This window comes from Klebsiella sp. KP20-425-1 (genome assembly GCF_025813515.1).
Classification (GTDB): domain Bacteria; phylum Pseudomonadota; class Gammaproteobacteria; order Enterobacterales; family Enterobacteriaceae; genus Klebsiella; species Klebsiella pneumoniae.
In genome coordinates, this window is the sequence record NZ_CP109614.1 from 5095386 (window position 1) to 5152190 (window position 56805).

Consider the following 56805-nt stretch of genomic DNA (forward strand, 5'->3'; position numbering starts at 1 on the left):
ACCAAAATGCGTCTGGTGGCGGAAGCCGCCTGCGCTGAAGGCGAAACCATTCACAATATGCCGGGCGGCGTTGATTCCGACCAGGTCTACGCCGCGCTGCTGGTGGCCGACCAGTATGGTCAGCGCTTCCTGCAGGAATGGGAATAAACCAGAGCAAAACACCCGGCGACAGCCGGGTGTTTTTTATGCATCTCTGCAGGCCGGAGCAGGCTATGCCCTTCGTCTCTTGATACTGATCATCGCCAACGCCAGTACTATCAACGCAATGCCACAACCTTCCACCTTTCCTGGATTTTCATGTAGTAGCCACCAGGAAAATAGCACGCCACAGACCGGTACGGCCAGCGTACTCAGACCGGCTATACTTGCCGGTAAATTACGCAGTACAAAAAGCCACAGACTCCAGGCCAGCGCCGTTGCAAGGATTGCGCTGTAAGCCAGGGCCCAGAAAACGTCGGGCTGCCAGTCTACCGCCCGTTGCGGGACGAGCCAGGCCACTACGCTCATTACTACGGCGGCATATAGCATCTGCCATGTCGTTAGCGCCAGCAAATCAACCTGCGGATACCGGGTATACATACGCTTCGCGACGATCGCACCTGCCCCCCAGCTCACGCCAGAGAGGATCGCCAGCAAGGCGCTTTTCAGGGAAGTAAAGTCGAGTTGCCAAGGCTGAAGTACGAGTATCAGGCCCACGCATGCCACCCCGATGGCGATATACTGCCATCGCCGCATGCGCTCACCTAAGAATAACGCGGCCATCACCACTACCCAGAATGGCATGGTATAACTCAGGATCGCCACTTTACCGGCGCCACCGCTCATTAGCGCCCACTGTGCCAGACCGACCATGCCGCAGGTTTGCAATAACGCGATCGCCAGGGTGTAGCCGAAAGGCGTCGGCTTGAGCGCTTTACCGCGGATCAACATCACTATCCATAGCACCACGGCGCCAAAAATACAGCGCAGCGCCGTGAAGTCAAAAGCGCCGATATAGCTCGTCACTTGCTTCATCGCGATCCAGCTAAAGCTCCAGATCAGCGTTAATAACGCCAACCCGCCAAACGCCAGTGGATCGCTCTTCCTTGCCATTGCATAACCCATCCCTGTCAATTATCAGGCTGGCACTATACGCGCTTTATCTTCTGCTCTCCCCTGACCTGTATCAGCGTTTTGGGCAAAAAAAAGCGATGGCGAATACCGGCTTCGCCATCGCACTAAACGTTAATGAAAACTCAGGCCGGGCGTACGCCCAGCGTATGGCAGATGGCGTAGCTCATCTCGGCGCGGTTCAGGGTGTAGAAGTGGAAATCCTTGACCCCTTCCCGGCTTAAGATCTTCACCATGTCCATGGCGATATTCGCCCCCACCAGTTGACGGGTTTCGGCGTCGTTATCCAGCCCTTCGAACATTTTTGACATCCACACCGGGATACGGACGTTGGTCATATCCGCAAACTTTTTCGCCTGTTTAAAGTTGGAGACCGGCAGGATACCGGGAATGATTTCCACGTCGATGCCTGCCGAGACGCAGCGATCGCGAAAACGCAGGTAGCTTTCCACATCGAAGAAGAACTGGGTGATCGCGCGGTTGGCCCCTGCTTCTACTTTGCGCTTCAGGTTCAGTAAATCCGCCTGCGCGCTTTTCGCCTCCGGATGCACTTCCGGATACGCGGCGACAGAGATATCAAAATCGCCTACCTCTTTCAGCAACGTCACCAGATCGGCGGCGTACATATCCGGTTTACCGCTGCCCGGCGGCAGGTCGCCGCGCAGGGCGACGATATGGCGGATACCGTTGTTCCAGTAATCCTGAGCGATAGTGCGCAACTCATCGCGGCTGGCATCGATACAGGTCAGGTGCGGCGCTGCTTCCAGACCGGTTCGCTCTTTAATGCCTTTGATGATGCTGTGGGTGCGATCGCGCTCGCCAGAGTTCGCGCCATAGGTTACCGAAACAAACTTCGGTTTCAGACTGCTCAGGCGATCGATGGATTTCCACAGGGTTTGCTCCATTTCACTGGTGCGCGGCGGAAAGAATTCAAAAGACACATTAATCTGGCCCTGGACTTCCGCCAGGCTCTGATTCAGGGCTTCCCGCTGATTGGCGTGAAAAAAGCTCATACCTTACCTCATCAATCGCATGTAATGGCTGTTATATTGCGAACTTCTATACGTTTAGACGTCCAGATGTAAAAATGACGGAAAAGCGCGCGGGCGTCAATAGAAAAATCTGCGTAAAGAGTGAGGAATAGGTCACCTACTTGAAAAAAGTTCATCTTCCGATCACCTGGCCACGCTCAGGAAGCGGCTCGGTGGGCAATATAAGGTGGCTCGCGAGTCAGCCTGAGACTAGCCAGTCGCCAGAATGCCATCCAGCAGAGAAAGCCATTGCTGCACGGACTCTGCCTGGTGAGGCGGATAAATCACCCCAAGGCTTAACGGCATCGCGTCGCCCTCAGCCACCGGGCAGAACGCCACCCCCTGACGCTGAATCGCGGAAAAGGACGCCGGCAGCAGGATCATGCCTTCCCCGCGCGCAATACGCGCCAGCAGCACATCATGCTCGGCCGGCTCTTCCACATACGTCGGGGCATAGCCAGCCCGGTCGAAAATGCGGCGCGTGTAGTCAAAGAAACCAGGATTACGCTCGCGTTTAAACCAGAACAGCGGCCGATGATTGAGCGCGCTTAACGTCAGCCCTGGCCTGGCGGCTTCCGGCCAGGAGGCCGGTAATGCCGCAATGAGCGGCTCATGATACGGCAATGGGTACAGGTGCAGCCCTTCAGTATTGAGCGGCAACGCGACCAGCGCCGCATCGAGTTTGCCTTTGCGTACCTGCTGAGCCAGCGCCGGTGAGGCGTGGCGGGTGATATGCAACGCGCGGGTATGTTCGCTCAGCGCAGCCTCAACGGCGGCGAAAATGCCCTGTTCGAAGGCCGTCGTCACGCCCAGACGTAGAGCCTGCGGCGAGTGGGCGGCGAGCTCACTCAATGCCGCCAGCGTGCGTTCCTGGAGCGCCAGCAGAGGTTGAATCATCTCCAGCACCTCTCTACCCGCGTCGGTCAGGATCAGGCCTTTGCTATGGCGCTGAAACAGCGTCACCCCCAGCTGCGCTTCCAGATGGCGGATATGGCGGGTCAGCGGCGGCTGCGAGATAAATAACCGCTGCGCCGCCCGGCTGATGTTATTTTCCTCCGCTACCACGGCAAAGGCGCGCAGCAGGCGAATATCCAGGGAATGTAATCGCGAAGTTGTCATACTGAAAAGGTATCACGAAAAGGGTATTACTCAAGTCCGGCACACTTCCCTACCCTTCCTCTTAACGCACCATCACAGAGAGGAAAAAACGATGTCCAGCGAACGTTATATCATCGGTCAGGAAATGCTTCAGCGGGTGGATGGTAAGGGCGGGGAAGCCGTCGTCGGCAGCCTGCGGGATATCGCCCCCGATTTCGCCCGCTATCTGATTGAGTTCCCCTTCGGCGATATTTACGCCAGGCCAGGGCTCGATTTACGCAGCCGGGAAATCGCCACCATCGCCGCGCTCACGGCGTTGGGTAACGCCGAGCCACAGCTGAAAGTACACATTGCCGCGGGATTAAACGTCGGCCTGACGCAAGAGGAGATTACGGAAGCGATCATGCAGATGGCAGTCTATGCCGGATTCCCGGCGGCCCTCAACGGCCTGTTTGCCGCCAGGGCGGTATTTGCGGCCCACTGATCGCTTAAGGCCGGGCTGACTGCCCGGCCTTAAAAACTTATTTCTTCACATCGACAACGCGCTGCCCGTTAAGCTGCTCATCCGTTATCTTCTTTTGCCCGGCTTTGAAATAGTCTACGACCGCATTTGAAACGTAATAGCCGCCGGAGGTATTACGCGCCTGCCCCTCGGTAAACGCGACAAAACCATCGCCGCCATCTGCAAGGAAGCTGTTGGTGGCAATATGGTAAACCGTCGTATCGTCAATCGGTTTACCGTTTAGCCTGAATAACACAACGCGCTGGCCCACAGGTTTGCTGCTGTCATACTTCATTTCCAGTCCCCGGGAGACCTGCAGCACGCCGTTGCTCAACCCGGCGCCATGCTCCATCAGGCTACGCAACTGCTTCCCGGTTAGATCCATGGTGACCAGCTCGTTGGGAAACGGGAAGGTGCTGATAACGGCCCCCATGCTTACCGCTCCGGCGGGGATTTCATTACGGATCCCGCCCGAGTTGGTTAACGCCATCTGCGTACTCCTACCTGCTGCCAACAGCAAGGCGTCAGCGGCAAGATTGCCCAACGGCGAAGAGATACCATACGCACGGGTCAGTTCAACGGGCGATTGTGTAATGACCTGCTGCACCAGTTGATCAAGTTGCTTATTCCAGCCGTCGATGACCTGTTTTGTCTGCGGATCAGGCTTCCATTCATCGGCATAAAGCGTCTTCAGCTCAAAGTGCTTCACCGTGAATTGGTGCGGTTTCTCCTGATAATCCAGCACCAGTTTACCCACATCGATGCCGCCGCTATCGGTAGAAAGAATCAACGTATTACCCACTTTAATGGGCTCCGGTGTGCCAACGTGAGCATGGCCGGTAATTAAAACGTCCAGACCTTTCACCTGACCCGCAGTCTGAATATCTTTATCCAGCGCACGACGCACATCGGTTCCCCCCTGGCTCGACTGACGCGCCGGGACGCCTTCATGGATCAGGGCCACGGTCAGATCCACTTTACCGTTAAGTTCATCGATATAATGCTGTAGCCATTTCACCTCATCACGCGCTTCGATACCCACTCGCGTCGCGGCAGAAACGGTGTCATTAAAAGCAAACACGCCGTGCAGGCCAATCACGCCAATTTTCACGCCATCTTTTTCGATAATGGTATAGGGCTTATCCCAGAACGATTTATCGCTGTTCTGATAAAAAATATTGCCCTGAACAATCGGGAATGTCGCCTGGCTAAGCTGAAGCAGCGTATTATCCCAGCCGTGATCGAACTCATGATTACCGATAGTCACCGCATCGTAGGACATCGTATTCATAATATCGATTATCGCTTTGCCCTTCGTCAGGCTACTGATGTAAGGCCCGGTAAAATAATCCCCGGCATCAAAAAACCAGGTCGCGTTATTTTTCGCTTTTTCCTGTTTCACCATCGTCGTGATATTCGCCCAACCGCCAATATCTCGTTTACCATCCGCTATCCATGGCACTTTATAAGGTTCGACATGGGCATGAAGATCGTTGGTATAAATGATGGTGACATCTTTGGCGCAGGCCCAGAAAGGCAAAGTTAACATAAGTGCTGCGCTCATTGTTTTTAGTTTCATCGGAGTTCCTTTCAGAGTGATAAAGAACCGCTAAGTTACGTTCTGAAAGACTTTTTTATGTGAGAGCATTCGCAGTTGTATGCAACCTGAGCAGGACAAAATTAACGACCTGTAAAAATCGTTGGTATTGACCTGCCAGTGGATACTCTCTTTACCATTAATGCCTGTAAAACTTTTGGCTGCCGCAATTTAGGTTTACCGTCTGCGGCTGAGTATCATTTCCCGAATTTTCGGCTGGGCTACCCGGCGCTCTACTGCGCAGCCTGCGGCAGCTATCCCCCCCTGTTTAACGAACGGGAATTCCGCCCCTGGCTGGCGGCTTATCTGACGGATCATGCCCGCCGCTACGGCTATTTTTGCCCGGTATGCTATCAGCGGGATATTATTCGCTACGGCCGCAATCCGCAGGGTACGCAACGCCTTCAGTGCCGCCACTGTAAAAAGGTCTGGACGCCAAAATTCCCACACATCGCCCCAATTGAAGCCCCACGACGGATTTGCAGCGTACCGTTGATAGCGCCATTCCAGGGTAATGCCGCCGGGCAAAAGCTCTATTTTTTATTAAGCTTTGATGCCGTGCGCGGTAATGTTATTCATCTTACCTCTAATTTCACTCCTTTCGCGGTAGGCGAATCATTACGCTATCACTGGCGCGGCGGACAAGCCGACAGGGAGGAGACTGACGATATTATTCAACGTATTTCTCTCACTGAAATGCGCTTTTTACAACGCAGTCAGTTCGATGAAATCCAGTACGGCAGCGCAATGCAAAAGCGCCATGCCCGCGGCAATATATTGCGCCCGGTTATCGCCGCGCACGGTCATTTCAAACTGCTCAGCCAGCGGTTTCCAGAGGTGAAAACGCACGTTATTGCGCATGAATGCTTTTTACGCGGCGCGGCGATCGTTGCCTGGGCGCCGCTTTTTCGTCAGCGGCAAGGCGATCTATGGTATGTGGAAGAAGAGATAAGGAACCCAGCCAGCCCGGCTCCGTGGCAGCTACAGGGGAAAACCCATCATGGCTGGTGGCAAAACTCATGGCAGCGTTGGACGCAGGAAGAGAATCAGAAAATGGTCTGCCGGCTTGCCGGCACTGCAGAAGAGAACGCCTTTCTACCAGACCTTGCGGCCAGCCGACGGTTTACAATATGGCTGAAAAACAGACCCGCGTTTGCGCAGAGCGCCCTGTATTCCGCAGGGCGCGTAACGCAAATAGTGGCCTCACTGGTTCAAGAGTATAACGCGACGCTTACAGCAGCTGCGCCAGGCGGTTAATATCCGACTGGATCGCCCCGGCGGTCACATCGCGCCCGGCGCCGGGCCCGCGGATCACCAGCGGGTTATCGCGATACCAGCGGCTTTCGATGGCAAACACGTTATCGCACGGCAGCAGCGCCGCCAGCGGGTGCTCTTCGCGTACCGCTTCCACACCGACGCGTGCTTTGCCGTTGGCATCAAAGCGCGCCACGTAGCGGAGCACCAGCCCCATCTCGCGGGCCGCTTCCAGACGCTGCAGCATCTGCTCGTTCAGCTCTTCGCCATTCTCAAAGAAGTGATCGACCGACCCCTCTTCACAGTGCGCCGGCACCAGTGATTCCACACGCACCTGATCCGGTTCGATGTCATAGCCCGCTTCCCGCGCGAGGATCACCAGCTTACGCATCACATCCTTACCGGACAGATCGACGCGCGGATCCGGCTCGGTCAGCCCCTGCTGCCACGCCTGATCCACCAGGTCGGTGAACGGCACGGTGCCATCGAACTGCAGGAACAGCCAGGATAGCGTTCCCGAGAAGATACCGCTCAGGCCGAGAATAGTATCGCCGCTGTCGATCAGGTCGCGCACCGTATGGTTCACCGGCAAGCCGGCGCCCACGGTGGCGTTATATAGCCAGTGGCGTCCCGTCTTCTCAAACGCGTCGTGGATCTGACGATATTTATCACTGCTGCTGGCGCCCGCCAGCTTGTTGGCGCTAATGACGTGGAAGCCATGGCTGGCGAAATCAAGATACTGGTCGGCCAGCTGTTCGCTGGCGGTGACGTCCAGCACCACTAAATCATCATACGGGTGCGCGCGCATCCACAGGAACAGCGACTCTTCATCCTGCTCCACCGCTTCATCGTTGAAGAAAGCCAGCGCCCGGCTGGCATCCAGCCCGTCGTAATTCAGCAGGCTGCGTTTACTGTCGACTACGCCGGCGAGAATAAACTCGAAACCGGTACGCGCCGAGAGCGTAGTTTGTTCACGGGCGAAAAGCTCCAGCCAGCGGGAACCAATGTTCCCTTTGCCGAACAGCATCAGGCCAATACGCTTTTCGGCGCGAAACAAGGACTGATGCAGCCCCTGGATCAGGCTTTCCGTCGGCCCGGCGCGTAGCACCGCCACCAGGCTGATCCCCTCTTCAGACTGCCAGGTGAACTCCACCGGCTGCCCTTTGAGCTGCTGCCAGAAACGGTGGCAGTGCAGCGGGTTACGGGTGACTCCCGCGCCCACCATCGCCACCAGCGCCAGCTTCTGACGCAGACGCAGCTCGCCCGGCAGACCGGCTTCATCGAGCAATTTCAGCGCGCTGTCGGCCACCTCGGAGGTATAGCAGAACTGCAGCAGCTTACGGTCGGCATGGACGCCAACGGCTAACGGGCGCAGCTGGGCGCGTTTGAGCAGAGCGTCCAGCTCTTTATGCGCCAGTTTGAAATCGTGACCGGCCGGCACCTGGAACTCCACCAGGCAGACGTCGTCATGGCTGGTGACAATCCGTGCGCCGGTACCGGAGGCCAGCACGCGCTCAATGCGCGTGGAACCCTGTTCCGGCGTGTAGCTGCAGCGTAACTGCAGATCGATATCACTGGCGGAAACCGGCTGTAGCGTGCGGGCATGGAGCACCGGCGCGGCCAGGCGCGCCAGCTCGCTGGCTTCGTCCAGACGCAGCAGCGGCAGCAGGCAGGCGTCTTTCACCTTGCGCGGATCCGCGCTGTACACCCCGGCAACGTCGCTCCAGATAGTGACCCGGGAGGCACCCGCCAGCGCGCCGATCTGGGTGGCAGAGTAGTCAGACCCGTTACGGCCCAGCAGGACGGTTTCGCCGGCCTGGTTACGGGAGATAAAGCCGGTCACCACCAGACGTTTGTTAGGATGCTGCGCCATCAGCTGCTGCAGCAGTGGGTAAGATAATCCCTCATCCACCTGCGGCTGCGCGGCGCGTTCCGCGCGCAGGAACGCGCGCGCGTCCAGCCAGGCGGCTTCCATACCCAGCTGGTTGAGAACCGCCGCCATCAGGCGCGCGGACCACACTTCCCCATGGCCGACCACTTCCGCATAGACCGCTTCGGAAACCCCGCCGTCCAGCAGACCAGCCAGACGCTCAAGGTCGTGGATAAAGGCGGCTATCAACGTATCCGCCGCCGCAGGCTCCAGCAGACCGCCAATCAGCTCGGTGTGATAGCGGCGAAGCGACTGCTGAACCTGATGCGCAGCAAGGCGATCGCTCTGGCTAAGCTTAAGCCAGCTGATCAGCTGGTTGGTGGTGCTGCCAGCGGCGGAGACGACCATCATATCCCCCGCCTGCGAATACTCCTTCATGATCCCCGCGACGCGCAGGTAACATTTCGCATCCGCTAAACTACTCCCACCAAATTTGTGCAGCTGACGACCCTTCGCCCCTGCCTGCGCAATCACACTCATCTTTATTCCTCGTTTGCTGCCCGGAAGCCATTTTCCAGGTCGGCAATTAAATCTTCACCATCTTCAATACCGGTCGATATACGCAGGAGCGTTTCTGAAATTCCGGCGGCGGCACGCGCTTCAGGCGCCATGCCGGCATGCGTCATCGTTGCCGCATGGGAAATCAGGCTTTCAACGCCCCCCAGCGATTCCGCCAGTGTAAACAGCGACAGCCCGCTCAGAAAACGGCGCAGCGTCTGCTCGTCACCGTCAAGCTCGAAGCTTAACATTGCGCCAAAACCTTTTTGCTGACGCGCCGCAATTTCATGCCCCTGGTTTTCCGGCAGCGATGGATGATACAGCTTTTTCACCAGCGGCTGGGTTTTCAGATACTCAACGATCGCCAGGGCATTTCGCTGCGCCACTTCCATCCGTGGAGACAGCGTCCGCAGCCCGCGCAACAGCAGATAGCTGTCGAAGGCGCTGCCGGTGACGCCAATATTATTCGCCCACCATGCCAGTTCGGTGACAGTTGCCGGATCTTTGGCAATCACCACCCCGGCCACCACATCGGAGTGACCATTGAGGTATTTGGTACAGGAATGCAGCACCAGATCGGCGCCCAGCGCCAGCGGGTTTTGCAACGCCGGGCTCAGGAAGGTGTTGTCCACCACGCTAATTGCCCCGGCCTCACGCGCCAGACCACAGATTTTCGCAATATCCACCACCCGCAGCAATGGATTACTTGGGCTTTCCACCAACACCAGCTTCGGTTTTTCCGCCAGCGCCGCCCGCAGCGCCTGCTCATCGCTTTGATCGACAAACTGGACGCGATAGCAGCCGCGCTTCGCCAGGCTGTCGAACAGACGGTAGCTGCCGCCGTAGCAGTCGTGCGGCGCCACCAGCAGATCGCCCGGTTTAAGGAACACCGTCGTCACCAGCAGGATCGCCGACATTCCGGTATTGGTCAGCACCGCGCCGGCGCCGCCCTCCAGCTCCGCTAAGGCGCGCTGCACCACATCGCGCGTCGGATTGCCACGACGGGAGTAGTCGTGGGCGCGCGGTTCATTAAAGCCGGTGAAGTTATAGGTACTGGAGAGGTGAATCGGCGGGACAACGCAACCGTACTGCTCGTCGTCATTTAAACCGCTACGCACTGCGATGGTGGCCTGTTTACGCGTCATGTTGGGAAGTTCCTGGGCTGAATCGGTGAAAAGTCAGGCTCCAGAGTAATCATTGTCACAATAGACGTCAATACATCTGGACATCTAAACTTCTTTGCGTATAGATTGAGCAAAGTGCAAATAGCCGTTAAAATTATATGCATTAGCGCACGTCGTCGGCGGCTTATCTCATGTCAGAAAGCCCGCGCATACGGTAAACTACGCGCAATTATAGCCCGGGCGGAATATTCTGGCCCTTCACTAATAAACAGAGGATTAAGGTATCTCATGGCTGAATGGAGCGGCGAATATATCAGCCCATACGCTGAGCACGGTAAGAAGAGTGAACAAGTAAAGAAAATTACGGTTTCCATTCCTCTGAAGGTGTTAAAAATCCTCACCGATGAACGCACGCGTCGTCAGGTGAATAACCTGCGTCACGCGACCAACAGCGAGCTGCTGTGCGAAGCGTTTCTGCATGCCTTTACCGGACAACCGTTGCCTAACGATGAAGACCTGCGTAAAGAGCGCAGCGATGAGATCCCGGAAGCGGCGAAAGCGATTATGCGTGAACTGGGAATCGACCCGGATACGTGGGAATACTGAGACGATAAAAAGGGCGGAATAATCTTCCGCCCTTTTTTCTTTCCCGCCCAGGCAGGCGGGAGAGACAAAAAAGCCGCCCTGAGGCGGCTTCTTCTGGCAACTTACTTGCTGCCCGGGATGCTGAAGCGCTTGTTGAAGCGGTCAACACGGCCACCGGTAGCAACATCACGCTGTTTGCCGGTGAAGAACGGGTGGCATTTGCCGCACACGTCGAGGTTCAGGTCGTGACCAACGGTGGAGCGGATTTTCATGACATTACCGCAAGAACAGGTAGCAGTAATTTCGTCGTAATTTGGGTGAATACCTTTTTTCATGGGAGAACCTCAGTTAAGGCCGCGTCGCTCTTCCAGCCCTAACGCCAGACACCACGCGATATTAGTAATTTCCCGTCGCCTTCTACGCTGCTGACAGCATGAAGCACGCGGTAATGGTCAATCTTCAATGCGATATAAAGCGCATCAAAGGCGGCGAATCATACAGAATTTGACCAGCATATGCAAACTGATCCGCGCCGCCTTATCGTAATGTGTATACTATCCCGCCAGATTTCAAGTCAGGAAGATGACATGTCCGTCGCCCACGTTGCCCTACCCGTTCCGCTACCGCGCACTTTTGACTACCTGCTGCCTGAAGGCATGGCGGTCAAAGCGGGCTGTCGGGTGCGGGTGCCGTTCGGCAAACAGGAGCGGATCGGCATTGTCGCGGCGGTGAGCGAGCGCAGCGAACTGCCGCTGGATGAGCTAAAACCGGTCGCCGAAGCGCTGGACGACGAGCCGGTCTTCTCCACGACTGTCTGGCGACTGCTGATGTGGGCGGCTGAGTATTACCATCACCCGATCGGCGATGTGCTGTTCCATGCATTACCCGTTATGCTGCGCCAGGGCAAACCCGCCAGCGCCACGCCGCTGTGGTACTGGTTCGCCACCGAGCAGGGGCAGGTTGTCGACCTTAACAGCCTGAAACGCTCCCGGAAGCAGCAGCAGGCGCTGGCGGCGCTGCGCCAGGGCAAAATCTGGCGTCATCAGGTTGGCGAACTGGAATTCAATGAAGCGGCGCTGCAGGCGCTGCGCGGCAAAGGGCTGGCGGAGCTGGCCTGCGAAGCGCCCGCCCTCACCGACTGGCGCAGCGCGTATTCGGTTGCCGGCGAACGCCTGCGCCTGAATACCGAGCAGGCCACCGCCGTCGGGGCGATCCACAGCGCCGCCGATCGTTTCTCCGCCTGGCTGCTGGCGGGTATTACCGGCTCCGGGAAAACGGAAGTCTATTTGAGCGTGCTGGAGAATGTGCTGGCGCAGGGGCGCCAGGCGCTGGTGATGGTGCCGGAGATCGGCCTGACGCCGCAAACCATCGCCCGATTTCGCCAGCGCTTTAACGCGCCGGTGGAAGTGCTGCACTCCGGGCTCAATGACAGCGAACGTCTCTCGGCCTGGCTGAAGGCGAAAAATGGCGAAGCGGCCATTGTGATCGGCACCCGCTCCTCGCTGTTTACCCCATTTAAAGATCTCGGCGTCATCGTCATCGACGAAGAGCATGACAGCTCCTACAAGCAGCAGGAAGGCTGGCGCTACCATGCCCGCGACCTGGCGGTATGGCGCGCCCACAGCGAGCAGATCCCGATAATTCTCGGCTCGGCGACGCCGGCGCTGGAGACTCTGCATAACGTCCGCCAGGGTAAATACCGCCAGTTAACCTTAAGCAAACGCGCGGGCAATGCGCGCCCGGCCCAGCAGCACGTGCTCGATCTCAAAGGGCAACCGCTGCAGGCGGGCCTGTCTCCCGCGCTGATTAGCCGTATGCGCCAGCACCTGCAAGCGGATAACCAGGTGATCCTGTTTCTTAACCGCCGCGGCTTTGCGCCAGCGCTGCTGTGCCACGATTGCGGCTGGATAGCGGAATGCCCGCGCTGCGACAGTTACTATACGTTGCACCAGGCGCAGCACCATCTGCGCTGCCACCATTGCGACAGCCAGCGCCCGATCCCGCGCCAGTGTCCTTCCTGCGGCTCCACGCATCTGGTGCCGGTAGGGATCGGCACCGAGCAGCTGGAGCAGGCCCTGGCGCCGCTGTTCCCTGAGGTGCCTATCTCGCGTATCGACCGCGATACCACCAGCCGCAAAGGAGCGCTGGAGGAGCATCTCGCCGCCGTCCATCGCGGCGGGGCGCGTATTCTGATTGGCACCCAAATGCTGGCCAAAGGGCACCACTTCCCGGACGTCACCCTCGTCTCCCTGCTGGATGTCGACGGGGCGCTGTTTTCCGCTGATTTCCGCTCCGCAGAGCGTTTCGCTCAGCTTTATACCCAGGTTTCCGGACGAGCGGGCCGGGCAGGAAAACAGGGCGAGGTCATTCTTCAAACCCACCATCCGGAACACCCTCTTTTGCAGACCCTGCTGTATAAAGGCTACGACGCCTTTGCCGAACAGGCGCTGGCAGAGCGGCAGACGATGCAGCTGCCGCCGTGGACCAGCCATGTGCTGATTCGTGCGGAAGACCATAACAACCAGCAGGCGCCGCTGTTTTTACAACAGCTGCGCAATCTGCTGCAGGCCAGCCCGCTGGCCGACGAAAAGCTATGGGTGCTCGGTCCGGTTCCGGCGCTGGCGCCAAAGCGCGGCGGCCGCTGGCGCTGGCAAATATTGCTGCAGCATCCTTCGCGGGTGCGTCTGCAACATATCGTTAGCGGTACGCTGGCGCTGATCAATACGCTTCCGGAGGCGAGAAAAGTGAAGTGGGTGCTGGATGTCGATCCGATTGAAGGATAAGCCTTCTCTTGCGAGCCGGATCGAAAAATTTAACAAGCATCACGTTTTTCATGAAAATTCTGTAACTCACTGCCGCGACTATCTGATAAAAATGATGCAGCAGTTAGCGCCCAAGGGAAATGCCAGCGCCATTCAGCGAGGAGAAACCAGGTGAAGCCCAAAAAACAAGTGGTTGCCGCCACCATGAAAGACGTCGCCCTCAAGGCAAACGTTTCCACGGCAACCGTGTCCCGAGCGTTGATGAACCCTGATAAGGTGTCGCAAGCCACCCGTAACCGGGTCGAGCAGGCGGCGCTGGAAGTCGGCTATTTACCGCAGTCGCTCGGACGCAATATGAAGCGCAACGAATCGCGGACGATCCTCGTGATCGTCCCGGATATCTGCGATCCCTTCTTTAGTGAAGTGATCCGCGGTATTGAAGTCACTGCCGCCGAGCACGGCTATCTGGTGTTAATCGGCGATTGCGCCCACCAGAATCAGAAAGAAAAAACCTTTATCGACCTTATCATCACCAAGCAGATCGACGGCATGGTGCTGCTCAGCTCGCGCCTGCCGTTTGACGCCAGCGTGGAAGAGCAGCGCAATTTGCCGCCAATGGTCATGTCGAATGAGTTTGCGCCGGAGCTGGAGCTGCCCACCGTCCATATCGATAACCTGACGGCGGCCTTTAACGCGGTAAATTATCTCCACGAGCTGGGACATCAGCGTATCGGCTGTATCGCCGGCCCGGAAGATATGCCGTTGTGCCATTATCGCCTGCAGGGTTATGTGCAGGCGCTGCGCCGCAGCGGTATCACCGTCGATCCGCACTATATTGCTCGCGGCAACTTTACCTTCGAAGCCGGCGCCAATGCGCTGGAGCAGCTCCTGGCGCAGCCGGTGCCGCCCACGGCGGTCTTTTGCCATAGCGATGTGATGGCGCTGGGCGCCTTATCGCTGGCAAAACGTCGCGGTCTGAAAGTGCCGGACGACCTGTCAATTGTCGGCTTCGATAACATCGCGTTGTCTGAATTTTGCGACCCGCCGTTGACCACGGTTTCACAGCCACGGTTTGATATTGGCCGTGAAGGAATGCTGCTATTACTGGAGCAAATGCAGGGGCATAACGTGAACAGCGGCTCGCGTCTGCTCGATTGCGAACTGATTGTTCGCGGCAGTACGCAAAAAATCAGACGATAACCATCAGGCTTTCGGGCCTGCTCTTCTGGTCAAAGGCCCGCCGCTTAAGTAACATGGCGGGCTGACGAACGAATATAAGACAGCGAAACGATAGTGGCACAACGAGATTATGTACGCCGCAGCCAACCGGCTTCTTCGCGGCGCAAAAAGAGCACGACCCGAAGCTCAAGGAATAAGCAAAGCAGCCTTCCGGCGATTTCACCGGCGATGGTGGCGATCGCGGCGGCTGTGCTGGTGGCCTTTATCGGTGGCCTCTATTTCATTACGCATCATAAGAAAGAAGAAGCGGAAGCGATGCAAAATCGCCAGGCCGCCGGCAACGGCTTGCCGCCCAAACCGGAAGAGCGCTGGCGCTATATTAAAGAGCTGGAAAGCCGCCAGCCTGGCGTCCGCGCGCCGACCGAACCGACCGCCGGTGGCGAAGTCATGAAACCGGAACAGCTGACCGACGAGCAGCGCCAGCTGCTCGCCCAGATGCAGGCCGATATGCGCCAGCAGCCGACCCAGCTGACCGAAGTGCCGTGGAACGAACAAACGCCGGCGCAGCGCCAGCAGACGCTTCAGCGTCAGCGTTTAGCGCAGCAACAGCAGCAGGCGCAGCAGCAACAATGGGCGCAGACTCAGGCGCAGACCGTCCAACAGCAGCCGCCGCGCGTTCAGCAGCCGAAGCCGGTTCAGCAGCAACAGCCGAAGCAGACCGCGTCAAACCAGCAGCCGTACCAGGATCTGCTGCAGACGCCAGCGCATACCAATACCACGCAGCCGCGTACCCAGGCCGCGGCGCCGGTAACTCGGGTGGAAGAAGCGCCGAAAACCACCGCCGAGAAGAAAGACGATCGTAGCTGGATGATCCAGTGCGGCTCCTTTAAAGGCGCCGAGCAGGCCGAAACCGTCCGCGCTCAGCTGGCTTTCGAAGGGTTTGCTTCGCACATTACCACTAACAACGGCTGGAACCGCGTGGTTATTGGCCCGTTGAAAGGCAAAGAAAGCGCCAACGAGATGATCACCCGCCTGAAGATGGCTGGACACGCGAACTGCATTCGTCTCGCCGCCAGGGGTTGAAACCCTCAAAATCCCCCCCATCTATAATTGCATTCGGCCCCGCGGACAGCGCGGGGCCCCTGTTCCGCTTTTGCAACCAAGGGGTCTGCTCGTGACTACAATTGTAAGTGTTCGCCGTAACGGCCATGTTGTTATTGCCGGTGATGGCCAGGCCACGCTGGGCAACACCGTGATGAAGGGCAATGTGAAGAAAGTGCGTCGTCTGTACAACGACAAAGTGATTGCCGGTTTCGCTGGCGGCACCGCCGACGCCTTCACGCTGTTCGAACTGTTTGAACGTAAACTGGAAATGCACCAGGGCCATCTGGTGAAGGCCGCCGTTGAGCTGGCCAAAGACTGGCGAACTGACCGGATGTTGCGCAAACTGGAAGCGCTGCTGGCCGTCGCGGACGAAAACGCGTCGCTTATCATCACCGGTAACGGTGACGTGGTACAGCCGGAAAACGATTTGATTGCTATCGGCTCCGGCGGTCCTTACGCCCAGGCCGCGGCCCGCGCGCTGTTGGAAAATACCGATATGGGCGCGCGCGACATCGCCGAGAAAGCGTTGGATATTGCAGGTGATATCTGCATCTATACCAACCATTTCCACACCATCGAAGAATTACCTTCTAAAGCGTAAGGATCTCCCATGTCTGAAATGACCCCACGCGAAATTGTCAGCGAACTGGACAAACACATTATCGGTCAGGACGCCGCCAAGCGTTCTGTTGCTATCGCCCTGCGTAACCGCTGGCGTCGGATGCAGCTTAACGAAGAGCTGCGTCATGAAGTCACGCCGAAAAACATTCTGATGATCGGCCCAACCGGCGTCGGTAAAACCGAAATCGCCCGTCGTCTGGCAAAACTGGCTAACGCGCCGTTTATCAAAGTTGAAGCGACGAAGTTCACCGAAGTGGGCTATGTCGGTAAAGAAGTGGACTCCATCATCCGCGATTTGACCGATGCGGCGATCAAAATGGTTCGCATGCAGTCCATCGATAAGAACCGTTACCGCGCGGAAGAGCTGGCGGAAGAGCGCGTGCTTGACGTGCTGATCCCACCGGCGAAGAACAACTGGGGCCAGACTGAGCCGTCGCAGGAACCGTCTGCAGCGCGCCAGGCGTTCCGTAAAAAACTGCGTGAAGGCCAGCTGGACGATAAAGAGATTGAAATCGATCTCGCTGCGGCGCCGATGGGCGTTGAAATCATGTCCCCTCCGGGCATGGAAGAGATGACCAGCCAGCTGCAGTCTATGTTCCAGAACCTCGGCGGCCAGAAGCAGAAACCGCGTAAGCTGAAAATCAAAGACGCGATGAAGCTGCTGATTGAAGAAGAAGCGGCCAAACTGGTCAATCCGGAAGAGCTGAAGCAGGAAGCCATCGACGCTGTAGAGCAGCACGGTATCGTCTTTATCGACGAAATCGACAAAATCTGTAAGCGCGGCGGCAACACCTCCGGCCCGGACGTCTCCCGCGAAGGCGTACAGCGCGACCTGCTGCCGCTGGTGGAAGGCTGCACCGTCTCCACCAAACATGGGATGGTCAAGACCGACCACATCCTGTTTATCGCCTCCGGCGCATTCCAGGTGGCCAGCCCATCCGATCTGATCCCGGAACTGCAGGGGCGTCTGCCGATCCGCGTTGAGCTGAAGGCGCTGACCACCCACGACTTCGAGCGCATCCTGACCGAGCCGAATGCCTCCATCACCGTGCAGTACAAGGCGCTGATGGCGACCGAAGGGGTGAACATCGAATTCACTGAAGACGGCATCAAGCGCATCGCCCAGGCCGCATGGCAGGTAAACGAAACCACCGAGAACATCGGTGCGCGTCGCCTGCACACCGTGCTGGAGCGCCTGGTGGAAGATATCTCCTATGATGCCAGCGAGATGAACGGCCAGACCGTCACTATCGATGCCGAATATGTGAGTAAACACCTGGATGTTCTGGTGGCAGATGAAGATCTGAGCCGTTTTATCCTATAATCCGGTGCAATGCATTTTCATCACTGTTGATGGGGGCTATCGCCCCCATTTTTATTGGCTAGAATAACTATGACTGATATCAGCCGTTCACAGGCGTGGCTGGAAAGCCTGCGTCCTAAAACGTTACCGCTGGCATTTGCCGCGATTATTGTTGGCACCGTCCTTGCCTGGGAGCAGGGCCATTTTGATCCCTGGGTTGCCCTGCTGGCGCTGATCACCGCCGGCTTGCTGCAAATTCTTTCCAACCTCGCCAATGACTACGGCGACGCGGTTAAGGGGAGCGATAAACCGGATCGCATCGGGCCGCTGCGCGGGATGCAGAAAGGGGTGATTACCCCCCAGCAGATGAAGCGCGCCCTGATCGTCACCGTCGTACTCATCTGCCTGTTTGGTTTGGCGCTGCTGTGCGCCGCCTGGCAGAGCGTCGGCGATTTCATCGGCTTCCTCGCCCTGGGAGGCCTGTCTATCGTGGCCGCCATCACCTACACGGTGGGCACCCGTCCGTATGGATATATTGGTCTGGGTGATATCTCAGTACTCGTTTTCTTCGGCTGGCTGAGCGTCCTCGGCAGCTGGTATCTGCAAGCCCATAATGTGGAAGCGGCCATTTTTCTGCCGGCGACAGCCTGCGGTCTGCTGGCGACCGCCGTGCTGAACATCAATAATCTGCGCGATATCGACAGCGACCGGCAGAACGGGAAGAACACCCTCGCCGTGCGCCTGGGCCCGGTCAATGCCCGCCGCTATCATGCCTGCCTGCTGCTCGGCGCCCTGCTGTGTCTGGCGCTGTTTAACCTGCTGGCGCTGCATTCAGCCTGGGGCTGGCTGTTTATTCTCGCCACGCCGCTGCTGGTGAAACAGGCGCGCTACGTCCTGCGCGAATCCGATCCGCTGGCGATGCGGCCAATGCTCGAAAAGACGGTCAAAGGGGCTTTACTAACCAACCTGCTGTTTGTTATCGGAATTATTGCCAGTAAGCTGATGGCTTAACTGACAAATATCAATTAACAATTGATGATTTTGCCAACAATGCGATTCGCGGGATATACTAAAAACTCTCGCAGCAACTGAACGTTAAGCCTATGAAATACGATACTTCCGAGCTTTGTGACATCTACCAGGAAGATGTCAACGTCGTGGAACCGCTGTTCTCTAACTTTGGAGGACGGTCGTCGTTTGGTGGACAGATCATTACGGTTAAATGTTTCGAGGATAACGGGTTGCTCTACGATCTGCTCGAGCAGAATGGCCGTGGTCATATTCTCCTGATCGACGGCGGCGGCTCAGTACGACGCGCGTTAATTGACGCTGACCTGGCGCGTCTGGCCGTCCAGAATGAATGGGAAGGGTTGGTGGTCTATGGCGCGGTGCGCCAGGTTGACGACCTTGAGGAGCTGGACATTGGTATTCAGGCGCTGGCGGCTATTCCGGTCGGCGCGGCTGGCGAAGGCATCGGCGAAAGCGACGTGCGCGTCAATTTCGGCGGGGTGACTTTCTTCTCCGGCGACCATCTGTATGCCGATAACACCGGGATGATCCTGTCGGAAGACCCGCTGGATATCGAATAAACCTTCCGCCATAAAAAAGGCCTTCTCCATGAGAAGGCCTTTTGTTTATCCGGCGCGTAACTTAGTACAGTTTCTTCGCGCAATCCAGCCAGTCGTTCTTGAACGGACGCTTCATGTTCTCGATGGCATCGATGATGTCGTGGTGCACCAGCTTCTCGTTCTGGATGCCGACGCAACGGCCGCCATGGCCCTGTAGCAGCAGCTCAATCGCATAGGCGCCCATGCGGGAAGCCAGGATGCGGTCGTAAGGAACCGGGGAACCGCCGCGCTGAATGTGGCCGAGGACGGTGGCGCGAGTTTCACGGCCAGTCTCTTTCTCGATGTAGCTTGCCAGCTCGTCAACGTCGCACATGTGCTCGGTGATGGCCACGATAGCGTGTTTTTTCCCTTTCGCGATACCGGCTTTGATTTCTGCCACCAGATCGTCACGGGTATATTCCACTTCAGGCACCATGATAAACTCACAGCCGCCGGCAATCGCCGCCGCCAGGGTCAGGTCGCCACAGTAACGGCCCATCACTTCCACCACGGAGATACGCTGGTGCGAAGAGGAGGTGTCGCGCAAACGGTCAATCGCTTCCACCACGGTGCTCAGGGCAGTAAAGAAGCCGATGGTGTAGTCAGTGCCTTTGATATCGTTGTCGATAGTGCCCGGCAGGCCGATGCATGGGAAGCCCATCTCGGTCAGGCGCATCGCCCCCATATAGGAACCGTCACCGCCGATAACCACCAGCGCGTCCAGGCCGCGCTTCTTCATGTTTTCGATAGCCACAGCGCGGATGTGTTCTTCGCGGAATTCCGGGAAGCGAGCGGAGCCCAGGAAGGTACCGCCGCGGTTGATCATGTCGGAAACGCTGTAACGGTCGAGCTGAACCATACGGTCTTCATACAATCCGAGGTAACCGTCATAGATTCCAAAAACTTCCAGACCTTCCGTTAATGCCGCGCGCACAACGCCACGAATTGCTGCGTTCATGCCCGGCGCATCACCGCCACTTGTCAACACACCGATTTTCTTAATCATGACTACCTCTGAACTTAGGAAGCAAAAAATAATTCTGTTGCCTGAAGCGCTCCCTCACCAGGAGTGCACGACGCTAATGACAATAGTATATCAAACGCCTCAAGCTGAATTGATTCAGGTCAGACCAAACGGCGGTAATTTATACAAAAAATGCCGATCTGCCCCACATTTTTACATCGAGTTTACAGACTATAACCTAACGCTCAAAAAAGCCCTGCTGCGCCGCTGGCACCACAGAGCTGGGATCCTGATGGATAATGACATCGGACCCCGGGAAACGGCGCAGAATCGCCTGCTCCACCTGGTCTGCAATCACGTGGGCTTGCACCAGCGGGAGGTTATCTTCCATTTCCAAATGAATCTGAATAAAGCGGGTCGGCCCTGACTGCCGCGTTCGTAGATCGTGCGCCCCGCGGATGCCGGGCCATGCGGTCACGATGGTGATAATGTCCTGACGCTCCTCGTCAGGCAAGGCGCGGTCGAGTAGTGACTGAACCGCCTCATAGCCCATCCGCAGCGCGCTATATAAAATATAGATGCCAATCCCCAGGGCAAACAACGCGTCGGCGCGATGCCAGCCGTACCAGGATAGGCCCAGCGCCACCAGAATGGCGCCGTTCATCATAACATCAGACTGATAATGAAGCATATCCGCCCGCACCGCCTGGCTCTGGGTTTTTCGCACCACCCAGCGCTGGAAAGTCACCAGCGCCAGCGTACTAACGAGGGCGATCAATGTGACGACGACCCCGACGCCGGCGGCCTGCAGCGGCTCCGGACGCACCAGGTGCTGAATGCCGGTGAGAAACAGGAACAGCGCCGAGCCGGAGATAAACATGCTTTGCGCCAGCGCCGCCAGCGACTCCGCTTTGCCATGACCAAAGGTATGTTCTTCATCAGCAGGCTGTAGCGAATAGCGAACCACCAGCAGGTTGGTCAGCGAGGCGGCAATGTCCACCAGCGAATCCACCAGCGCAGCCAGAATACTGACAGAACCGGTATACCACCACGCAAAAATTTTGATCAAAAGTAACGCGGAGGCCATAGCCGTCGCGGCGATAGCGGCGCGACTGACCAACCGGCCATAAGATTGATTCATATAGGCTCCTTCTCCTGCAATGCGCTTAGTATAACCCGAACTTGTGACGCTCACGGGATAGGCGAAGGAGTTGATTTACCGTAAAAAGGGCAAAAAAAACCCCCACATCATGTGGGGGAAGACAGGGATGGTGTCTATGGCAAGGAAAACAGGGTTTGTTACTGGGGTTGCAGGGTGTTGCTACTACTCGAAAGCATCATCGCTGAGCCTTTCTGCATCCTTGCAACCTCACGCAACTGATCCATACGCTGCTGGTGCTTAGCATTTAAAACCGCTTGCTGCTCTGGCGTAAGCAGGTGGTACATTTGGTTGCGAACCTTAGCCATCTCGACCTGGCGGGCAACCTGTTCCTGCGCCATCTTTTCTGCCTGAGCGCGCACAGCGTTTTCATCAAAATTTTCTGCGGTGACAAGGCGATGCATTGTCTCCATTTCGCTAACATTAACGGGGAGCCTGTCGTGGCGTGCCCGTTGCATAAGATCCCGTAACTGCTGACGTTGCTGCTCGGTTAAACTTATGCCGTCAAACATATGGCTTTGGCTACCGCGCTGTCCCCCTTCGTCTCCGGGGAGCCAGTTAACGCTGGTAACGACTTCAGCGGCCTGGCTATATGCACTTAGCGCCAGCGTTGAGGCCATGACGGCAGCGATAACATTGCGCATCACATACTCCCAAAACGTTTGTGTCGCGATTCAACGAGAGACAGTCTACGATTCAGGCTGCAAACATGCGTCAGGGGGTGTAAAACAACGTAAAGTCATGGATTAGCGGGCCTTGATGACGTAATTTCTGCCTCGGAGGTATTTAAACAATGAATAAAATCCTGTTAGTTGATGATGACCGGGAGCTCACCTCCCTGTTAAAAGAGCTGCTCGATATGGAAGGTTTTAACGTGCTGGTGGCCCATGATGGGGAACAGGCGCTGGCCCTTCTGGACGACAGCGTTGATTTATTGCTGCTCGACGTGATGATGCCGAAGAAAAACGGTATCGATACGCTGAAAGAGCTGCGTCAGACACACCAGACTCCGGTTATCATGCTAACAGCGCGCGGAAGCGAGCTGGATCGCGTTCTCGGCCTCGAGCTGGGCGCGGATGACTATTTGCCTAAGCCATTCAACGATCGCGAGCTGGTGGCCCGTATACGCGCGATTCTGCGCCGTTCCCACTGGAGCGAGCAGCAGCAGACGACCGAAGCCGGCTCACCAACCCTGGAAGTGGATGCCTTAAGCCTCAATCCGGGCCGCCAGGAAGCCAATTTCGATGGCCAGACGCTGGAGCTCACCGGCACCGAGTTCACCCTGCTCTATTTGTTAGCGCAGCATCTCGGTCAGGTAGTCTCCCGTGAGCATTTAAGCCAGGAAGTGTTAGGCAAGCGCCTGACGCCGTTCGACCGCGCCATCGATATGCATATTTCCAACCTGCGGCGTAAGCTGCCGGAGCGCAAAGATGGCCATCCGTGGTTTAAAACGCTGCGTGGCCGCGGGTATCTGATGGTTTCCGCTTCATGATTGGAAGTTTGACTGCACGCATCTTCGCCATCTTCTGGCTCACGCTGGCGCTGGTGTTGATGCTGGTGCTGATGTTGCCCAAACTGGATTCCCGGCAGATGACCGAGCTGCTGGAAAGCGAGCAGCGTCAGGGCATCATGATCGAGCAGCACGTCGAGGCCGAGCTGGCCAACGATCCGCCAAACGACCTGATGTGGTGGCGTCGTTTGTTTCGCGCCATCGATAAATGGGCGCCTCCGGGACAACGCCTGCTGCTGGTGACCAGCGAAGGCCGCGTGATCGGCGCAGAACGCAACGAGATGCAGATCATTCGTAACTTTATCGGCCAGGCCGATAACGCCGATCATCCGCAGAAAAAACGCTATGGCCGCCTGGAAATGGTGGGCCCGTTTTCCGTCCGGGACGGGGAGGATAACTATCAGCTCTATCTGATTCGTCCCGCCAGCACCTCACAATCCGACTTTATTAACCTGCTGTTTGACCGGCCGCTGCTGCTGCTGATCGTCACGATGCTGGTCAGCGCCCCGCTGCTGCTGTGGCTGGCGTGGAGCCTGGCGAAACCGGCGCGTAAGCTGAAAAATGCCGCCGATGAAGTCGCCCAGGGCAACCTGCGCCAGCATCCGGAGCTGGAAGCCGGGCCGCAGGAGTTTTTAGCCGCCGGCGCCAGCTTTAACCAAATGGTGACGGCCCTGGAGCGGATGATGACCAGCCAGCAGCGGCTACTGTCCGATATCTCGCACGAGCTGCGCACGCCGCTTACGCGCCTGCAGCTGGGCACCGCCCTGCTGCGCCGCCGCAGCGGAGAGAGCAAGGAGCTGGAGCGTATCGAAACCGAAGCGCACCGGCTGGACAGCATGATCAACGACCTGCTGGTGATGTCGCGCAATCAGGCGAAAAACGCCCTGGTCAGCGAGACGGTGAAAGCCAATCAGCTATGGAACGAAGTGTTGGACAATGCGGCGTTTGAAGCCGAGCAGATGGGGAAATCTTTCACCGTTGAGTATCCGCCGGGCCCATGGCCGCTGTACGGTAACCCCAATGCGCTGGAAAGCGCGCTGGAGAATATCGTGCGCAACGCCCTGCGCTACTCGCATACGAAAATTTCCGTCAGCTTCTCGGTGGATAAAGACGGGATTACGGTTAACGTCGATGACGACGGCCCGGGAGTCAGCCCGGAGGATCGCGAACAGATTTTCCGGCCATTCTACCGGACCGACGAGGCGCGCGACCGCGAGTCCGGCGGCACCGGCCTGGGGCTGGCGATTGTCGAAACCGCTATTCAGCAGCACCGCGGCTGGGTGAAGGCCGACGACAGCCCGCTGGGTGGTCTGCGTTTAACAATCTGGCTGCCGCTGTATAAACGAACCTGACGCCGACCCGGCCTGCGCTGTGCGGCGCTGCGCCGGGAGCATCCCGGGAATACTTAATATGGGGGATTATTTCCCCCATAATCTCCGCGAACTATCCTCTATCTTGCCGCTTAAACGCCGTTTCTGCATCGTTCGGCTCCAGCTAACAGACAGGCCCGCTGCCGACAATAAGCGGTGGTACTGATCATCATCAAACGGCATCTGCCAGGCAATCGCCCCGGCCTCATGAACGCTGACATCACTCAGCCGGGAAACCAGCTCGAGCGGCGCATCGCTGGAAACTTGCCCTCCGGCAATCACCCGGTACAGCCAGCCGGTTTTTCCGCTGTTTTGCATCAGCTGCGCCATATCATTGATCGCAAAATGAAAGTTGAGCTTGAAGCACGGCGATCGCGGCTGGGTGACCTGGATCAGCGCCTCGCCCCAGCGAAAAATATCGCCGATATAAACGTTTTGCTCGGTAAGCCCGGTGGTGGAGAGGTTTTCGCCGAACGCCGGCGCGCAGAACCGCTCGGCCTGCTGGGGGAAGTCACGGATCCAGTCGGCATAGTGTTCACGCGGATAATGACACAGCGCGCGGTCCGGCCCGCCGTGGATTTTCTTCTCCGCCTGCTGGTCCCCATCGAGACCGAGATCGCCGAGCTGCAATTCTCCGTCGACCTGGATTTTGTCGATCGCGCTGGGGCGACTGCCCACGTAGTCCCTGATTTTGCCGACAAAGACATTCACCGGATAATGCATGGCTGCTCTCCTTGCTACAGATATAAAAAAAGCGAGTCATCAGACTCGCTTCTCTTTTAGCGCAATGCAACCTTATTTTTTGGCGGCAAAACGCGCTGCAGCTTCGTCCCAGTTCACTACGTCCCAGAAGGCTTTGATGTAGTCCGGGCGGCGGTTCTGGAATTTCAGGTAGTAAGCGTGTTCCCAGACGTCCAGGCCGATAATCGGGAAGCCGGAAGCGCCGGAAATGGCTTCGCCCATCAGCGGGGAATCCTGGTTGGCGGTGGAGACAACGGCCAGTTTGTCACCTTTCAGGACCAGCCACGCCCAGCCGGAGCCGAAACGGGTAGCAGCGGCTTTTTCGAATTCCGCTTTGAAGTTCTCCACGGAACCGAAATCGCGCTCGATAGCCGCTTTCAGGTCGCCCTGCAGGGTGGTACCGGTTTTCAGGCCTTTCCAGAACAGGCTGTGGTTCGCGTGGCCGCCGGCGTTGTTACGCAGTACGGTTTTTTTGTCAGCCGGCAGCTGATCCAGCTTGGTAATCAGCTCTTCAGCGGACAGGTTAGCGAACTCCGGCAGGCTTTCCAGCGCGGCGTTGGCATTGTTCACGTAGGTCTGGTGGTGTTTAGTGTGATGGATCTCCATCGTCTGCTTGTCGAAGTGCGGTTCCAGAGCATCGTAAGCGTAAGGCAGGGATGGCAGGGTATAGCTCATAATCATCTCCATTATTGTCGAGCGGCTCAAGTGTTAACGCCGCGTAAGCAGTTTGTCCATTATAGTTAATTAAATGGTATTGAAAATGCTTATCAATGCCGTATTTTTCATATGGATATAACCAGAAGAAATACCCGTCGTTTTGTGATGTAGAACAACTAATTAAGCCCATGGTTGCCAGGGTTCGCCATCCTGTGGCAACGTCCTGAAGGCGGCCAAAGCGGCCAATTTTTACACTCATCCCATCGGAAGCCGCCGTCTCCGATAAAAAAAGATGAGGATAAAATCAATGAACCACGCGATTACGATGGGTATTTTTTGGCATTTGATAGGGGCCGCCAGTGCCGCCTGTTTCTATGCCCCGTTCAAAAAAGTAAAACACTGGTCGTGGGAAACCATGTGGTCGGTCGGGGGGATCGTCTCCTGGCTGATTCTGCCCTGGGCCATCAGCGCCACGCTGTTACCCGACTTCTGGGCCTACTACCGCTCTTTTAGCGCCTCCACGCTGCTGCCGGTCTTTCTGTTCGGCGCCATGTGGGGCATTGGTAATATCAACTATGGCCTGACCATGCGCTATCTTGGCATGTCGATGGGGATTGGCATCGCCATTGGCATCACGCTGATTGTCGGCACGCTGATGACGCCGATTATTAACGGTCAGTTTGCAGTGCTGATGCACACCCAGGGCGGTCAAATGACGCTGCTCGGCGTGCTGGTGGCGGTGATTGGCGTCGGCATCGTCACCCGCGCAGGCCAGCTGAAAGAGCGCAAAATGGGCATCAAAGCCGAAGAGTTCAATCTGAAGAAAGGGCTTCTGCTGGCGGTAATGTGCGGTATCTTCTCCGCAGGTATGTCGTTCGCGATGAACGCCGCCAAACCGATGCATGATGCCGCCGCGGCGCTCGGCGTCGACCCGCTGTACGCAGCGCTGCCAAGCTACGTGGTGATTATGGGCGGCGGGGCGCTGGTTAACCTTGGCTTCTGCTTTATTCGTCTGGCGAAAGTGAAGAACCTGTCAGTCAAAGCCGATTTCTCGCTGGCCAAACCGCTTATCATCAGCAACCTTCTGCTCTCTGCCCTCGGCGGTCTGATGTGGTATCTCCAGTTCTTCTTCTATGCCTGGGGCCACGCCAGCATTCCGGCGCAGTATGATTATATGAGCTGGATGCTGCACATGAGTTTCTACGTGCTGTGCGGCGGTGTGGTGGGTCTGGTGCTGAAGGAGTGGAACAATGCCGGCCGTCGTCCGGTGAGCGTCCTGAGCCTCGGCTGCGTGGTGATTATCATCGCCGCCAATATCGTCGGTCTGGGAATGGCCAGTTAATCACCGGATCATCTGCCTGACAACGACGCTCTTCAGGCGGCGGCGCGACTGCGCTGCCGCCACTGCCCCGGCGACATGCCGATTTCCCGGCTAAAAACCACCGAAAAGTAGTTACTGTCCTCAAAGCCGCACTGCATGGCGATATCGCCGATTAAGCGCTCGGTATGCTGCAGCAGATACTGCGCATGGCAGATCCGCAGCTGGCGTAAATAGTGATTGATGGTCATCCCGGTTTGCTGGCGAAACTGCTGGCGAAGCGCCCGCTCGCTGCCGCCCTCCTGCTCGCAGAAACGCTCCAGAACAAAGGGGCGGCTAAGGCTGGCCGCCAGCGCGGCCAGCAGTTTGTCCAGCAGCGCTTCGCGCTGCGTCGCCGCGGGATCATCCGTCGCGTAGCGATGGCGCTGCAACGTCAGCGCCAGCTGGGCAAAAAGCAGTTCGGCCATCGCATTTCCCTGCGCGTCGCGCCGGGCGCACTCATGCTCAAGCTGGCTAATCACCTGGCGCGCCTGCGCCATACCGGTGCTGCCCATGCGCCAGTGGGGCTTCCACGGCGTGCCGAATAGGCCAGGGATCGCCCCGGCCCAGTCAAAATTGAGCTGCAGCCGCTCCGGGCAATAGATGATGTTCTGCAGAACCAGATCGTTAACGGAAGCATAGGAGTGTTTATCTTCGGCGCGAATGTAGAACAGATCGCCGCGGGTAATGCGCCAGGGGCGATCGTTAAGGACGTGCAGCCCGTTGCCTCGCCACACCAGCACCAGCTCGCAGAACTCATGGGTATGTTCGGCAAAGACATTTTGCGGGTAGCGGTCTGCCACCGCCACTGCCTGTGTGGCGGAAGGGAAAAACTCCTCTTTACGTAAAATCAGACCGGCCACGGCTCACACTCCAAACGCGGATAACGGCGCATTATTCGCGTTTTTAGTCTGCAATACGTTGACTCTTCTCGCGTTACTGAAGAATGGCGTCGCGCCCCTGGCGGATATCGCGCGGCGACCAGTCGAACTCCCGGCGAAAAAGCGTCGAAAAGTGGTTACTGTCGCCGAAGCCGCAGCGAAAAGCGATATCAGTCACGCTTTCATCGCTGTGGCGCAGCAGGTGGCGGGCTTTCATCAGGCGCACCCGATTAAGATAGCGCTGTGGCGTCAGACCGGTCTGCTGCTTCAGCTGGCGGTGCAGCGTACGCAGCGACAGCGAAAACTGCGCCGCCACCTCCTCCCAGCAGATCTCCTGCGCAAAATGGTCTTCGAGCCAGGCCAACAGCTGATTCAGCCGCGCATCGTTGTTGGTGGCCTCTTCCGCAAGGCTGCTTTTACGTAACAGCACCAGCAGCTGCATAAACAGGATCTCACGGCTGGCGACGGCATGAGTATCCGTATCGCTCCCCACGGCCTCGATCTGCGCCACGATATGCCGCACCTGTTGCAGGACGGTTTGATTCACCCGCCAGTGCGAGGGGTAGTTTCCTTCCTGTTCCTGGGGCAGTAGTTGACTGACCCCGGCGAGAAAGCGAAACGCATCCGGCGCGCGATAGAGCACATTGGTCAGACACAGATTATCCGTGTGCTCGTAAAGATGGCGGTCGTGATCGCGGATAAAACAGACCGAACCGCCGCCAATGGTGTAGGGCTGGCCATTGAAGACGTGAATACCCGATCCCTGCTCCACGATAACTATTTCATGGAAATCATGGTGATGTTCCGGAAAGGCCGACTGAGGGAGGCGGGGTTCAATAGCCACCGTCGAGATCCCGGCCTTAAAGAAATCCGTACTGTGCAATATGGTCATGATGCCACCCTCGTAATGAGAAAAATTATCAGTCACCGGCTGATAGTAATGAAGGGTTGGCTATCCGGCCTTCAATTTTTGACCGCGAAATTCGTAAATCCTGCCGCTTTTTCAAGAATCAGCCGGAAAGATGCGGAACTGCGGAGGCCATCACATCCCCCTCGCCATCCCCTAAAACCGCAAACTGTGATGTCCCTCACGGTCACCTTTGCTTTCTTGCCAGCGGCCAGTTTTGGCTGTCCGTAGCGAGAAGGTGTCAGTAAACGGCCTTTTTTAGACTGCGGACAATGATTTTAAGAAGGATCGTTTCATGAGTATTCGTCATTGTGTCGCTGTCGATTTAGGCGCCTCCAGCGGGCGGGTGATGCTCGCCAGCTATCAGCCCGGGCCGCGCGCCCTGACGCTGCGCGAAATTCATCGCTTCACCAATAGTCTGCAGAAAGTAGACGGCTTCGACTGCTGGGATGTAGATAGCCTGGAAGGCGAGATCCGCCGCGGGCTGGAGAAAGTGTGTGAGCAGGGCATTCTGATAGACAGTATCGGCATCGATACCTGGGGGGTAGATTATGTCCTGCTGGATAAGCAGGGCCAGCGCGTCGGGCTGCCGATTTCCTATCGTGACGACCGCACCCAGGGCCTGCTGCGTCACGCTGAAGCGCAGCTGGGCCGGGCGGAAATCTATCGCCGCAGCGGCATTCAGTTTTTGCCGTTTAACACGCTTTATCAGCTGCGCGCTCTGGTGGAGCAGCAGCCGGAGCTGGTCAGTCAGGCTGCCCATGCCCTGCTGATCCCCGACTATTTCAGCTTCCGCCTGACCGGCAATCTGAACTGGGAATATACCAACGCCACCACCACCCAGCTGGTCAATATTAACAGCGATAGCTGGGATGAGACGCTGCTGAACTGGACCGGCGCGCCGTTGGCGTGGTTCGGAAAGCCGACCCACCCCGGCAATGTGATAGGCCACTGGATCTGCCCGCAGGGTAACCGAATTCCGGTAGTCGCTGTCGCCAGTCACGACACCGCCAGCGCGGTGATCGCCTCCCCGCTGGCCGACCGCCATGCCGCCTATCTCTCCTCCGGCACCTGGTCGCTGATGGGGTTTGAAAGCCTGACGCCGTACACCTGCGACGCGGCGCTGCAGGCCAATATCACCAACGAAGGCGGAGCCGAAGGCCGCTATCGGGTGCTGAAAAATATCATGGGCCTGTGGCTGCTGCAGCGGGTGCTAAAAGAGCAAAACGTCAGCGACCTGCAGGGGCTGATCGCCCGCACCGCCGCGCTACCGGCGTGCCGCTTCATAATTGACTGCAACGATGACCGCTTTATCAACCCGGCCAGTATGAGCGCCGAGATCCAGGCCGCCTGTCGCGACGCCGGGCAGCCGGTTCCTGAAAGCGATGCCGAACTGGCGCGCTGCATTTTCGACAGCCTGGCGCTGCTCTACGCCCGGGTGCTTAACGAGCTGGCGGCGCTGCGCGGCCACCCCTTCAGCCAGCTGCATATCGTCGGCGGCGGCTGTCAGAACACGCTGCTCAACCAGCTGTGCGCTGACGCCTGCGGGATCGCCGTCGTGGCCGGCCCGATAGAGGCCTCCACCCTCGGCAATATCGGCATCCAGTTAATGACCCTCGACGAGCTGGCCAATGTCGATGAGTTTCGTCAGGTAGTGCGCGGCAACGCGGCGCTCACCACTTTTACCCCCAATCCTGATAGTGAAATTGCCCGTTTCGTGGCGCAGTTTCAGCCACAACAGACCAAGGAGCTTTGCGCATGACCACTCAACTTGAACAAGCCTGGGAAATTGCTAAGCAGCGCTACGCCGCCGTCGGCGTGGATGTCGAGGAGGCCCTGCGCCAGCTGGACCGTCTGCCCGTCTCCATGCACTGCTGGCAGGGTGACGACGTCGCCGGTTTCGAAAACCCGGCGGGAAGCCTGACCGGCGGTATCCAGGCGACCGGCAACTACCCGGGCAAAGCGCGCAATGCAGAAGAACTCCGCGCCGACCTTGAGCAGGCGCTGAGCCTGATCCCGGGGCCAAAGCGTCTCAATCTGCACGCTATTTACCTGGAATCCGACGCGCCGGTAGCGCGCAATGAGATTAAGCCGGAGCACTTTAAAAACTGGGTTACGTGGGCGAAAGCCAACAAACTGGGGCTGGATTTCAACCCCTCCTGCTTCTCGCATCCGCTGAGCGCCGACGGCTTTACCCTGTCGCACGCCAACGATGAGATCCGCCAGTTCTGGATCGACCACTGCAAAGCCAGCCGCCGCGTATCCGCTTATTTTGGCGAACAGCTGGGCACGCCGTCGGTGATGAATATCTGGGTGCCGGACGGCATGAAGGATATAACCGTTGACCGCTTCGCCCCGCGCCAGCGGCTGCTGAACGCCCTTGATGAGGTGATCAGCGAGAAGCTCGACCCGGCGCACCATATCGACGCCGTGGAGAGCAAGCTGTTCGGCATCGGCGCCGAAAGCTACACCGTCGGCTCCAACGAGTTCTATATGGGTTACGCCACCAGCCGTCAGACGGCGCTGTGCCTCGATGCCGGCCACTTCCATCCGACGGAAGTGATTTCCGACAAGATCTCCGCCGCCATGCTCTACATCCCGCACCTGCTGCTGCACGTCAGCCGCCCGGTGCGCTGGGACAGCGACCACGTGGTGCTGCTGGATGATGAAACCCAGGCCATCGCCAGCGAAATCATTCGCCATAACCTGTTTGACCGCGTGCACATCGGCCTCGACTTCTTCGATGCCTCCATCAACCGCATCGCGGCCTGGGTGATTGGCACCCGCAATATGAAAAAAGCGCTGCTGCGCGCCCTGCTGGAACCGACCGCCCAGCTGCGCCAGCTGGAGAACGACGGCGATTACACCGCCCGCCTGGCGCTGCTCGAAGAGCAAAAATCGCTGCCGTGGCAGGCCATCTGGGAGATGTACTGTCAGCGTCACGACACGCCGGCGGGCAGCCAGTGGCTGGACAGCGTACGGGCTTATGAGAATGCGGTTCTGAGCCAGCGCGGGTAATGCACGGGCTTCCCCGGGTCGCGGCTGACGCCTTACCCGGGCTACGAACCGGTAGCCCGGATAAGCCGTTTACGGCGCAATCCGGGGGCACGCACATATTTTGGGTGAGGGGGTCAACCCCGCACCGAATCAACAGGAAAGACAAGACTATGCAGACCATTATCGACGCCTGGTTCGTCCAGGGCATGATCAAAGCCACCTCCGACGCCTGGCTGAAAGGCTGGGACGAACGCAACGGCGGCAACCTGACGCTGCGTCTGGATGAAGCGGATATCGAACCTTACGCGGCGGATTTCCACGCCAAACCGCGCTATATCGCCCTCAGCCAGCCGATGCCAACCCTGGCCAACCAGCCGTTTATCGTCACCGGCTCCGGCAAATTCTTCCGTAACGTCCAGCTCGACCCGGCCGCTAACCTCGGCGTGGTGAAGGTCGACAGCGACGGCGCGGGATACCATATCCTGTGGGGCCTGACGGAGGATGCCGTCCCGACCTCCGAGCTGCCGGCACACTTCCTGTCGCACAGCGAGCGCATCAAACTGACCGGCGGCAAAGACCGGGTGATCATGCACTGCCATGCCACCAACCTGATCGCCCTGACCTATGTTCTGGAGAACCACAGCGATCTTTTCACCCGTAAGCTGTGGGAAGGTAGCACCGAATGTCTGGTGGTCTTCCCGGATGGCGTCGGCATTCTGCCGTGGATGGTGCCGGGCACCGATGAAATCGGCCAGGCGACCGCCGAAACCATGCAAAAACACTCGCTGGTGCTGTGGCCGTTCCACGGCGTCTTCGGCAGCGGCCCCACGCTGGATGAGACCTTCGGCCTGATCGATACCGCCGAGAAGTCCGCCGAAGTGCTGGTGAAAGTCTTGTCGATGGGCGGGATGAAGCAGACCATCACCCGCGACGAGCTTATCGCCCTTGGCAAACGCTTCAACGTGCAGCCGCTGCAGTCCGCTTTAGATCTTTATCCATAACAACATCGCGCCCCGCTCACCGAGACGGGGCGAAATATCACCTGCAAACCCTACAAAACTAACTCATGTGGAGTAAAAGCAATGAAAACAAAGACAAGCTTGATCCTCACCGTTGCCGCCCTGGCGTTGTCCGGTTCCGCCTTAGCCGAAGTTAAAATCGCCCTTGTGGCGAAATCGCTGGGAAATGGCTTCTTCGAAGCCGCCAACGTTGGCGCCCAACAGGCAGCCAAGGAGTTAGGTGATGTCAAAGTGATCTACACCGGCCCGACCACTACCACCGCCGAGGCGCAGATCGACGTGCTGAACGGGTTGATCGCCCAGGGGGTGGATGCGATCGCCATTTCCGCCAACGATCCGGACGCGGTGGTGCCGGTGCTGAAAAAAGCGATGCAGCGCGGCATCAAGGTGGTCTCATGGGACTCCGGCGTGGCGCCGGCAGGCCGTCAGATCCATCTTAACCCCTCAAATAACGCCTTAATTGGCGAAACCAACGTCAAGCTTGCCGCCGATGCGCTGCAGGCGCTGAACGTTGAGAAAGGCGAGGTGGCCGTGTTAAGCGCCACCCCAACCTCCACGAACCAGAACATCTGGATTGAGGAGATGAAAAAGGTGCTACCGCAGTATCCGTCGGTGCAGCTGGTCACCGTCGCCTACGGTGACGATCTGTCGGATAAAAGCTACCGCGAAGCGGTGGGTCTGCTGAAATCATATCCGGACCTGAAAGTCATTGTCTCGCCGTCGTCGGTGGGGATTGTTGCCGCCGCGCAGGCGGTGAAGGACCAGGGCAAAATCGGCAAAGTGTATGTCACCGGGCTGGGGCTGCCGTCGGAAATGGCCGGCGCGATCAAGTCCGGCGCCAGCAAAAGCTTCGCCATCTGGAACCCGATTGACCTGGGCTACGCCGCCACCTATCTGGCCGACGATTTAGTCAAAGGCACGGCGACCAAAACCGAAGCCAGTATGGGCAAGCTGGGCAAAGTGAATCTGGACGCCGAGGGGAATGGCGCGATGGCCAAGCCGTTTGTCTACGATGCGAGCAACATCGATAAGTTCTCGAAAATTTTCTAATCCTTGTTCCCTCACCCCGGCCCTCTCCCGGAGGGAGAGGGGGAACGGCTGGCCCTCTGCGCGATGCGGCCAGCGGACGCCGGACCGTTCCCTCGCCCCTGTGGGGGAGGGTTAGGGTGAGGGGTGATTTTTGTGGAGAACTATCATGTCAGCATCAACGCCACTGCTGTCGCTGAAGGGGATCACCAAGATTTTTCCCGGTGTGCGCGCCCTTGAGAACGTGCAGCTTGATCTCTGGCCCGGCAAAGTGACCGCCTTAATCGGCGAAAACGGCGCGGGGAAATCCACGCTGGTCAAAGTGATGACCGGTATTTATCAGCCCGAAGAGGGCGAGATCCTCTATAAAGCGATCCCCATTCATCTGCCAACGCCGGAGTCGGCGCATAAGGTAGGGATCACCGCCATTCACCAGGAAACCGTGCTGTTTGACGAACTCTCGGTCAGCGAAAACATTTTCGTCGGCCAGTATCTGTATAAGGGACTGCTGAAAACGCTCGACTGGCCGGCGATGCACCGCAGAGCCAACGAGATCCTCACCCGGCTGGAAGTCCAGATCGACCCGCGAGCCACGCTGAAAACCCTCAGCATCGCCCAGCGTCACATGGTGGCGATTGCCCGGGCGCTGGCTTTCGACGCCCAGGTGGTGATCCTCGATGAGCCGACCGCCGCGCTTTCCCAGCATGAAATCCTCGAGTTTTATCACATCGTTGAGCGTCTGAAGCAGGACGGCAAAGCGATCCTGTTTATCTCGCATAAGTTCGATGAAATCTTCGAGCTGGCCGATTATTACACCATCCTGCGCGATGGGGTGTACGTCAGCTCCGGGGCGATAAGCGACATCACCGAAGAGCGGATGGTGTCGATGATGGTGGGCCGGGCGATCAGCCAAACCTACCCGAAAGTCGACTGCACACCCGGAGAAACGGTGCTGGAGGTGACCGATCTCTGTCATCCTACCGAGTTTGCCCATATCAGCTTCCGCCTGCGCAAGGGAGAAATTCTCGGCTTTTACGGCCTGGTGGGCGCCGGACGCACCGAGCTGATGCAGGCGCTCTCCGGTGTCTCGCGCCCCTCCTCCGGCGAGATCCGCCTGAACGGCAGAACCATGCGCTTTCACCAGCCCGCCGACGCCATCCGCGCGGGCATCGTCTGCGTGCCGGAAGAGCGGCAGAAACAGGGAGCGATCATCGCCCTGCCTATCGCCCAGAACATCAGTTTACCGCAGCTCAGCAAGCTCAACCCTAACGGCGTCCTGAACGACGCCCGGGAATGGCGGCTGGCCGACGAGTACGCCTCGCGCCTGCAGGTAAAAGCCTTCAGCTGGCGGCAGCCGGTGGAGACCCTCTCCGGCGGCAACCAGCAGAAAGTGGTGATTGGCAAATGGCTGGCGACCCAGCCCGAGGTGATCATTCTCGATGAGCCGACAAAAGGCATCGATATCGGCTCAAAGGCCGCCGTGCATCAGTTTATGTCCGAGCTGGTCAGCCAGGGGCTGGCGGTGATTATGGTGTCGTCAGAGCTGCCGGAAGTGATGGGCATGGCCGACCGGATTATCGTAATGCACGAAGGGCTGATGGTCGCCGAGTACCGGGCCGGGGAAGCGACAGCGGAAACCATCGTTAGCGCCGCCAGCGGCATCGGCCAGGAGGCGGCATGATGGGACACGCATGGCTGAAACATCGCGAAGCGCTGCTGGCGGTGGTCATTATTTTGATGATCGGCGCCATCGGCAGCCGGGCGCCGTCGTTCGTTTCACCGGGCAATCTGGTGGAGATGTTTAACGATACCGCCATCCTTATCATCCTCGCCCTCGGCCAGATGATGGTGTTGCTCACCAAAGGCATTGATCTGTCGATGGCCGCCAACCTGGCGCTGACCGGGATGATCGTCGCCCTGCTTAACGCCCACTATCCGGGTATTCCGGTGGTGGCGCTGCTGGCGCTGGCGACTCTGCTGGGCCTGCTGATGGGAGTAATTAACGGCCTGCTGGTCTGGCGCCTCGGCATTCCCGCCATTGTGGTGACCCTGGGCACCATGAGCATTTATCGCGGCATTATCTTCCTGCTGACTGACGGCGGCTGGGTTAACTCACATCAGATGAGCGCTGATTTTCTCAGTCTGCCGCGCAGCCCCCTCCTGGGGCTGCCGCTACTGAGCTGGTGCGCCATCGCCGCGCTGCTGCTGGTGGGTTATTTCCTGCGCTACAGCCGCACCGGCCGGGCCTTATACACCGCGGGCGGCAACGCGACGGCGGCATACTACACCGGCATTAACGCCGGAAAAATGCAGTTCGTCAGCTTCTGTCTCTCCGGCGCGCTGGCCGGCTTCTGCGGCTATCTGTGGATCTCGCGCTTCGCCGTCGCCTATGTCGACGTCGCCAACGGTTTTGAACTCCAGGTGGTCGCTGCCTGCGTGATCGGCGGTATCAGCACCATGGGCGGAAGCGGACGGGTGCTGGGCTGCCTGTGCGGCGCGCTGTTCCTCGGGGTCATCAATAACGCCCTGCCGGTGATCGGCATCTCGCCCTTCTGGCAAATGGCGATTTCCGGGGCGGTGATCGTCATGGCGGTGCTGCTCAACGAGCGCGGCAATCGCGGTCACGGGCGGTTAATCCTGCGCAACGCGGCGTTAGCCAGACAGAAACAGGCGGTGAAATCATGAGCAAAATGATGGTATCTGAAGAGATGAAAAACGCCCCGGCCGCGCCGTCGCCGCTGCGCCGCCTGCTGTGCTGGGAAGGGTTTTTACTGGCGGTCACCCTGGCGGTATTTATCGGCAACGCCGTGGCTTCCCCGTACTTCCTCAATATCTGGAACCTGTCGGACGCCACCTTTACCTTTACCGAGAAGGCGATCGTCGTCCTGCCGATGGCGATGCTGATTATCGCCCGGGAAATCGATCTGTCGGTAGCCTCGACGATGGCTCTCAGCTCAACGGTGATGGGCTTCTGCGCGGCAGCGGGGATAGACACTCCGCTGCTGGTGGTCATCGGCCTGGGCGTAGGTCTGCTGTGCGGCCTGTTCAACGGCTTGCTGGTGACCCGCTTTAACCTGTCGTCCATTGTGATCACCATCGGCACCATGAGCCTGTATCGCGGCATCACCTATATCCTGTTGGGCGATCAGGCACTCAACCACTATCCGGAGAGCTTTGCCTGGTTCGGCCAGGGGTACGTGTGGGGGGCGCTCTCTTTTGAGTTTGCGCTGTTTATCCTCCTCGCGGCCGCCTTCACCTTCCTGCTGCATAAAACCAACTTTGGTCGCCGGACCTACGCCATCGGCAATAACCCGACCGGCGCCTGGTTCTCCGGGATTAACGTTAAGCGTCATAACCTGGTGCTGTTCGCGCTGGTTGGGCTGATGGCCGGGCTGGCGGCGGTCCTGCTGACCTCACGGCTCGGCAGTACCCGCCCCACCCTGGCGATGGGCTGGGAGCTGGCGGTTGTCACCATGGCGGTGCTCGGCGGCGTCAATATTCTCGGCGGCTCCGGCAGCATGCCCGGGGTGATCATCGCCGCCTTTCTGATGGGGCTGGTGACCTTCGGCCTGAGCCTGCTGAACGTCCCCGGCATCGTGATGTCGGTGATTATCGGCGCCATGCTGATCGTGGTGATCTCCCTGCCGATTATTACCCGGCGGATGATGCAGCGAAGACGATGTTAATTTCCCCCTCACCCTGGCCCCCTCCCTGCGGGAGAGGGTCGGGGTGAGGGGAAACGGATTTCCCAAAATCAACATTAAGGAGAATTATCATGAGTTTTATGTTGGCACTACCTAAAATCAGCCTCCACGGCGCAGGCGCGATCGGTGATATGGTCAAGCTGGTAGCGGGCAAACAGTGGGGCAAGGCGCTGATCGTCACCGACGGTCAGCTGGTGAAGCTGGGCCTGCTGGACAGCCTGTTCGCCGCGCTGGATGAACAGCAGATGGCTTATCAGCTATTTGACGAGGTATTCCCCAACCCCACCGAAGCGCTGGTGCAGCAAGGCTATGCGGCTTACCAGGCGGCCCGCTGCGATTACCTGATCGCCTTCGGCGGCGGTAGCCCGATTGATACCGCCAAAGCGATAAAAATCCTCACCGCCAACCCAGGCCCCTCCACCGCCTACTCCGGCGTCGGCAAAGTGAAAAACGCTGGCGTGCCGCTGGTGGCCATCAACACCACCGCCGGCACGGCGGCGGAGATGACCAGCAACGCGGTAATTATCGATAGCGAGCGGCAGGTGAAAGAGGTGATTATCGACCCGAACCTGATCCCGGATATCGCCGTCGACGACGCCAGCGTGATGCTCGACATTCCGCCAGCCGTTACCGCCGCCACCGGCATGGATGCCCTGACCCACGCCATCGAGGCCTTTGTCTCCGTTGGCGCCCATCCCCTGACCGACGCCAACGCCCTCGAGGCCATTCGTCTGATTAACCTGTGGCTGCCGAAAGCGGTAGACGATGGGCACGATCTGCAGGCCCGCGAGCAGATGGCCTTTGGCCAGTATCTGGCGGGCATGGCGTTCAACAGCGCCGGTCTCGGGCTGGTACATGCCCTGGCCCATCAGCCTGGCGCCACCCATAATCTGCCGCACGGGGTATGCAACGCCATCCTGCTGCCGATCATCGAAAACTTTAACCGCCCGAACGCGGTGGCGCGCTTTGCCCGCGTGGCGCAGGCGATGGGCGTCGATACTCGCGGCATGAGCGATGAAGCTGCCAGCATGGAGGCCATCAATGCCATCCGCACGCTGAGCAAACGCGTAGGGATCCCCCAGGGTTTTAGCCAGCTTGGCGTCAGAAAAGCCGATATCGAAGGCTGGCTGGATAAAGCGCTGGCCGACCCATGCGCGCCGTGTAACCCGCGCCCCGCCAGCCGCGATGAGGTTCGCGAGCTCTATCTGGAGGCCTTATGATCCGTAAAGCCTTCGTCATGCAGGTGAACCCCGACGCGCACGAGGAGTACCAGCGCCGCCATAACCCCATCTGGCCAGAGCTGGAAGCTGTGCTGAAAGCGCACGGCGCGCACCACTACGCCATCTATCTCGATAAAGAACGCCATCTCCTGTTCGCGACGGTGGAGATTGAATCGGAAGCCCGCTGGGAAGCGGTCGCCAGCACGGAAGTATGCCAGCGTTGGTGGAAATACATGCGCGAGGTGATGCCCAGCAACCCGGACAACAGCCCGCTGAGCGCGGAGCTCAAAGAAGTGTTTTATCTGGCGTAAAAATAACTGGCCTCCCTCCAGACGGGAGGCCGGTCGTTTAAACGGTCATTGCATTATCGCGCAGCGGCTCGGTTTTCGTCTTACCCGCTAACGTAAACGCGGAGATTAAGGTGACGGTCAGGGCAATACCGCCGAGGATCATATAGGTATCCTGAAAGCCGATCCGATCGTACATATTGCCGGCGAAAGCGGAGAGAAAGATCGCCGCCACCTGCTTGGCGAACTGGAAGCCCACCAGATAAATGGTCGCCGACAGCCGGACGTCAAACACGCCGGTGATGTATTTAAAGGCGCCCACCAGCAGGAACGGCACCTCCAGCGCATGGAGCATTTTCAACGCTACGACTTCCGCGGCGGTGGTGGCGAAGGAAGAGCCAATCATTCTTGCCGCCATCACCATCCCGGCGATCAGCAGGGTATTCTTCGCTCCGATACGGTTAATAATCCACGGCGAGCTGAACATAATGATGGCGTTACATATTTCTCCCGCGGTGGTGGCGAAACCAAAGGCGCGGGTGCCCGCTTCCGGGGTCACGAAGAACGATTTGAAGAAGGTGGCGAATTGCTGATCGAAAACGTCATACACGCAGGCCACGCCGATAACATACAGAATAAACATCCACATCTTACGCTGGCGGAACATGCGCACCGCCGTTTTTAAATCGATCGCCGGGCGATTGGCGCCGAGCGAATCCATCACCTGCGCGGACTGACTGGCCTGCGGTTTGGCGATGGCCACCAGTACCACCAGCAGCAGCGCGGCGGCCGACCCCATCCAGAACACCCATTCGGGATTAATGCTGAACAGCATTCCGGCGGTAGTCGCGCACAGCGCCCATCCCAGGCAGCCAAAGGTGCGCGCCTTGCCGTATTCAAACCCGCTGTTGCGGCTTACCCGTTCGATATAGGCCTCCATCGCGCCGGCGCCAGCGGAGAATACAAAGCCGATATAGGCGCCGCCGCTCAGCGCCCCGAGCCAGATATTGGTTTTCAGCAGCGGAGCGAAAACATAAAGGAAGAAGGGAGCAATCAGCACCAGCAGAACGGTCACGATCCACATCAGGTGTTTTTTCAGCCCCAGCTTGTCAGAGATCACTCCGAGGATCGGCTGGAAACAGATGGCGAACAGCGACAGGCTGGAGAAAACGAGGCCGGTTTCGGTTTTATTCAGGCCGATGACGTCCGACAGCCAGATCGGCAGAAACGGAAAGCAGGTGGCCATGATGAAGAAGTAGAGAAAGAAGAACAGCCCGAAAATCCAGAAGTTGGGGTTGTTTTTGTGGGTACAGACGGTCGGGTTCATTATATTTTCCTCAAGAAGGGCCGCAGCGCGGCCCGATACCATCACACGCGTTGCAGACCAATCAGAATGGCGCTTTCCGGGTCGAGGATGGGTAGCGCCAGCCCCGCCTGCTGCAGCCACTCACCGCTCACCGTCTGCGGCGTCGTCATCCATGCCGGCAGCTTCCGCATGGTGTGGCCGCCCTCACCGGTGATCTGAATGTTCGGATGATCAAGGAGCGTCACCTGATAGCGGGCGCTCGCCTCCAGGCCCGCCAGGCGCAGGGGCGCCATCAGGGTGTAGTCCGGCATCGCCAGCTGGCTAACGAGGAAGATCGCCTGCGCTTTATCCGGGCTGACGACGCCATGGGCAAGGGTGGTGGCGTCCGGCATATCTATTCGCCACTGCACGCCGTGATGGATCACGTCGCGCCACTGTTTATGCAGGGCTGCATATTTTCGGTATCCGGCGCGCTCTTCTTCATCGGCGCTCACCGGATCCAGCTCAAGGCCCATATGACCGAACAGCGCCGTCAGGCCGCGAAAGGCGATACTATGCTGGCGGAAGGTGGCATGACAGTGGCGATTGCCAATATGAGCGCCCATTACCTCGGGTGGAAAGAAGTAGCTCATGCCGCGCTGGATGGTGTTGCGCTCAAGGGCGTCATTGTTGTCAGAAGCCCAGAAGCGATGGCTGCGTTTGAGGACTTCATAATCGATCCGTCCGCCGCCGGAGGAGCAGGATTCAAATTCAATGTGCGGGAAACGGGCCACCAGCGTATCCAGCAGGCGGTAAAACTGGCGCGTTTGCGCGTCCGCAGCGGCGCGTCCCTGATGCCCAGGCTGCACCAGCTCGCGGTTCATATCCCACTTCACGTAGTCCACCGCATGCTCGCCCAGCAGCCAGCTCATCCGCTCCAGCAGATAATCAAACGCTTCGGGAATGTTGAGGTTCAGGACAAACTGATGGCGGCCGGTCAGCGGGGTATAGCCCGGCAGCGCCAGCACCCAGTCCGGGTGCGCCCGGTACAGATCGGAATCCGGGTTAATCATTTCCGGCTCCACCCAGATACCGAATTCCATACCCAGAGACTTCACGTGATCGATAACCGGCGTCAGGCCGTAGGGGTATTTTTTCTCATCGAGATACCAGTCGCCAAGCGCCGCCCAGTCGTCGTTGCGCCCTTTAAACCAGCCGTCATCGATAATAAAGCGCTCGACGCCCAGGGCCGCCGCTTCGTCGGCCATACGCATGATGTAGTCCGGGTCGTGGTCGAAATAGATCCCCTCCCAGGTGTTGAGATGCACCGGGCGCGGTTTGTTGCCCGGGAAACGAATAATCCGTTCGCGCAGATAACGATGGAACTGCTGGCTCATGCCGTTCAGCCCATTCGCCGAGTAGCTGGCATACAGGTACGGCGTCCACAAGGTTTCCCCTTCCGCCAGCGCCATTTCGCCCGGCAGATAGAGCGCCTCGGCCTGCAGATAGCGACGGCCATCAGTTTTCACCTCCGCCCGCAGGCGATGGTTACCGCTCCAGGCCAGATGCACGCCCCAGACTTCACCCTGCATCTCGCTAAAGGCGCGGCTGCCGGTGATCAGAGCCGGGAAATGTTCGTGAGAGGTGCGCCCGCGGCGGTTCTCCAGCACAAAGCTGTCGTGCTCCAGCGTCAGGCGATGAGGCTGAAACTCGCGGATCCAGCGGCCATGGAAAGCCATCACCTCGCGAGCGCGTTCGGCGACCGGCAGCGTGACCGCCAGGCGATCCACCTGCCATGGGCTGGCGCGCAGATTGGTCACGCCATGGCGCACGCTCAGCACGCCGCTGGCATCCAACGCGATCTCGCTCTGCAGGCGCAGGCCGGCCTGCGGATCTTCGCTGACCAGGGTCAGCGTCTGGCCCTCGTGCCGCACTTCGCTGGTGGTGAACAGCGGAGAGGCATCCAGCCCCTGACGATGGCCTTCAATGCCCGGCGCGCCAAACAGACCATGGCCCAGCTCCGCCATTAAGGTCACTGGCGAATCGACATCCAGTCTACCGTTGGCGACCGGGCGCGTTAGGCTGTCGGCATCCTGCGGCGAAAAGTGGCTTAAATGCGGTCCCCAGTAGACAATTTCGGCGAAAGGGCGGGTTTTAATCACAATATCGGCACCGGCGCTTTGCAGGTGAATCAGCGAATCAGACATCAGACATCTCCATTACAAGGAATGTCTTACTGTTGATCCGAAACGTTTCGGATGCCAACCAAAACGTTTCGGATCCGTGATCGGCTTCAGAATTACGGGTTAAAAAGGGGTAAGATCAGGCGGTTTCACCCGGGAAAAATTCCGGCTGCCATAGCACCTGCAGCGTGGCGAGATCCTCCCCGGCGATTAAGCGACGCACCATATCGGCAATCTGCCGTCCCACGCCCTGGCGCGTGGACTGGATCACCGCGGCGACATCGGTCTCAATGATGCTGTCCTGCGGCAGCCCGTCGTACACCACCAGGGCGACGCGATTGTCGCCGGTTAAACGCCCCAGGTGGGCGAGCGCCATCGCGGCGCCATCGCCATGGGTGTTGCAGTCGGTGATAATCGCGGTAGGCGGCTCAGGCAGACGCAGCAGCTCCAGCGTGGCCTGATAGCCGCCGCGGCGCGTCGCCGGCACGCTACGCAGCCATGCATCGGATAACCCCGCCTCGCGCAGGGCATCGAGGTAGCCGTTACGCCGTTGCAAAATAAACGCCTGATTGTTGTTCTCGCCCAGCAGAGCGATACGCTGGTGGCCCTGTTGAATCAGATGGCGGGTGGCGCGGCAGGTGCCGGCATAGTTATCGAAATCAAACCAGGCGTAGGGCTGCGCCAGGCGGCTACGGCCGAGCGCCAGAAACGGAAAGCCGGAGGCCTGCAGCTGCGCCAGCCGCGGATCGTCATCCAGAGTATGGGCCACGATTAATGCATCGACGCGACGGCCCTGCACCATGCGCATATAGCCATGTTTATCCGCCTGCTCATCATCGGCGATCAGCAACAAATCAATGTCATGGCGCGCCAGCTCATGGCTGATCTCCCCGACCATCTCGAGAAAAACGTTATTGTTGAGCGGCGCGGGGCGGACAGGGAAGACGAGACCAACGGCATCGATGGTGCCCATTTTCAGACGGCGGGCGAAAGTGTTGGGGCGATAGCCCCGGCGCTGCGCTTCAGCCTCAACCCGGGCGCGGGTCTCCTGCGACACATCGTCGTAGCCGTTCAACGCCCGGCTGACGGTCGTGACGGAGATCCCAAGTTGTTTGGCAATGGCTTTCAGCGACATAAAAATCCCTGTTTTCGCATAGGAAAGCTAGTTTCCCGCAATATGGCTATGACGTCCAGCGAGCGCGCGTCCCCCGCCGACGCGATGTCAGTTTTGCTCAGCGATCAGCAGGGCCTGCGTATCCGGCTCCAGCGCCTGAAAAACATGCTCCTGATCCGCCGGGTAGCAGATATAGTCGCCCTCGCCGAGCTCTTCCGGCGCCGACGTCAGCCCTACCCGCGCCCGCCCCTGGGTGACGATAATATGTTCCACCGAGCCTGGCGGATGCGGATGCGAAATGCGGTCGGCGCCGGGCTGGGTGAGCAGCAAATAGATGTCCCGACGCGCGCCGGGCGGACAGGCGGCCAGCAAAATGGCCTGATAGTTCGCCTGCTCTGCCACCACTTTGGTCCCCTCGCCGCGGCGGATCACCTGCGTTTTGTTCACCTGCGGCTCAAGCAGCCTGGCAAATGGAATATCCAGCGCTACGCAGAGCGACCACAGCGTTTCCAGACTCGGGTTGCCGTTGCCGGACTCCAGTTGCGATAGCGTGGATTTTGCGATACCCGCCCGACGCGCGACTTCCGCCAGCGAAAGCCCGGTCCGCGCCCGCTCCCGCACCAGACTTTTGGCGATAACGCTGATTGGCTGTGTCATACCCGCCCCTTGTTTTTTATATCGAACAATTCGTTCGCCTTGAAAAACGATCATTATGTGTTCATTATAATGGAAATTCGTTCGATATGGCTAAGTGATATGAAACAAACTCTCTCCAGTCTCAGCGGAGACACGATAAAAGCGATTGTTTTGGTCTGCCTTGCCGTCGGGGTGGTGGGCATGTCCTATGGGTCGCTGGCGGTGGCTTACGGCTTCCCTTTATGGGTGCCGCTCTTGCTTTCGGTATCCGTGCTGGCAGGCGCTTCTGAATTCATGTTTATCGGCATTGTCGCCAGCGGCGGTAGTCCGCTGGCCGCCGCCGCCGCCGGCCTGTTAGTCAATGCGCGTCATATCCCGTTCGGGGTGACCGTACGCGAACTGGTTGGTCGGCGCGCCTTAAGCTTTATCGGATGCCACATTATGAACGACGAGAGCGTGGTCTTTGGCTTGTCGCAGCCCACCCCCGCGCAGCGCAAAGCGGCCTACTGGCTGTGCGGCGCTGGCGTCGCGCTGATCTGGCCCCTCGGTACGCTAACCGGCGCGGCCGTCGGCAAACTGCTGCCAGCGCCGGAAACCATCGGGCTTGATGCGGTCTTCCCGGCGATCCTGCTGGCGCTGGTGATCCCGGCCTTTAAAAACCGCACTACGCTGATCCGCGCCGCCAGCGGCGCCGCGCTGGCGCTTGCCGCCGTACCGTTTGTGCCCACCGGGCTGCCAGTGCTGCTTTCGCTGTTCGGTTTACTGTCGAGGAAAAAATAATGGGCAATATGACGCTGTTTATCGCCGGTATCGCCATCCTGTCGCTGGGAACCTATCTGATGCGTCTCGGCGGCGCGAAGCTCGGCAATCGGCTGGCATTTTCCGAGCGCTCGCAGGCGCTGCTTTCCGATGCGGCGACGGTGCTGCTTTTTTCCGTCGCCCTGGCCACCACTTTCTATGAGGGCGCACATTTCGCCGGTATGGCGCGCGTTCTGGGCGTTGCTTTCGCTGTGTTCCTCGCCTGGCGCAAGGTCCCGCTGATCGGCGTGATTATCGCCGCCGCCGTGGTGACCGCGCTGCTGCGCCTGGCGGGTATGCCCTAGGACGAGTAAGCGTAATCTGTAAAACCGCTGTGCTGTCCGGCGATCGTGCCTTCAAGCCACTGAATAACCGGTTCGATTTGCAGCGGGTGCCGCTGGTCTATCGTCAGTACAGGTCCTAACGACATGGGCTGCGCCCGCCCGGCCAGCTGGGCCAGCTCCGGCAAATACTCTTCTCCGGGGTGGCCCGGCGGCCGCGTCGCCAGCCGCGAGGCATAGCGCGCGACGGCCAGCTCCGGAGAGATATGATTCCAGACCTCAATCACCTGCTCCACGCCCGCCTGCTGTAGCAGTCTCTGCAAGGTCTCCCGCGGCTGAAAGCCGAACCAGGCGTCGATCAACCAGACCATGCTGGCAGGCGATGCGCCGACAATCGACCAGATCACCTCATACGCCGCGCAGCCCAGCTGGCGATTCATCGGCCGGTCGACAGGGGCCAGGCGCGCCATAAACGGCTCTTTGATGCCGTCGATCGTCAATACCGGCAGGCTAAAGGTCTCCGCCAGCAAACGGGTAATGGTGCTCTTCCCCGACGCCGGAATGCCGTTGATTAAAATGGCCGTTTTGCAGCCTGGGGTCAGATGTCTGTTCATAGTAATGCGACAACCTCCTCCCGGCTGCGGGCCGTCCGCAGTTTGGCCATGGTGTCATTATTATCCAGCAGCGCGACGATGGAACGGATGCCCTCCTCGATATGCGCATTGCTGTCCCGGGCGCCAAACATAATAACAATGTCCGCTTTTTCACTGTCCGCAAAGGGAATAGGCTTTTCCAGCACCACCAGGCTAAAGCAGTTGCGTCTGACGCCGCATTCGGGGCGGGCATGGGGGATGGCAATCCCTTCATCAAAAACGTAATAAGCGCCATGATTTAAAGTATTGTCGATCACCGCCTGGCTATATTCCGTCGAAATAAAGCCTTTTGCCTCCAGCGGGCGGGCAGCCAGCTTTATTACCCGCTGCCAGTCGGACTCCACAACGCCAACCTGAATGGCATCGGCCTCAATAAGCAGTTCTTTTATGGTCATTCTCTGTTCCTAGATATTGCGGCGAATAATATTGCGTAAATTATCAATCTGCAGAAACAGCGCATCGATATCCTGCCGGTGGCTCTTACTTTTGGCATATACCGATAATGCCCGGTTGTAAGTCAACATCAATGTTTTTTGCACGTCGCTATTATCGGGCTGGCGCTGTAATTCGCCTTCCAGTCTGGCGATCTCTTCCGCCAGCTGACGGGACTGTTGATCATAATCCTGCAGCGGGTTTTGCTCTTTTTTCCACAGCGTTTTCAATGATTCAAACATAGCAAGCTCCCTCCCTGGCGGAAGACAGGGCAACAAAAGATATGTGTCGGTAAAAACGCTATTTAAATAGCGCCATTTTTTCCATTAATACGGCAGTCACTGCCTGGTTGGCGGGAATTAAAAATTTCCGTACGCTGTCATTTACTTTTCCTTTCTCAAACGTTGATTTACAGCGATCGACCCACTGCACGTTCATTTCCGTTCCGACGTTCACTTTATTAATCCCTTCGGTGACGGCCAGCCGCATATCCTCATCGCTGACACCTGTGCCGCCATGCAGGACCAGCGGCACGCCCGTCGCTTCGCTTATCGCCTTCAGCCGCGCATGCTGTATCTGCGCTTTACCGGTGTACAGGCCATGCACAGTGCCCACCGAGACGGCCAGCATATCGACCTGTGTCTCCTTCACAAAACGCGTCGCGTCTTCGACGGTAGTAAAACAGATATCTTCGGCAGCCACCGCTTTTCCATCCTCTGACCCGCCGATCGCCCCCAGCTCACCTTCTACCGTAATATTCCGCGGCCGGGCCATTTCCACCACAATCCGCGTGTTACCGATATTTTCCTCGAGGCTTAAGTGAGACCCGTCGTACATCACCGAAGAAAAGCCCGCATTCATTGCCGTCTCGATGGCTTTAATATCGGAGCAGTGATCGAGATGCAGGCAGGTCGGGATATTTTCACTGTCTGCTAATGAACGCACGGCATCGACCAGTAACCGATACCCCAGATACTCTGCGGTACCGGTTGATATTTGGATCATTAATGGGCTGCGGCTGTTTTGCGCGGCTTTGAAAAAAGCCGGTAACATCTCAATACAGTGCAAGTTAAACGAGCCAATCGCTTTAAAATCTCTTTCCTGAGCGATTTTTAAAATCTCATTAAAATTATACAGACTCATGAACACTTTCCCCTTTCGGCTTAGCGGATTTACCGTTTACAAACCATGCCAGTGCGGCGACAAACACAATAAACAAGGCGACAAAGAGCCAGTTATTCTGGAAGGCGTGGCCTAATACCAGACCGGAGCTGATGACGTCTGAATCGCTGAAGGTGACGCCCGTAAAGCCGTAGCTCTCCAGCATGGGTACCAGAATGGCCGGCAGAAATGTGATAAACAGGCCGTGAATCACCCCGCCGATCATCGCCCCGCGACGTCCGCCCAGCGCATTGCCAAATACCCCTGCCGTACCGCCGGCGAAAAAGTTGGTTAACAGCCCGGGGAGAATCATCGCCAGGCCGAACATCGGGAAAACCAGCATGCCGATAATCGAGCCGACAGTCGTTGCCAGAAATCCAACAATCACCGCATTCGGCGCATAGGGAAATAGCACCGGGCAATCGAGAGCGGGCTTTGCATCCGGGACAATACGCATCGCGATACCGCGAAAAGCCGGCACCAGCTCATTGAGTAATAAACGCACGCCGCTATAGAGGACAAAGACCCCGGCGACAAACTGAATGGACTGCATGAAGGCATACATCAGGTAATTAATGCCGCCGGAGAACTGCGCGATGTACTGAGGCCCCGCCGCGATAGCCGGGATGAGATACATCGGCACCATCACCACCGCCATGGCCAGATAGGTATCCTGCAGAAACTTAAAGTTATCAGGCAGTTCGAGATCTTCCGTGGAGCGAGAGCCTTTTCCGACAACTTTAGCGACCGCAGCCTGCACCAGATAGCCGATAGTACAGAAGTGCCCCAGGGCCACATCGTCAGACCCGGTAATGCGCCTGACCACCGGCTGCGCCAGGGCCGGCATTAACACCGCCATCACGCCGCCGAAGATGCCCCCGGTTAAAATCAGCGGTACGCCGGTGAGCCCGGACTTATAGCCAATCACGGCGCCGATCGTCGCCATCCACAGCAGCGCCTGGCCGGTCAGAAAAATATATTTCAGCGGCGTCAGCCGGGCGATAATAATATTGACGGCAAAGATCACCAGCAGCGTCAGCGCCACCTCCGAACCTAATTCCCGATTCGCTAACCCGGCGATGGCGGCCACATCGGTAATATAGCCTTTCATGCCAAATCCCTGGGTGAAGATATCATTCAGGAAGGTCAGCGTGGCGACAATGATGTTTATCCCGGCCATCATAATTAAGAAACCGAGCAGCGTTTTAAATGTCCCTTCCGCGGTTTTGCCTGGCGATTTCTTTTGCAGGATCAGGCCAAGCATGGCAATAAAAGCAATAAGAATGGATGCCTGGCCGAGTAAATCCTTAACGATAAACGCCACGAAGCTATTCATAATCAGCCACCTTCAGATGACGTTCTTTTAAGAATGCGACGATCTTAGTTTCAATCTCCTCTTTATCAGTAAGTTTATTCAACACCACGACACGTTTAATTTCTTCTTCACTGGCATCGGCGGTTAAGATGTCGGCAAAGGTTTTTTGCGTCAGAATCATATCTGATTTAAAAGCCCCAGCTTCGGAAACGGTGGTGTGTTCAATATGAGCGGGAATTTCCAGCTTCTTTAAAACTGCCTTCGCCGTCATTTCAATGGCAAAGCTTGAACCGAGGCCGCAGCCACATACGCATAAAATTTTCAGCATGGAGGGTCTCCTCAAATAATATTGAGTTGCTTGGCAAGTTTATAATGATGTCCTTCAGTATCGACCAGACGTTTTTTCATACTGACTAAATCAATCGGAATAGGTTTGTTACTGGAATTAATTATTATGGCTTTATTTTTCATACCTGACTGAATACAGCGAACCACTTCACTGGCCATAATAGTGCCCTGATAAATCTCTTCGCAGGTTGGATCACCGCTGCGTAAACCATAGCCGACGATCGTTTTACGGATACGGACACCTATTTGTGGTTCCAGCTGTTTAATCATGGTATCAATCGCCCCCTGAAAGCCGGGAGAGTACTCTTTGGTATAGCCTTCTGAGCAGAGGATAACGACGCTATTCTGCGTACTCAGCTTCCGGGTAATCCGTTCCGCGAGCACGGCCAACGGCATCTGTGCCTCCGGGATCAGGGCAATATCCGCATTACATTTAATGGCGGACTGCAACGTTAGTTCTCCACAATAGCCTCCTAATATCTCAACCATAAAAACCCGACCGGGCAGCGCTCTTCCGGTATTTCTTAAACGAGAGACTTCTTTAATAATTTGCTCACAGGCCGTGGAAAAACCAATCGTATAATCACTGCCATACACATCATTATCGATAGTCATTCCCACACCAAAGCAATTAATCTCAAATTCACTAAGGGTATTCAGAAACTGCAGGCTGCCATCCCCCCCGGCCATAATGAGCACATCAATACGCAGAGATTTAAGTTTTTTAGCAATGCTTTCATATTCACTGCGCTGCAGTTTGCGACTGGTTCGCCCCGAGGTAATGATCGGCACCGCGGTAATTGAATAATCAACCAGATCGCGCCACGCCATATCCTGATGACTTTTCTCCAGTAGCCCTGGAATACCGCCATTAAACAGCGTGATATCAGCATTAGCCTGCCTGGCTATCTGGAATATAAAATTATTCATTCCAGAAACATCCCCGCCGCTAATAACGATACCAATTTTCATGACGCATCCTCGCTCATTTGCCTGACAACATTTTTCCCTGAGTACAAGCCTTCTATTTGCAATGAAGATCACATAATGCGTATTAAATTACCGCAGTGAATAGTTGACAGGTACGGCGAAACGCCTATTTTTGTGATACATATCACATTTAAAGAGAGTGATCTCCATCGCTTTCTGTTTTTAATATCTTTAAATTTCATGGCGTTAAAAAATCGAGATATTCAGGCGTGCTGACCTTTCCTTTGCCATAAAAAGGAGGATTTAAGAAAAGAACGGAAACGTGATTAGTGCCACATTTTTTTCGTAGCAGAGGAAAATATTGGCAAATTTCGCAGAGACGGGAAGCGGAAAACGAAAACAAAAAAAGCGCCCTGAGGCGCTCTTTCGACAGTTGCTATACGCTTATTTGTTCAGTTCGGCAGTCATATGCACGCGGTTGCCGGTAAACGCTTCGGTGATTTTGTAAGACGAAGCGCCGGCAGCCTGCGCCTGTGCGGCGATTTTCGCTTCCGCGCCGTCCATTGTGGAGGCGGTTGCGGTCACGGTTTCAGCAGCGAAGGAAGCGAAAGAGGCGGCCATAGCGATTACTGCGACAAAAGTTTTGATGCTTTTCATGATATAAACCCTTTCATTTAGTTGTTTAGATAAGGCGCTGTGCCTTGATGTGTTAAATAGTATCCCGCACATCGCTAAACAAAAAGCGGAAGGATTTGCTGTCATTGTTCAAATTTATTGACCAATATTTAACCCGCAATTAAACGCTGCGGATGGGTGTAAACTGTCGCCCTGCCCGGCTTGCAAAAGCCCACCAGCGTCAGATTGCAGCGCTCGGCAACTTCCACTGCTAAGGTGGTGGCCGCCGAGACCGCGAACAGGATCTCGACGCCGCACATCGCCGCCTTCTGCACCATTTCATAGCTGGCGCGGCTGGAGACCAGCACGGCGCCATGCTGCCACCCCTCGCCGACTTCCGCCCGCCGGCCCAACAATTTATCCAGGGCGACATGCCGGCCAACGTCTTCAAACCCGCCCGCCAGTTCGCCCGTCAACCGGACCCACGCGGCCGCGTGAGTACAGCCGGTGAGCCGGCCAACCGGTTGAAAGTCGTTAAGATGCGCCAGGGCCTGATCGAGATTGGCTAAATCGAACGACTGAGTGAACGGCAGCGGCTGGACCGGCTTACCAATATCATTGAGCTGCTCGACGCCGCATACGCCGCAGCCGGTGCGCCCGGCCAGCGCGCGACGCCGGGCTTTGAGGCCCATAAAACGCCGGCTGGAGAGCTCAATCTGCACCTCAAGGCCGTTGCACACCGCTACCACGTCCATGCCGAAAATCTCCCGCCGGTGCTCGATAATCCCTTCGGATAAGGAGAAGCCGACGGCGAATTGCTCGAGATCTTTCGGGGAGGCCATCATCACCACGTGGGAGATACCGTTGTAGACCAGCGCGACGGGCACCTCTTCCGCTAACTCATCTGGCTGAGGGTGTTGCAGATCCTCGCGTTTCCAGAGGGAGACCTGGCGATATCCTGTGACATTCGTCACATTTTTGATTTGTTCGAGAGGCTTCTTGTTCACTTTGCTTTAACCGTATTGGAACAGGCATACACACAATGTGGTATTCTGTTTTTATCCCTTCAGGAATGAGGGAAATTTGCCCTAATTCTGAACCTTTGCGGCCTTCACCGCAAAGCAAATAACTACATGTGACAATGTCGAAACAAGGAGCGAACCATGCAGGTCAGCAGAAGGCAGTTCTTTAAGATCTGCGCTGGCGGTATGGCGGGAACCACGGCAGCAGCGCTGGGCTTTGCCCCGGCAACTGCGCTCGCGGAGACACGGCAGTACAAATTGCTGCGCACGCGCGAAACCCGTAACACCTGCACATACTGTTCTGTCGGCTGTGGGCTGTTGATGTATAGCCTCGGCGACGGCGCGAAAAACGCCAAAGCATCCATTTTCCATATCGAAGGCGATCCGGATCATCCGGTCAACCGTGGTGCGCTCTGTCCGAAAGGGGCTGGTCTGGTGGACTTTATCCATTCTGAAAGCCGCCTGAAATTCCCGGAATATCGCGCGCCAGGCTCCGATAAATGGCAGCAAATCAGTTGGGACGAAGCGTTCGATCGCATCGCCAAGCTGATGAAAGAGGACCGCGACGCCAACTTTATCGCGCAAAACGACGCCGGCACCACCGTCAACCGCTGGTTGACTACCGGGATGCTGTGCGCCTCCGCCTCCAGTAACGAAACCGGCTATTTAACGCAAAAATTCACCCGCGCCCTCGGGATGCTGGCGGTGGATAACCAGGCGCGTGTCTGACACGGACCAACGGTAGCAAGTCTTGCTCCAACATTTGGTCGCGGTGCGATGACCAACCACTGGGTTGATATTAAAAACGCCAACCTGGTCGTAGTGATGGGCGGTAACGCCGCAGAAGCGCATCCGGTGGGGTTCCGCTGGGCGATGGAAGCCAAAATTCATAACGGCGCCAAGCTCATCGTTATCGATCCGCGCTTTACGCGTACGGCGTCGGTGGCTGATTTCTATACCCCGATTCGTTCCGGTACCGACATTACCTTCCTGTCGGGCGTGATCCTGTATCTGCTGAATAACGAAAAATTCAACCGCGAATACACCGAAGCCTACACCAACGCCAGCCTGATCGTGCGTGAGGACTATAGCTTCGACGACGGGCTGTTCAGCGGCTATAACGCAGAAAAACGCCAGTACGACAAAACCAGCTGGAACTATGAGCTGGACGAAAACGGCTTCGCCAAACGCGATACTACGCTGCAACATCCGCGCTGCGTCTGGAACCTGCTGAAGCAGCATGTTTCCCGTTATACCCCGGATGTGGTCGAAAACATCTGCGGTACGCCGAAGGCCGACTTCCTCAAAGTCTGTGAATACATTGCTGAAACCAGCGCGCCGGATAAGACCGCATCGTTCCTGTACGCTCTCGGCTGGACCCAGCACTCCATCGGTGCGCAGAATATCCGCACCATGGCGATGATCCAGCTGCTGCTCGGCAACATGGGGATGGCGGGCGGCGGCGTCAACGCCCTGCGCGGCCACTCCAATATCCAGGGCCTGACCGACCTCGGCCTGCTCTCCACCAGCCTGCCAGGCTACATGTCGCTGCCGAACGAAAAACAGGCCGACCTGCAGACCTACCTGACGGCTAACACGCCGAAGCCGCTGCTGAAAGACCAGGTCAACTACTGGGGCAACTATCCGAAGTTCTTCGTCTCCATGATGAAAGCCTTCTTCGGCGACAAAGCCACCGCGGAAAACAGCTGGGGCTATGACTGGCTGCCGAAGTGGGATAAGAGCTACGACGTTCTGCAGTACTTCGAGATGATGAATCAGGGCAAAGTGAATGGCTATATTTGCCAGGGCTTTAACCCGGTCGCCTCGTTCCCGAACAAAAACAAGGTCGTCGCTTCCCTGTCGAAGCTGAAGTTCCTCGTGACTATCGACCCGCTCAATACCGAAACGTCCACCTTCTGGCAAAACCATGGTGAGTCGAACGATGTCGATCCGGCGAAAATCCAGACCGAAGTGTTCCGTCTGCCCTCAACCTGCTTCGCCGAAGAGAATGGGTCTATCGTCAACTCCGGCCGCTGGCTGCAGTGGCACTGGAAAGGCGCGGACGCCCCGGGGATCGCCGTCACCGATGGTGAAATTCTCGCCGGTATCTTCACTCGCCTGCGTAAGATGTATGCCGAAGAGGGTGGCCCGGCGCCGGAGCCGGTGCTCAACATGACGTGGAACTACTCCACGCCACACGAGCCGGCATCGGAAGAAGTGGCGATGGAAAGCAACGGTAAAGCGCTGGCGGATATCACCGACCCGGCAACCGGCGCGGTGATCGTCAAGAAAGGCCAACAGCTGAGCTCCTTTGCGCAGCTGCGAGATGATGGCACCACCTCCAGCGGCTGCTGGATCTTCGCCGGGAGCTGGACGCCGGAAGGTAACCAGATGGCGCGCCGCGATAACGCCGATCCATCCGGTCTCGGCAATACCCTGGGCTGGGCCTGGGCCTGGCCGCTCAACCGCCGCATCCTGTATAACCGCGCCTCCGCGGACCCGCAGGGTAAACCGTGGGATCCGAAGCGTCAGTTGCTGAAATGGGACGGCGCCAAATGGGGCGGCGTGGATATTCCGGACTACAGCGCCGCCGCGCCTGGCAGCGACGTCGGTCCGTTTATCATGCAGCCGGAAGGGATGGGCCGTCTGTTCGCTATCGACAAGATGGCGGAAGGACCGTTCCCGGAACACTACGAGCCGTTTGAAACGCCGCTCGGAACCAACCCGCTGCACCCGAACGTGGTCTCTAACCCGGCCGCTCGCGTCTTCAAAGGCGATCTCGAGCAGATGGGTAAGGCCGAGAAGTTCCCGTACGTCGGCACCACTTACCGTCTGACCGAGCACTTCCACTACTGGACCAAGCATGCGCTACTTAACGCCATCGCCCAGCCGGAACAGTTCGTGGAGATCGGGGAAAAACTGGCGAATAAGCTCGGCATCGGCCACGGCGATACCGTGAAAGTTTCCTCCAACCGCGGCTATATCAAAGCCAAGGCGGTGGTGACCAAACGTATTCGCACGCTGAAAGTTGACGGTAAGGATATCGATACCATCGGCATTCCTATTCACTGGGGCTATGAGGGCGTGGCGAAAAAAGGCTTTATTGCCAATACCCTGACGCCGTTCGTCGGTGATGCGAATACGCAGACGCCGGAGTTCAAAGCTTTCCTTGTGAACGTGGAAAAGGTGTAACGGAGACGACTTATGGCTTACCAATCGCAAGATATTATTCGTCGTTCCGCGACTAACGGTTTCACCCCCGCGCCTCAGGCGCGGGACCACCAGCAGGAGGTGGCGAAGCTTATCGACGTCACCACCTGTATCGGCTGTAAAGCCTGTCAGGTGGCCTGCTCCGAATGGAACGATATTCGTGATGAAGTCGGTCACAATGTCGGGGTGTATGACAACCCGGCGGACCTGACCGCCAAGTCATGGACGGTCATGCGCTTCTCGGAGGTGGAACAAAACGACAAGCTGGAATGGCTCATCCGCAAGGATGGCTGCATGCACTGCGCGGACCCGGGCTGCCTGAAGGCCTGCCCGTCAGAAGGCGCGATCATTCAGTACGCCAACGGCATTGTCGACTTCCAGTCCGAGCAGTGCATCGGCTGCGGCTACTGTATCGCCGGCTGTCCGTTCGATGTACCGCGTCTGAACCCGGAAGACAACCGCGTCTACAAATGTACCCTGTGCGTAGACCGCGTGACCGTCGGCCAGGAGCCTGCCTGCGTGAAAACCTGTCCGACCGGCGCAATCCACTTTGGCTCCAAAGAGGATATGAAAACGCTGGCCGGCGAACGCGTGGCTGAGCTGAAAACCCGCGGTTATGACAATGCGGGCCTGTACGATCCGGCCGGCGTCGGTGGCACCCACGTCATGTACGTGCTGCACCATGCCGACAAGCCGAATCTGTACCACGGCCTGCCGGAAAACCCGGAGATCAGCCAGACCGTCAAGTTCTGGAAAGGCATCTGGAAACCGCTGGCGGCCGTCGGCTTCGCCGCGACCTTCGCAGCCAGTATCTTCCACTACGTCGGCGTCGGTCCGAACCGCGCGGAAGAGGAAGAGGACAATCTGCATGAAGAGAAAGACGAGGTGCGCAAATGAAAAGACGTGACACCATCGTGCGCTACACGGCGCCGGAACGCATCAACCACTGGGTCACCGCCTTCTGCTTCGTCCTGGCGGCGGTGAGCGGGTTAGGCTTTTTCTTCCCGTCCTTTAACTGGCTGATGCATATCCTCGGCACGCCGCAGCTGGCGCGAATTCTCCACCCGTTCGTCGGGGTGGTGATGTTCGCGTCGTTTATCATCATGTTTTTCCGTTACTGGCATCACAACCTAATCAATCGGGATGATATCTTTTGGGCGAAGAATATTCGTAAGATCGTCGTCAACGAGGAGGTGGGCGATACCGGGCGCTATAACTTCGGCCAGAAATGCGTATTCTGGGCGGCGATTATCTTCCTGGTACTGCTGCTGGTGAGCGGTGTGATCATCTGGCGTCCGTATTTTGCGCCGGCTTTCTCAATCCCGGTGATCCGATTTGCGCTGATGCTGCATTCATTTGCCGCAGTGGCGTTAATTGTGGTTATCATGGTGCATATCTACGCCGCCCTCTGGGTGAAAGGCACCATTACCGCGATGGTGGAAGGCTGGGTTACCAAAACGTGGGCGAAGAAACATCACCCGCGCTGGTACCGAGAGGTCCGCCAGAAACAGGAAAAGTCATCTGAATGAGTATTCGCATAATCCCGCAAGACGAGCTGGGTTCGAGCGAGAAACGCACGGCGGAAGCAATTCCGCCGTTACTGTTCCCCAGGCTGAAAAATCTGTATAACCGCCGCGCTGAACGCTTGCGCGAGCTGGCCGCTAATAACCCGCTAGGCGATTACCTGCGCTTTGCCGCGCTGATTGCCCATGCCCAGG

General features: G+C 57.6%; 56 protein-coding genes (2 of these 56 running past the window's edge). 29 read left to right on the forward strand and 27 right to left on the reverse strand.

Features of this window, described 5'->3' with window-relative positions:
- Window positions 1-147, forward strand: partial view of a bifunctional L-1,2-propanediol dehydrogenase/glycerol dehydrogenase gene (gene gldA, locus OHJ17_RS24820; RefSeq protein ID WP_004146274.1) — the final stretch only. The gene continues 957 nt to the left of window position 1, outside the view; the window shows 147 of its 1104 coding nt (coding positions 958-1104); the start codon falls outside the window, past its left edge; its stop codon occupies window positions 145-147.
- 63 nt (window positions 148-210) lie between these two features.
- Here gldA and OHJ17_RS24825 read toward each other — a convergent pair whose 3' ends face one another.
- From OHJ17_RS24825 to OHJ17_RS24835, 3 genes are all read right to left on the reverse strand, one after another.
- Window positions 211-1092 carry a DMT family transporter gene (locus OHJ17_RS24825; protein ID WP_032433733.1) on the reverse strand — a complete coding sequence of 294 codons (882 nt, stop codon included), beginning with the start codon at window positions 1090-1092 and terminating at the stop codon, window positions 211-213.
- A gap of 143 nt (window positions 1093-1235) precedes the next feature.
- Window positions 1236-2123: a methylenetetrahydrofolate reductase gene (gene metF / locus OHJ17_RS24830; protein ID WP_002882952.1), complete on the reverse strand. Its 888-nt coding sequence runs from the start codon at window positions 2121-2123 to the stop codon at window positions 1236-1238.
- A gap of 228 nt (window positions 2124-2351) precedes the next feature.
- On the reverse strand, window positions 2352-3260 hold the full coding sequence (locus tag OHJ17_RS24835; RefSeq protein ID WP_032433732.1) for a LysR family transcriptional regulator: 909 nt from the start codon (window positions 3258-3260) through the stop codon (window positions 2352-2354).
- A gap of 91 nt (window positions 3261-3351) precedes the next feature.
- On the opposite strand from OHJ17_RS24835, the gene OHJ17_RS24840 reads away from it, so the two are divergent.
- A complete protein-coding gene (locus OHJ17_RS24840) occupies window positions 3352-3723 on the forward strand; it encodes a carboxymuconolactone decarboxylase family protein (protein WP_032433730.1) in 372 nt (123 codons plus the stop codon).
- Between the two features lie 37 nt (window positions 3724-3760).
- On the opposite strand, the gene OHJ17_RS24845 is transcribed toward OHJ17_RS24840, so the two are convergent.
- Complete coding sequence (locus OHJ17_RS24845; protein ID WP_032433729.1) at window positions 3761-5320, reverse strand: bifunctional metallophosphatase/5'-nucleotidase; 1560 nt, start codon at window positions 5318-5320, stop codon at window positions 3761-3763.
- Window positions 5321-5458: 138 nt separating this feature from the next.
- Here OHJ17_RS24845 and OHJ17_RS24850 point away from each other — a divergent pair, with 138 nt between their 5' ends.
- A complete protein-coding gene (locus tag OHJ17_RS24850; RefSeq protein ID WP_004895143.1) occupies window positions 5459-6595 on the forward strand; it encodes an IS1/IS1595 family N-terminal zinc-binding domain-containing protein in 1137 nt (378 codons plus the stop codon).
- On the opposite strand, the gene OHJ17_RS24855 is transcribed toward OHJ17_RS24850, so the two are convergent.
- Together OHJ17_RS24855 and metB are read right to left on the reverse strand one after the other, a co-directional pair.
- A complete protein-coding gene (locus tag OHJ17_RS24855) occupies window positions 6570-9002 on the reverse strand; it encodes a bifunctional aspartate kinase/homoserine dehydrogenase II (protein ID WP_002882944.1) in 2433 nt (810 codons plus the stop codon). The genes OHJ17_RS24850 and OHJ17_RS24855 overlap by 26 nt on opposite strands.
- A gap of 2 nt (window positions 9003-9004) precedes the next feature.
- On the reverse strand, window positions 9005-10165 hold the full coding sequence (gene metB, locus OHJ17_RS24860) for a cystathionine gamma-synthase (protein ID WP_004150388.1): 1161 nt from the start codon (window positions 10163-10165) through the stop codon (window positions 9005-9007).
- A 267-nt stretch (window positions 10166-10432) separates the two neighbouring features.
- On the opposite strand from metB, the gene metJ reads away from it, so the two are divergent.
- Window positions 10433-10750 carry a met regulon transcriptional regulator MetJ gene (gene metJ / locus OHJ17_RS24865; protein WP_002882924.1) on the forward strand — a complete coding sequence of 106 codons (318 nt, stop codon included), beginning with the start codon at window positions 10433-10435 and terminating at the stop codon, window positions 10748-10750.
- A 101-nt stretch (window positions 10751-10851) separates the two neighbouring features.
- Here the strand turns inward: metJ and rpmE are convergent, their stop codons facing one another.
- Window positions 10852-11064, reverse strand: a complete 213-nt coding sequence (rpmE, locus tag OHJ17_RS24870; protein WP_002882922.1) for a 50S ribosomal protein L31 — start codon at window positions 11062-11064, stop codon at window positions 10852-10854.
- Window positions 11065-11316: 252 nt separating this feature from the next.
- Between rpmE and priA the strand changes: the two genes are divergently transcribed.
- The 7 genes from priA to rraA all read left to right on the forward strand — a co-directional run bounded on the left by priA (window position 11317) and on the right by rraA (window position 19287).
- Window positions 11317-13512: a primosomal protein N' gene (priA, locus tag OHJ17_RS24875; protein WP_016947362.1), complete on the forward strand. Its 2196-nt coding sequence runs from the start codon at window positions 11317-11319 to the stop codon at window positions 13510-13512.
- A gap of 150 nt (window positions 13513-13662) precedes the next feature.
- Window positions 13663-14691, forward strand: a complete 1029-nt coding sequence (gene cytR, locus OHJ17_RS24880) for a DNA-binding transcriptional regulator CytR (protein WP_002882921.1) — start codon at window positions 13663-13665, stop codon at window positions 14689-14691.
- A 93-nt stretch (window positions 14692-14784) separates the two neighbouring features.
- Window positions 14785-15753, forward strand: a complete 969-nt coding sequence (gene ftsN / locus OHJ17_RS24885; RefSeq protein WP_002882919.1) for a cell division protein FtsN — start codon at window positions 14785-14787, stop codon at window positions 15751-15753.
- Window positions 15754-15844: 91 nt separating this feature from the next.
- Window positions 15845-16375 carry an ATP-dependent protease subunit HslV gene (hslV, locus tag OHJ17_RS24890; RefSeq protein ID WP_002882918.1) on the forward strand — a complete coding sequence of 177 codons (531 nt, stop codon included), beginning with the start codon at window positions 15845-15847 and terminating at the stop codon, window positions 16373-16375.
- A 9-nt stretch (window positions 16376-16384) separates the two neighbouring features.
- The gene (hslU, locus tag OHJ17_RS24895) at window positions 16385-17719 is read left to right on the forward strand and encodes an HslU--HslV peptidase ATPase subunit (protein WP_002882917.1); all 1335 of its coding nucleotides are present in this window, start codon (window positions 16385-16387) and stop codon (window positions 17717-17719) included.
- A 69-nt stretch (window positions 17720-17788) separates the two neighbouring features.
- On the forward strand, window positions 17789-18709 hold the full coding sequence (gene menA / locus OHJ17_RS24900; RefSeq protein ID WP_002882914.1) for a 1,4-dihydroxy-2-naphthoate polyprenyltransferase: 921 nt from the start codon (window positions 17789-17791) through the stop codon (window positions 18707-18709).
- A gap of 92 nt (window positions 18710-18801) precedes the next feature.
- Window positions 18802-19287: a ribonuclease E activity regulator RraA gene (gene rraA, locus OHJ17_RS24905; protein WP_002882913.1), complete on the forward strand. Its 486-nt coding sequence runs from the start codon at window positions 18802-18804 to the stop codon at window positions 19285-19287.
- A 61-nt stretch (window positions 19288-19348) separates the two neighbouring features.
- Here the strand turns inward: rraA and pfkA are convergent, their stop codons facing one another.
- From pfkA to cpxP, 3 genes are all read right to left on the reverse strand, one after another.
- A complete protein-coding gene (pfkA, locus tag OHJ17_RS24910; RefSeq protein ID WP_002882911.1) occupies window positions 19349-20311 on the reverse strand; it encodes a 6-phosphofructokinase in 963 nt (320 codons plus the stop codon).
- Between the two features lie 196 nt (window positions 20312-20507).
- The gene (fieF, locus tag OHJ17_RS24915) at window positions 20508-21410 is read right to left on the reverse strand and encodes a CDF family cation-efflux transporter FieF (protein WP_002882907.1); all 903 of its coding nucleotides are present in this window, start codon (window positions 21408-21410) and stop codon (window positions 20508-20510) included.
- A 158-nt stretch (window positions 21411-21568) separates the two neighbouring features.
- On the reverse strand, window positions 21569-22072 hold the full coding sequence (gene cpxP / locus OHJ17_RS24920; protein WP_004178004.1) for a cell-envelope stress modulator CpxP: 504 nt from the start codon (window positions 22070-22072) through the stop codon (window positions 21569-21571).
- A gap of 149 nt (window positions 22073-22221) precedes the next feature.
- Between cpxP and cpxR the strand changes: the two genes are divergently transcribed.
- Together cpxR and cpxA are read left to right on the forward strand one after the other, a co-directional pair.
- Window positions 22222-22920, forward strand: a complete 699-nt coding sequence (gene cpxR, locus OHJ17_RS24925) for an envelope stress response regulator transcription factor CpxR (protein WP_002882901.1) — start codon at window positions 22222-22224, stop codon at window positions 22918-22920.
- A complete protein-coding gene (gene cpxA, locus OHJ17_RS24930; RefSeq protein ID WP_002882898.1) occupies window positions 22917-24290 on the forward strand; it encodes an envelope stress sensor histidine kinase CpxA in 1374 nt (457 codons plus the stop codon). The genes cpxR and cpxA overlap by 4 nt, the downstream gene beginning before the upstream one ends.
- Window positions 24291-24356: 66 nt before the next feature.
- Here cpxA and yiiM read toward each other — a convergent pair whose 3' ends face one another.
- A complete protein-coding gene (gene yiiM / locus OHJ17_RS24935) occupies window positions 24357-25031 on the reverse strand; it encodes a 6-hydroxyaminopurine reductase (protein WP_004187194.1) in 675 nt (224 codons plus the stop codon).
- A gap of 72 nt (window positions 25032-25103) precedes the next feature.
- Entirely contained in the window at window positions 25104-25724 is a 621-nt protein-coding gene (sodA, locus tag OHJ17_RS24940) for a superoxide dismutase [Mn] (protein ID WP_002882894.1), read from the reverse strand.
- Window positions 25725-26013: 289 nt separating this feature from the next.
- On the opposite strand from sodA, the gene rhaT reads away from it, so the two are divergent.
- Complete coding sequence (gene rhaT / locus OHJ17_RS24945) at window positions 26014-27048, forward strand: L-rhamnose/proton symporter RhaT (RefSeq protein ID WP_002882892.1); 1035 nt, start codon at window positions 26014-26016, stop codon at window positions 27046-27048.
- Window positions 27049-27080: 32 nt separating this feature from the next.
- Here the strand turns inward: rhaT and rhaR are convergent, their stop codons facing one another.
- Together rhaR and rhaS (OHJ17_RS24955) are read right to left on the reverse strand one after the other, a co-directional pair.
- Window positions 27081-27926, reverse strand: coding sequence for an HTH-type transcriptional activator RhaR (rhaR, locus tag OHJ17_RS24950; protein WP_002882891.1), 846 nt, complete (start codon window positions 27924-27926; stop codon window positions 27081-27083).
- 73 nt (window positions 27927-27999) lie between these two features.
- On the reverse strand, window positions 28000-28836 hold the full coding sequence (rhaS, locus tag OHJ17_RS24955) for an HTH-type transcriptional activator RhaS (RefSeq protein WP_004146257.1): 837 nt from the start codon (window positions 28834-28836) through the stop codon (window positions 28000-28002).
- A gap of 310 nt (window positions 28837-29146) precedes the next feature.
- Between rhaS (OHJ17_RS24955) and rhaB the strand changes: the two genes are divergently transcribed.
- From rhaB to rhaM, 9 genes are all read left to right on the forward strand, one after another.
- Window positions 29147-30613, forward strand: coding sequence for a rhamnulokinase (gene rhaB / locus OHJ17_RS24960; RefSeq protein WP_002882885.1), 1467 nt, complete (start codon window positions 29147-29149; stop codon window positions 30611-30613).
- On the forward strand, window positions 30610-31869 hold the full coding sequence (gene rhaA, locus OHJ17_RS24965) for an L-rhamnose isomerase (protein WP_032433728.1): 1260 nt from the start codon (window positions 30610-30612) through the stop codon (window positions 31867-31869). The genes rhaB and rhaA overlap by 4 nt, the downstream gene beginning before the upstream one ends.
- 149 nt (window positions 31870-32018) lie before the next feature.
- The gene (gene rhaD / locus OHJ17_RS24970; protein WP_002882882.1) at window positions 32019-32849 is read left to right on the forward strand and encodes a rhamnulose-1-phosphate aldolase; all 831 of its coding nucleotides are present in this window, start codon (window positions 32019-32021) and stop codon (window positions 32847-32849) included.
- An 81-nt stretch (window positions 32850-32930) separates the two neighbouring features.
- Complete coding sequence (rhaS, locus tag OHJ17_RS24975; protein ID WP_015959207.1) at window positions 32931-33917, forward strand: rhamnose ABC transporter substrate-binding protein; 987 nt, start codon at window positions 32931-32933, stop codon at window positions 33915-33917.
- Window positions 33918-34062: 145 nt separating this feature from the next.
- Window positions 34063-35574: a sugar ABC transporter ATP-binding protein gene (locus OHJ17_RS24980; protein ID WP_004150373.1), complete on the forward strand. Its 1512-nt coding sequence runs from the start codon at window positions 34063-34065 to the stop codon at window positions 35572-35574.
- Window positions 35571-36578, forward strand: coding sequence for an ABC transporter permease (locus tag OHJ17_RS24985; protein WP_004220853.1), 1008 nt, complete (start codon window positions 35571-35573; stop codon window positions 36576-36578). Before OHJ17_RS24980 ends, OHJ17_RS24985 begins: the two co-directional genes overlap by 4 nt.
- The gene (locus OHJ17_RS24990) at window positions 36575-37579 is read left to right on the forward strand and encodes an ABC transporter permease (protein ID WP_032433727.1); all 1005 of its coding nucleotides are present in this window, start codon (window positions 36575-36577) and stop codon (window positions 37577-37579) included. Before OHJ17_RS24985 ends, OHJ17_RS24990 begins: the two co-directional genes overlap by 4 nt.
- Before the next feature lie 89 nt (window positions 37580-37668).
- A complete protein-coding gene (fucO, locus tag OHJ17_RS24995) occupies window positions 37669-38817 on the forward strand; it encodes a lactaldehyde reductase (protein ID WP_032433726.1) in 1149 nt (382 codons plus the stop codon).
- On the forward strand, window positions 38814-39128 hold the full coding sequence (gene rhaM, locus OHJ17_RS25000) for an L-rhamnose mutarotase (protein WP_004181618.1): 315 nt from the start codon (window positions 38814-38816) through the stop codon (window positions 39126-39128). Before fucO ends, rhaM begins: the two co-directional genes overlap by 4 nt.
- Before the next feature lie 37 nt (window positions 39129-39165).
- Here the strand turns inward: rhaM and OHJ17_RS25005 are convergent, their stop codons facing one another.
- The 4 genes from OHJ17_RS25005 to OHJ17_RS25020 form a co-directional block, all read right to left on the reverse strand.
- Window positions 39166-40431 carry an MFS transporter gene (locus OHJ17_RS25005; protein WP_015959203.1) on the reverse strand — a complete coding sequence of 422 codons (1266 nt, stop codon included), beginning with the start codon at window positions 40429-40431 and terminating at the stop codon, window positions 39166-39168.
- Window positions 40432-40472: 41 nt separating this feature from the next.
- Window positions 40473-42596 carry an alpha-galactosidase gene (locus tag OHJ17_RS25010; RefSeq protein WP_004178018.1) on the reverse strand — a complete coding sequence of 708 codons (2124 nt, stop codon included), beginning with the start codon at window positions 42594-42596 and terminating at the stop codon, window positions 40473-40475.
- A 115-nt stretch (window positions 42597-42711) separates the two neighbouring features.
- Window positions 42712-43707 (reverse strand): substrate-binding domain-containing protein, encoded by a 996-nt coding sequence (locus OHJ17_RS25015; RefSeq protein ID WP_004146243.1) that lies wholly within the window; start codon window positions 43705-43707, stop codon window positions 42712-42714.
- A gap of 87 nt (window positions 43708-43794) precedes the next feature.
- On the reverse strand, window positions 43795-44343 hold the full coding sequence (locus tag OHJ17_RS25020) for a helix-turn-helix domain-containing protein (protein ID WP_002882865.1): 549 nt from the start codon (window positions 44341-44343) through the stop codon (window positions 43795-43797).
- Between the two features lie 99 nt (window positions 44344-44442).
- On the opposite strand from OHJ17_RS25020, the gene OHJ17_RS25025 reads away from it, so the two are divergent.
- Window positions 44443-45102 carry an AzlC family ABC transporter permease gene (locus tag OHJ17_RS25025; RefSeq protein ID WP_004195589.1) on the forward strand — a complete coding sequence of 220 codons (660 nt, stop codon included), beginning with the start codon at window positions 44443-44445 and terminating at the stop codon, window positions 45100-45102.
- A complete protein-coding gene (locus OHJ17_RS25030) occupies window positions 45102-45425 on the forward strand; it encodes an AzlD domain-containing protein (protein ID WP_002882863.1) in 324 nt (107 codons plus the stop codon). The genes OHJ17_RS25025 and OHJ17_RS25030 overlap by 1 nt, the downstream gene beginning before the upstream one ends.
- Here OHJ17_RS25030 and OHJ17_RS25035 read toward each other — a convergent pair.
- From OHJ17_RS25035 to fdhD, 9 genes are all read right to left on the reverse strand, one after another.
- Window positions 45422-46015, reverse strand: coding sequence for a P-loop nucleotide/nucleoside kinase family protein (locus OHJ17_RS25035; protein ID WP_002882862.1), 594 nt, complete (start codon window positions 46013-46015; stop codon window positions 45422-45424). The genes OHJ17_RS25030 and OHJ17_RS25035 overlap by 4 nt on opposite strands.
- Window positions 46012-46449, reverse strand: coding sequence for a PTS sugar transporter subunit IIA (locus OHJ17_RS25040; protein ID WP_002882861.1), 438 nt, complete (start codon window positions 46447-46449; stop codon window positions 46012-46014). The genes OHJ17_RS25035 and OHJ17_RS25040 overlap by 4 nt, the downstream gene beginning before the upstream one ends.
- Window positions 46450-46458: 9 nt before the next feature.
- Window positions 46459-46728 carry a hypothetical protein gene (locus OHJ17_RS25045; protein WP_002882858.1) on the reverse strand — a complete coding sequence of 90 codons (270 nt, stop codon included), beginning with the start codon at window positions 46726-46728 and terminating at the stop codon, window positions 46459-46461.
- 58 nt (window positions 46729-46786) lie between these two features.
- Window positions 46787-47629, reverse strand: coding sequence for a class II fructose-bisphosphate aldolase (locus OHJ17_RS25050; RefSeq protein WP_002882856.1), 843 nt, complete (start codon window positions 47627-47629; stop codon window positions 46787-46789).
- Window positions 47616-48983: a PTS sugar transporter subunit IIC gene (locus OHJ17_RS25055; RefSeq protein ID WP_004150366.1), complete on the reverse strand. Its 1368-nt coding sequence runs from the start codon at window positions 48981-48983 to the stop codon at window positions 47616-47618. Before OHJ17_RS25055 ends, OHJ17_RS25050 begins: the two co-directional genes overlap by 14 nt.
- Window positions 48976-49290, reverse strand: coding sequence for a PTS sugar transporter subunit IIB (locus OHJ17_RS25060; RefSeq protein WP_004151864.1), 315 nt, complete (start codon window positions 49288-49290; stop codon window positions 48976-48978). The genes OHJ17_RS25055 and OHJ17_RS25060 overlap by 8 nt, the downstream gene beginning before the upstream one ends.
- A gap of 11 nt (window positions 49291-49301) precedes the next feature.
- Window positions 49302-50282 carry a 6-phosphofructokinase gene (locus OHJ17_RS25065; protein ID WP_002882831.1) on the reverse strand — a complete coding sequence of 327 codons (981 nt, stop codon included), beginning with the start codon at window positions 50280-50282 and terminating at the stop codon, window positions 49302-49304.
- Between the two features lie 402 nt (window positions 50283-50684).
- Complete coding sequence (locus OHJ17_RS25070; protein ID WP_002882830.1) at window positions 50685-50897, reverse strand: YdgH/BhsA/McbA-like domain containing protein; 213 nt, start codon at window positions 50895-50897, stop codon at window positions 50685-50687.
- Window positions 50898-51025: 128 nt separating this feature from the next.
- Complete coding sequence (gene fdhD, locus OHJ17_RS25075; protein ID WP_023280690.1) at window positions 51026-51862, reverse strand: formate dehydrogenase accessory sulfurtransferase FdhD; 837 nt, start codon at window positions 51860-51862, stop codon at window positions 51026-51028.
- A 156-nt stretch (window positions 51863-52018) separates the two neighbouring features.
- Here fdhD and fdnG point away from each other — a divergent pair, with 156 nt between their 5' ends.
- The 4 genes in view from fdnG to fdhE are tightly spaced (at most 12 nt apart) and all read left to right on the forward strand, a layout consistent with a single transcriptional unit that may run on beyond the window.
- Entirely contained in the window at window positions 52019-55069 is a 3051-nt protein-coding gene (fdnG, locus tag OHJ17_RS25080; RefSeq protein WP_085921749.1) for a formate dehydrogenase-N subunit alpha, read from the forward strand.
- Window positions 55070-55081: 12 nt separating this feature from the next.
- Window positions 55082-55984 carry a formate dehydrogenase subunit beta gene (gene fdxH, locus OHJ17_RS25085; protein ID WP_002882822.1) on the forward strand — a complete coding sequence of 301 codons (903 nt, stop codon included), beginning with the start codon at window positions 55082-55084 and terminating at the stop codon, window positions 55982-55984.
- Window positions 55981-56616 carry a formate dehydrogenase cytochrome b556 subunit gene (gene fdoI / locus OHJ17_RS25090; protein ID WP_002882818.1) on the forward strand — a complete coding sequence of 212 codons (636 nt, stop codon included), beginning with the start codon at window positions 55981-55983 and terminating at the stop codon, window positions 56614-56616. The genes fdxH and fdoI overlap by 4 nt, the downstream gene beginning before the upstream one ends.
- On the forward strand, window positions 56613-56805 hold the 5' portion of the coding sequence (fdhE, locus tag OHJ17_RS25095) for a formate dehydrogenase accessory protein FdhE (protein WP_004150358.1). 737 nt of this gene lie beyond the right edge of the window; only the first 193 of its 930 coding nucleotides appear in the window; the start codon lies at window positions 56613-56615; the stop codon falls past the right edge of the window. The genes fdoI and fdhE overlap by 4 nt, the downstream gene beginning before the upstream one ends.

Bases quoted from the DNA above. Each gene is read 5' to 3' on its own strand.
- OHJ17_RS25025 (WP_004195589.1), top strand. From the start codon at position 44,443: ATGAAACAAACTCTCTCCAGTCTCAGCGGAGACACGATAAAAGCGATT.
- rraA (WP_002882913.1), top strand. From the start codon at position 18,802: ATGAAATACGATACTTCCGAGCTTTGTGACATCTACCAGGAAGATGTC.
- metJ (WP_002882924.1), top strand. From the start codon at position 10,433: ATGGCTGAATGGAGCGGCGAATATATCAGCCCATACGCTGAGCACGGT.
- rhaT (WP_002882892.1), top strand. From the start codon at position 26,014: ATGAACCACGCGATTACGATGGGTATTTTTTGGCATTTGATAGGGGCC.
- rhaS (WP_015959207.1), top strand. From the start codon at position 32,931: ATGAAAACAAAGACAAGCTTGATCCTCACCGTTGCCGCCCTGGCGTTG.
- OHJ17_RS24855 (WP_002882944.1), bottom strand. From the start codon at position 9,002: ATGAGTGTGATTGCGCAGGCAGGGGCGAAGGGTCGTCAGCTGCACAAA.
- OHJ17_RS25040 (WP_002882861.1), bottom strand. From the start codon at position 46,449: ATGACCATAAAAGAACTGCTTATTGAGGCCGATGCCATTCAGGTTGGC.
- fucO (WP_032433726.1), top strand. From the start codon at position 37,669: ATGAGTTTTATGTTGGCACTACCTAAAATCAGCCTCCACGGCGCAGGC.
- OHJ17_RS24980 (WP_004150373.1), top strand. From the start codon at position 34,063: ATGTCAGCATCAACGCCACTGCTGTCGCTGAAGGGGATCACCAAGATT.
- OHJ17_RS25020 (WP_002882865.1), bottom strand. From the start codon at position 44,343: ATGACACAGCCAATCAGCGTTATCGCCAAAAGTCTGGTGCGGGAGCGG.
- OHJ17_RS24825 (WP_032433733.1), bottom strand. From the start codon at position 1,092: ATGGCAAGGAAGAGCGATCCACTGGCGTTTGGCGGGTTGGCGTTATTA.
- rhaM (WP_004181618.1), top strand. From the start codon at position 38,814: ATGATCCGTAAAGCCTTCGTCATGCAGGTGAACCCCGACGCGCACGAG.
- metB (WP_004150388.1), bottom strand. From the start codon at position 10,165: ATGACGCGTAAACAGGCCACCATCGCAGTGCGTAGCGGTTTAAATGAC.
- hslU (WP_002882917.1), top strand. From the start codon at position 16,385: ATGTCTGAAATGACCCCACGCGAAATTGTCAGCGAACTGGACAAACAC.
- OHJ17_RS24985 (WP_004220853.1), top strand. From the start codon at position 35,571: ATGATGGGACACGCATGGCTGAAACATCGCGAAGCGCTGCTGGCGGTG.
- menA (WP_002882914.1), top strand. From the start codon at position 17,789: ATGACTGATATCAGCCGTTCACAGGCGTGGCTGGAAAGCCTGCGTCCT.
- cpxP (WP_004178004.1), bottom strand. From the start codon at position 22,072: ATGCGCAATGTTATCGCTGCCGTCATGGCCTCAACGCTGGCGCTAAGT.
- OHJ17_RS25065 (WP_002882831.1), bottom strand. From the start codon at position 50,282: ATGAAAATTGGTATCGTTATTAGCGGCGGGGATGTTTCTGGAATGAAT.
- sodA (WP_002882894.1), bottom strand. From the start codon at position 25,724: ATGAGCTATACCCTGCCATCCCTGCCTTACGCTTACGATGCTCTGGAA.
- cpxA (WP_002882898.1), top strand. From the start codon at position 22,917: ATGATTGGAAGTTTGACTGCACGCATCTTCGCCATCTTCTGGCTCACG.
- rhaA (WP_032433728.1), top strand. From the start codon at position 30,610: ATGACCACTCAACTTGAACAAGCCTGGGAAATTGCTAAGCAGCGCTAC.
- rhaS (WP_004146257.1), bottom strand. From the start codon at position 28,836: ATGACCATATTGCACAGTACGGATTTCTTTAAGGCCGGGATCTCGACG.
- OHJ17_RS25050 (WP_002882856.1), bottom strand. From the start codon at position 47,629: ATGAGTCTGTATAATTTTAATGAGATTTTAAAAATCGCTCAGGAAAGA.
- yiiM (WP_004187194.1), bottom strand. From the start codon at position 25,031: ATGCATTATCCGGTGAATGTCTTTGTCGGCAAAATCAGGGACTACGTG.
- fdoI (WP_002882818.1), top strand. From the start codon at position 55,981: ATGAAAAGACGTGACACCATCGTGCGCTACACGGCGCCGGAACGCATC.
- OHJ17_RS25005 (WP_015959203.1), bottom strand. From the start codon at position 40,431: ATGAACCCGACCGTCTGTACCCACAAAAACAACCCCAACTTCTGGATT.
- OHJ17_RS25060 (WP_004151864.1), bottom strand. From the start codon at position 49,290: ATGCTGAAAATTTTATGCGTATGTGGCTGCGGCCTCGGTTCAAGCTTT.
- pfkA (WP_002882911.1), bottom strand. From the start codon at position 20,311: ATGATTAAGAAAATCGGTGTGTTGACAAGTGGCGGTGATGCGCCGGGC.
- rhaB (WP_002882885.1), top strand. From the start codon at position 29,147: ATGAGTATTCGTCATTGTGTCGCTGTCGATTTAGGCGCCTCCAGCGGG.
- OHJ17_RS25070 (WP_002882830.1), bottom strand. From the start codon at position 50,897: ATGAAAAGCATCAAAACTTTTGTCGCAGTAATCGCTATGGCCGCCTCT.
- OHJ17_RS24990 (WP_032433727.1), top strand. From the start codon at position 36,575: ATGAGCAAAATGATGGTATCTGAAGAGATGAAAAACGCCCCGGCCGCG.
- metF (WP_002882952.1), bottom strand. From the start codon at position 2,123: ATGAGCTTTTTTCACGCCAATCAGCGGGAAGCCCTGAATCAGAGCCTG.
- rpmE (WP_002882922.1), bottom strand. From the start codon at position 11,064: ATGAAAAAAGGTATTCACCCAAATTACGACGAAATTACTGCTACCTGT.
- priA (WP_016947362.1), top strand. From the start codon at position 11,317: ATGTCCGTCGCCCACGTTGCCCTACCCGTTCCGCTACCGCGCACTTTT.
- OHJ17_RS25010 (WP_004178018.1), bottom strand. From the start codon at position 42,596: ATGTCTGATTCGCTGATTCACCTGCAAAGCGCCGGTGCCGATATTGTG.
- fieF (WP_002882907.1), bottom strand. From the start codon at position 21,410: ATGAATCAATCTTATGGCCGGTTGGTCAGTCGCGCCGCTATCGCCGCG.
- OHJ17_RS25055 (WP_004150366.1), bottom strand. From the start codon at position 48,983: ATGAATAGCTTCGTGGCGTTTATCGTTAAGGATTTACTCGGCCAGGCA.
- cpxR (WP_002882901.1), top strand. From the start codon at position 22,222: ATGAATAAAATCCTGTTAGTTGATGATGACCGGGAGCTCACCTCCCTG.
- OHJ17_RS24835 (WP_032433732.1), bottom strand. From the start codon at position 3,260: ATGACAACTTCGCGATTACATTCCCTGGATATTCGCCTGCTGCGCGCC.
- OHJ17_RS25015 (WP_004146243.1), bottom strand. From the start codon at position 43,707: ATGTCGCTGAAAGCCATTGCCAAACAACTTGGGATCTCCGTCACGACC.
- fdxH (WP_002882822.1), top strand. From the start codon at position 55,082: ATGGCTTACCAATCGCAAGATATTATTCGTCGTTCCGCGACTAACGGT.
- OHJ17_RS24840 (WP_032433730.1), top strand. From the start codon at position 3,352: ATGTCCAGCGAACGTTATATCATCGGTCAGGAAATGCTTCAGCGGGTG.
- rhaD (WP_002882882.1), top strand. From the start codon at position 32,019: ATGCAGACCATTATCGACGCCTGGTTCGTCCAGGGCATGATCAAAGCC.
- OHJ17_RS25045 (WP_002882858.1), bottom strand. From the start codon at position 46,728: ATGTTTGAATCATTGAAAACGCTGTGGAAAAAAGAGCAAAACCCGCTG.
- OHJ17_RS25035 (WP_002882862.1), bottom strand. From the start codon at position 46,015: ATGAACAGACATCTGACCCCAGGCTGCAAAACGGCCATTTTAATCAAC.
- OHJ17_RS24845 (WP_032433729.1), bottom strand. From the start codon at position 5,320: ATGAAACTAAAAACAATGAGCGCAGCACTTATGTTAACTTTGCCTTTC.
- OHJ17_RS25030 (WP_002882863.1), top strand. From the start codon at position 45,102: ATGGGCAATATGACGCTGTTTATCGCCGGTATCGCCATCCTGTCGCTG.